This window comes from Leifsonia sp. 22587 (assembly GCF_052044215.1).
GTDB classification, from domain to species: Bacteria; Actinomycetota; Actinomycetes; order Actinomycetales; family Microbacteriaceae; genus Leifsonia; species Leifsonia shinshuensis_C.
The window spans coordinates 700,833-757,463 of sequence record NZ_JBQENB010000001.1; the positions used below are offsets into that span (position 1 = coordinate 700,833).

General features: G+C 67.3%; 50 protein-coding genes, 1 tRNA gene and 1 pseudogene (1 of these 52 cut by a window edge). 26 read left to right on the forward strand and 26 right to left on the reverse strand.

The features are described from left to right. The 4 genes from ACTJI1_RS03500 to paaA all read right to left on the reverse strand — a co-directional run. On the reverse strand, positions 1 to 270 hold a 270-nt coding region (locus tag ACTJI1_RS03500; protein WP_440741552.1), incomplete at its 3' end, for an iron-sulfur cluster assembly protein. Next, the gene (gene paaC / locus ACTJI1_RS03505; RefSeq protein WP_440741553.1) at positions 264 to 1,148 is read right to left on the reverse strand and encodes a 1,2-phenylacetyl-CoA epoxidase subunit PaaC; all 885 of its coding nucleotides are present in this window, start codon (positions 1,146 to 1,148) and stop codon (positions 264 to 266) included. The genes paaC and ACTJI1_RS03500, both read right to left, overlap by 7 nt. Then, positions 1,145 to 1,432 carry a 1,2-phenylacetyl-CoA epoxidase subunit PaaB gene (paaB, locus tag ACTJI1_RS03510; protein WP_310130637.1) on the reverse strand — a complete coding sequence of 96 codons (288 nt, stop codon included), beginning with the start codon at positions 1,430 to 1,432 and terminating at the stop codon, positions 1,145 to 1,147. The genes paaC and paaB overlap by 4 nt, the downstream gene beginning before the upstream one ends. Then, positions 1,429 to 2,427, reverse strand: a complete 999-nt coding sequence (gene paaA / locus ACTJI1_RS03515) for a 1,2-phenylacetyl-CoA epoxidase subunit PaaA (protein ID WP_440741554.1) — start codon at positions 2,425 to 2,427, stop codon at positions 1,429 to 1,431. The genes paaB and paaA overlap by 4 nt, the downstream gene beginning before the upstream one ends. Before the next feature lie 87 nt (positions 2,428 to 2,514). Between paaA and ACTJI1_RS03520 the strand changes: the two genes are divergently transcribed. After that, complete coding sequence (locus ACTJI1_RS03520) at positions 2,515 to 3,108, forward strand: TetR/AcrR family transcriptional regulator (RefSeq protein ID WP_440741555.1); 594 nt, start codon at positions 2,515 to 2,517, stop codon at positions 3,106 to 3,108. A 91-nt stretch (positions 3,109 to 3,199) separates the two neighbouring features. Here ACTJI1_RS03520 and paaZ read toward each other — a convergent pair whose 3' ends face one another. Next, complete coding sequence (gene paaZ / locus ACTJI1_RS03525) at positions 3,200 to 5,287, reverse strand: phenylacetic acid degradation bifunctional protein PaaZ (protein WP_440741556.1); 2,088 nt, start codon at positions 5,285 to 5,287, stop codon at positions 3,200 to 3,202. A 36-nt stretch (positions 5,288 to 5,323) separates the two neighbouring features. Here paaZ and ACTJI1_RS03530 point away from each other — a divergent pair, with 36 nt between their 5' ends. Further along, positions 5,324 to 5,725: a PaaI family thioesterase gene (locus tag ACTJI1_RS03530; RefSeq protein WP_310130630.1), complete on the forward strand. Its 402-nt coding sequence runs from the start codon at positions 5,324 to 5,326 to the stop codon at positions 5,723 to 5,725. On the opposite strand, the gene ACTJI1_RS03535 is transcribed toward ACTJI1_RS03530, so the two are convergent. The 4 genes from ACTJI1_RS03535 to ACTJI1_RS03550 all read right to left on the reverse strand — a co-directional run bounded on the left by ACTJI1_RS03535 (position 5,700) and on the right by ACTJI1_RS03550 (position 9,218). Continuing rightward, complete coding sequence (locus tag ACTJI1_RS03535; protein ID WP_440741557.1) at positions 5,700 to 6,587, reverse strand: 3-hydroxyacyl-CoA dehydrogenase family protein; 888 nt, start codon at positions 6,585 to 6,587, stop codon at positions 5,700 to 5,702. The genes ACTJI1_RS03530 and ACTJI1_RS03535 overlap by 26 nt on opposite strands. Continuing rightward, positions 6,584 to 7,324, reverse strand: a complete 741-nt coding sequence (locus tag ACTJI1_RS03540) for an enoyl-CoA hydratase/isomerase family protein (RefSeq protein WP_440741558.1) — start codon at positions 7,322 to 7,324, stop codon at positions 6,584 to 6,586. Before ACTJI1_RS03540 ends, ACTJI1_RS03535 begins: the two co-directional genes overlap by 4 nt. Beyond that, entirely contained in the window at positions 7,321 to 8,505 is a 1,185-nt protein-coding gene (locus ACTJI1_RS03545) for a thiolase family protein (protein ID WP_440741559.1), read from the reverse strand. The genes ACTJI1_RS03540 and ACTJI1_RS03545 overlap by 4 nt, the downstream gene beginning before the upstream one ends. Positions 8,506 to 8,789: 284 nt before the next feature. After that, a complete protein-coding gene (locus ACTJI1_RS03550; RefSeq protein ID WP_310130622.1) occupies positions 8,790 to 9,218 on the reverse strand; it encodes an Lrp/AsnC family transcriptional regulator in 429 nt (142 codons plus the stop codon). Positions 9,219 to 9,345: 127 nt separating this feature from the next. Between ACTJI1_RS03550 and pdhA the strand changes: the two genes are divergently transcribed. The 4 genes from pdhA to ACTJI1_RS03570 all read left to right on the forward strand — a co-directional run bounded on the left by pdhA (position 9,346) and on the right by ACTJI1_RS03570 (position 14,083). Beyond that, on the forward strand, positions 9,346 to 10,473 hold the full coding sequence (gene pdhA, locus ACTJI1_RS03555; RefSeq protein ID WP_440741560.1) for a pyruvate dehydrogenase (acetyl-transferring) E1 component subunit alpha: 1,128 nt from the start codon (positions 9,346 to 9,348) through the stop codon (positions 10,471 to 10,473). Continuing rightward, on the forward strand, positions 10,470 to 11,531 hold the full coding sequence (locus ACTJI1_RS03560) for an alpha-ketoacid dehydrogenase subunit beta (RefSeq protein ID WP_440741561.1): 1,062 nt from the start codon (positions 10,470 to 10,472) through the stop codon (positions 11,529 to 11,531). Before pdhA ends, ACTJI1_RS03560 begins: the two co-directional genes overlap by 4 nt. Beyond that, positions 11,528 to 12,943, forward strand: coding sequence for a dihydrolipoamide acetyltransferase family protein (locus ACTJI1_RS03565; protein ID WP_440741562.1), 1,416 nt, complete (start codon positions 11,528 to 11,530; stop codon positions 12,941 to 12,943). Before ACTJI1_RS03560 ends, ACTJI1_RS03565 begins: the two co-directional genes overlap by 4 nt. A 189-nt stretch (positions 12,944 to 13,132) precedes the next feature. Further along, complete coding sequence (locus ACTJI1_RS03570; protein WP_440741563.1) at positions 13,133 to 14,083, forward strand: DMT family transporter; 951 nt, start codon at positions 13,133 to 13,135, stop codon at positions 14,081 to 14,083. A gap of 21 nt (positions 14,084 to 14,104) precedes the next feature. On the opposite strand, the gene ACTJI1_RS03575 is transcribed toward ACTJI1_RS03570, so the two are convergent. Together ACTJI1_RS03575 and msrB are read right to left on the reverse strand one after the other, a co-directional pair. Beyond that, on the reverse strand, positions 14,105 to 14,704 hold the full coding sequence (locus tag ACTJI1_RS03575; RefSeq protein WP_440741564.1) for a nitroreductase family protein: 600 nt from the start codon (positions 14,702 to 14,704) through the stop codon (positions 14,105 to 14,107). Next, positions 14,704 to 15,129 carry a peptide-methionine (R)-S-oxide reductase MsrB gene (gene msrB / locus ACTJI1_RS03580; RefSeq protein ID WP_440741565.1) on the reverse strand — a complete coding sequence of 142 codons (426 nt, stop codon included), beginning with the start codon at positions 15,127 to 15,129 and terminating at the stop codon, positions 14,704 to 14,706. Before msrB ends, ACTJI1_RS03575 begins: the two co-directional genes overlap by 1 nt. 195 nt (positions 15,130 to 15,324) lie before the next feature. Here msrB and ACTJI1_RS03585 point away from each other — a divergent pair, with 195 nt between their 5' ends. The 4 genes from ACTJI1_RS03585 (at position 15,325) to groL (ending at position 18,377) form a co-directional block, all read left to right on the forward strand. Next, positions 15,325 to 15,636 carry a DUF3263 domain-containing protein gene (locus ACTJI1_RS03585; protein ID WP_396427078.1) on the forward strand — a complete coding sequence of 104 codons (312 nt, stop codon included), beginning with the start codon at positions 15,325 to 15,327 and terminating at the stop codon, positions 15,634 to 15,636. 22 nt (positions 15,637 to 15,658) lie between these two features. Further along, positions 15,659 to 16,219 (forward strand): LytR C-terminal domain-containing protein, encoded by a 561-nt coding sequence (locus ACTJI1_RS03590; protein WP_440741566.1) that lies wholly within the window; start codon positions 15,659 to 15,661, stop codon positions 16,217 to 16,219. Positions 16,220 to 16,387: 168 nt separating this feature from the next. Further along, positions 16,388 to 16,591 carry a cold-shock protein gene (locus ACTJI1_RS03595; RefSeq protein ID WP_115695343.1) on the forward strand — a complete coding sequence of 68 codons (204 nt, stop codon included), beginning with the start codon at positions 16,388 to 16,390 and terminating at the stop codon, positions 16,589 to 16,591. A 166-nt stretch (positions 16,592 to 16,757) separates the two neighbouring features. Further along, complete coding sequence (gene groL, locus ACTJI1_RS03600; protein WP_175338331.1) at positions 16,758 to 18,377, forward strand: chaperonin GroEL; 1,620 nt, start codon at positions 16,758 to 16,760, stop codon at positions 18,375 to 18,377. A gap of 342 nt (positions 18,378 to 18,719) precedes the next feature. Here groL and ACTJI1_RS03605 read toward each other — a convergent pair whose 3' ends face one another. Continuing rightward, positions 18,720 to 20,426, reverse strand: a complete 1,707-nt coding sequence (locus ACTJI1_RS03605) for an ATP-binding protein (protein ID WP_440741567.1) — start codon at positions 20,424 to 20,426, stop codon at positions 18,720 to 18,722. Between the two features lie 81 nt (positions 20,427 to 20,507). Next, entirely contained in the window at positions 20,508 to 21,200 is a 693-nt protein-coding gene (locus tag ACTJI1_RS03610) for a response regulator transcription factor (protein ID WP_018191755.1), read from the reverse strand. 104 nt (positions 21,201 to 21,304) lie between these two features. Here ACTJI1_RS03610 and ACTJI1_RS03615 point away from each other — a divergent pair, with 104 nt between their 5' ends. The 4 genes from ACTJI1_RS03615 to ACTJI1_RS03630 are packed head-to-tail and all read left to right on the forward strand — an operon-like array spanning position 21,305 to position 25,030. Then, positions 21,305 to 22,528, forward strand: coding sequence for an NAD(P)/FAD-dependent oxidoreductase (locus tag ACTJI1_RS03615; protein ID WP_440741568.1), 1,224 nt, complete (start codon positions 21,305 to 21,307; stop codon positions 22,526 to 22,528). Then, positions 22,482 to 23,426 carry a dihydropteroate synthase gene (gene folP / locus ACTJI1_RS03620; RefSeq protein ID WP_440741569.1) on the forward strand — a complete coding sequence of 315 codons (945 nt, stop codon included), beginning with the start codon at positions 22,482 to 22,484 and terminating at the stop codon, positions 23,424 to 23,426. The genes ACTJI1_RS03615 and folP overlap by 47 nt, the downstream gene beginning before the upstream one ends. After that, a complete protein-coding gene (locus tag ACTJI1_RS03625; RefSeq protein WP_310130600.1) occupies positions 23,419 to 24,171 on the forward strand; it encodes a pyrimidine reductase family protein in 753 nt (250 codons plus the stop codon). Before folP ends, ACTJI1_RS03625 begins: the two co-directional genes overlap by 8 nt. Then, complete coding sequence (locus ACTJI1_RS03630) at positions 24,158 to 25,030, forward strand: aminoglycoside phosphotransferase family protein (RefSeq protein ID WP_440741570.1); 873 nt, start codon at positions 24,158 to 24,160, stop codon at positions 25,028 to 25,030. Before ACTJI1_RS03625 ends, ACTJI1_RS03630 begins: the two co-directional genes overlap by 14 nt. Before the next feature lie 234 nt (positions 25,031 to 25,264). On the opposite strand, the gene ACTJI1_RS03635 is transcribed toward ACTJI1_RS03630, so the two are convergent. The 5 genes from ACTJI1_RS03635 to ACTJI1_RS03655 form a co-directional block, all read right to left on the reverse strand. Next, positions 25,265 to 26,038, reverse strand: a complete 774-nt coding sequence (locus ACTJI1_RS03635; protein ID WP_440741571.1) for a hypothetical protein — start codon at positions 26,036 to 26,038, stop codon at positions 25,265 to 25,267. Beyond that, positions 26,035 to 26,631, reverse strand: a complete 597-nt coding sequence (locus tag ACTJI1_RS03640) for an RNA polymerase sigma factor (protein WP_440741572.1) — start codon at positions 26,629 to 26,631, stop codon at positions 26,035 to 26,037. Before ACTJI1_RS03640 ends, ACTJI1_RS03635 begins: the two co-directional genes overlap by 4 nt. Before the next feature lie 96 nt (positions 26,632 to 26,727). Then, the gene (locus tag ACTJI1_RS03645) at positions 26,728 to 28,371 is read right to left on the reverse strand and encodes a DNA repair helicase XPB (RefSeq protein WP_440741573.1); all 1,644 of its coding nucleotides are present in this window, start codon (positions 28,369 to 28,371) and stop codon (positions 26,728 to 26,730) included. A 91-nt stretch (positions 28,372 to 28,462) separates the two neighbouring features. Next, the gene (locus tag ACTJI1_RS03650; protein WP_440741574.1) at positions 28,463 to 30,346 is read right to left on the reverse strand and encodes a helicase-associated domain-containing protein; all 1,884 of its coding nucleotides are present in this window, start codon (positions 30,344 to 30,346) and stop codon (positions 28,463 to 28,465) included. Between the two features lie 24 nt (positions 30,347 to 30,370). After that, a complete protein-coding gene (locus tag ACTJI1_RS03655) occupies positions 30,371 to 30,682 on the reverse strand; it encodes a hypothetical protein (protein ID WP_440741575.1) in 312 nt (103 codons plus the stop codon). Between the two features lie 56 nt (positions 30,683 to 30,738). On the opposite strand from ACTJI1_RS03655, the gene ACTJI1_RS03660 reads away from it, so the two are divergent. Then, entirely contained in the window at positions 30,739 to 31,119 is a 381-nt protein-coding gene (locus tag ACTJI1_RS03660; RefSeq protein ID WP_020077081.1) for a cold-shock protein, read from the forward strand. Beyond that, positions 31,112 to 32,014 (forward strand): DUF3027 domain-containing protein, encoded by a 903-nt coding sequence (locus tag ACTJI1_RS03665; protein ID WP_440741576.1) that lies wholly within the window; start codon positions 31,112 to 31,114, stop codon positions 32,012 to 32,014. Before ACTJI1_RS03660 ends, ACTJI1_RS03665 begins: the two co-directional genes overlap by 8 nt. Here ACTJI1_RS03665 and ACTJI1_RS03670 read toward each other — a convergent pair. Continuing rightward, a pseudogene (locus tag ACTJI1_RS03670) lies at positions 31,943 to 32,098 on the reverse strand (DUF2530 domain-containing protein); the annotation flags it as partial. The gene ACTJI1_RS03665 and the pseudogene ACTJI1_RS03670 sit on opposite strands and share 72 nt — an antisense overlap. 8 nt (positions 32,099 to 32,106) lie before the next feature. Further along, on the reverse strand, positions 32,107 to 33,222 hold the full coding sequence (serC, locus tag ACTJI1_RS03675) for a phosphoserine transaminase (protein ID WP_440741577.1): 1,116 nt from the start codon (positions 33,220 to 33,222) through the stop codon (positions 32,107 to 32,109). Positions 33,223 to 33,353: 131 nt separating this feature from the next. On the opposite strand from serC, the gene ACTJI1_RS03680 reads away from it, so the two are divergent. The 6 genes from ACTJI1_RS03680 to ACTJI1_RS03705 all read left to right on the forward strand — a co-directional run bounded on the left by ACTJI1_RS03680 (position 33,354) and on the right by ACTJI1_RS03705 (position 39,651). After that, positions 33,354 to 34,049, forward strand: coding sequence for a metal-dependent transcriptional regulator (locus tag ACTJI1_RS03680; RefSeq protein WP_310130581.1), 696 nt, complete (start codon positions 33,354 to 33,356; stop codon positions 34,047 to 34,049). A 309-nt stretch (positions 34,050 to 34,358) separates the two neighbouring features. Continuing rightward, a complete protein-coding gene (locus ACTJI1_RS03685) occupies positions 34,359 to 35,168 on the forward strand; it encodes a C40 family peptidase (RefSeq protein ID WP_440741578.1) in 810 nt (269 codons plus the stop codon). A gap of 372 nt (positions 35,169 to 35,540) precedes the next feature. After that, positions 35,541 to 36,056, forward strand: coding sequence for an HNH endonuclease (locus ACTJI1_RS03690; RefSeq protein WP_310130575.1), 516 nt, complete (start codon positions 35,541 to 35,543; stop codon positions 36,054 to 36,056). A gap of 30 nt (positions 36,057 to 36,086) precedes the next feature. Beyond that, positions 36,087 to 36,158, forward strand: a tRNA-Arg gene (locus tag ACTJI1_RS03695). A 236-nt stretch (positions 36,159 to 36,394) separates the two neighbouring features. Further along, entirely contained in the window at positions 36,395 to 37,132 is a 738-nt protein-coding gene (locus ACTJI1_RS03700; RefSeq protein ID WP_440741579.1) for an NYN domain-containing protein, read from the forward strand. Between the two features lie 575 nt (positions 37,133 to 37,707). Further along, a complete protein-coding gene (locus tag ACTJI1_RS03705) occupies positions 37,708 to 39,651 on the forward strand; it encodes a UvrD-helicase domain-containing protein (RefSeq protein ID WP_440741580.1) in 1,944 nt (647 codons plus the stop codon). Between the two features lie 12 nt (positions 39,652 to 39,663). Here the strand turns inward: ACTJI1_RS03705 and ACTJI1_RS03710 are convergent, their stop codons facing one another. Continuing rightward, a complete protein-coding gene (locus ACTJI1_RS03710) occupies positions 39,664 to 40,824 on the reverse strand; it encodes a tyrosine-type recombinase/integrase (protein WP_440741581.1) in 1,161 nt (386 codons plus the stop codon). A gap of 198 nt (positions 40,825 to 41,022) precedes the next feature. Here ACTJI1_RS03710 and ACTJI1_RS03715 point away from each other — a divergent pair, with 198 nt between their 5' ends. After that, positions 41,023 to 41,316 carry a hypothetical protein gene (locus ACTJI1_RS03715; protein ID WP_440741582.1) on the forward strand — a complete coding sequence of 98 codons (294 nt, stop codon included), beginning with the start codon at positions 41,023 to 41,025 and terminating at the stop codon, positions 41,314 to 41,316. A gap of 14 nt (positions 41,317 to 41,330) precedes the next feature. On the opposite strand, the gene ACTJI1_RS03720 is transcribed toward ACTJI1_RS03715, so the two are convergent. Beyond that, positions 41,331 to 43,937, reverse strand: a complete 2,607-nt coding sequence (locus ACTJI1_RS03720) for an AAA family ATPase (protein ID WP_440741583.1) — start codon at positions 43,935 to 43,937, stop codon at positions 41,331 to 41,333. Positions 43,938 to 45,030: 1,093 nt separating this feature from the next. Then, positions 45,031 to 45,567, reverse strand: coding sequence for a hypothetical protein (locus tag ACTJI1_RS03725; protein WP_440741584.1), 537 nt, complete (start codon positions 45,565 to 45,567; stop codon positions 45,031 to 45,033). Between the two features lie 637 nt (positions 45,568 to 46,204). Here ACTJI1_RS03725 and ACTJI1_RS03730 point away from each other — a divergent pair. From ACTJI1_RS03730 to ACTJI1_RS03740, 3 genes are read left to right on the forward strand one after another with little or no spacing between them, the layout of a single operon-like run. Further along, positions 46,205 to 48,940, forward strand: a complete 2,736-nt coding sequence (locus ACTJI1_RS03730) for a class I SAM-dependent DNA methyltransferase (RefSeq protein ID WP_440741585.1) — start codon at positions 46,205 to 46,207, stop codon at positions 48,938 to 48,940. Then, a complete protein-coding gene (locus ACTJI1_RS03735) occupies positions 48,937 to 50,925 on the forward strand; it encodes a DEAD/DEAH box helicase (RefSeq protein WP_440741586.1) in 1,989 nt (662 codons plus the stop codon). Before ACTJI1_RS03730 ends, ACTJI1_RS03735 begins: the two co-directional genes overlap by 4 nt. Continuing rightward, a complete protein-coding gene (locus ACTJI1_RS03740) occupies positions 50,918 to 52,099 on the forward strand; it encodes a GIY-YIG nuclease family protein (protein ID WP_440741587.1) in 1,182 nt (393 codons plus the stop codon). Before ACTJI1_RS03735 ends, ACTJI1_RS03740 begins: the two co-directional genes overlap by 8 nt. A 171-nt stretch (positions 52,100 to 52,270) precedes the next feature. On the opposite strand, the gene ACTJI1_RS03745 is transcribed toward ACTJI1_RS03740, so the two are convergent. The 3 genes from ACTJI1_RS03745 to ACTJI1_RS03755 form a co-directional block, all read right to left on the reverse strand. Then, positions 52,271 to 54,436, reverse strand: a complete 2,166-nt coding sequence (locus tag ACTJI1_RS03745) for a hypothetical protein (RefSeq protein ID WP_440741588.1) — start codon at positions 54,434 to 54,436, stop codon at positions 52,271 to 52,273. Positions 54,437 to 54,606: 170 nt separating this feature from the next. Beyond that, positions 54,607 to 54,771: a hypothetical protein gene (locus tag ACTJI1_RS03750; protein ID WP_440741589.1), complete on the reverse strand. Its 165-nt coding sequence runs from the start codon at positions 54,769 to 54,771 to the stop codon at positions 54,607 to 54,609. 16 nt (positions 54,772 to 54,787) lie between these two features. Further along, positions 54,788 to 56,631, reverse strand: partial view of a deaminase gene (locus ACTJI1_RS03755; RefSeq protein WP_440741590.1) — the 3' portion only. It continues 28 nt past the right edge of the window; 1,844 of the gene's 1,872 nt are visible here — the last part of the coding sequence; its start codon lies beyond the right edge, outside the window; the stop codon is at positions 54,788 to 54,790.

Here is a 56,631-nt window from a genome sequence, read left to right on the forward strand (position 1 = left end):
GTCGGTGGTCCACGCCGGCGAGAGCTCGAGCCGCACCCGGACGTCGCCGAAGCCGGCGGACGACAGGGCGCGCACCACATCCTCGCGGATCGCATCCATCGCCGGGCAGCCGGAGTAGGTGGGCGTGATGACGACTTCGACCCCGTCGTCGGTGACGGTCACCTCGCGCAGCACCCCCAGGTCGTCGATGCTCAGCACGGGGACCTCCGGGTCGACCACGGAGGCCGCCGCCGACCACGCCCGCGCGGCGTCCGCGTGATGCGTCACCACGATGCCCCCGGGTGCTGACGGGCGAGCACCTGCAGCTCAGCCAGGAGCGGGGCGAGGTGCTCGGAGTGCCGGCCGCGGCGTCCGCCGCCGGCGGCGTGGAACGCGTCCGGCGGGGTGAGCTCGGCCTCGGCGAGGACGGGAGCGACGTCCGCGTCGAAGGCCGCGCGCAGCGACGACGGGCGCACCGCGACGCCCTCCAGCGCGTCGAACAGGTCCGCATCCAGAGCCGACGCGTCGGAGAACAGCTCGTCGACGTACGGCCAGACGTCCTCCATCGCGCGCAGCGTGCGGCGGCGCGACTTCTCCGTGCCGAGAGCCAGGCGCAGCATCCACTGGTCGGCGTGGTCGCGGTGGTAGTCGACCTCCTTGACCGCCTTCGCGGCGACGCCCGCCAGCACCGGGTCGGTGGATGCGCGGAGCCGGTCGTACAGGGCGTACAGGTAGTGCGCGGCGGCGAACTGGCGCACGATCGTGTGCGCGAAGTCGCCGTTCGGCTGCTCTAACAGGTGGGCGGAGCGGAACTCGCCCTCCTCGCGCCAGTACGCCAGGTCGTCCTCGGTGCGACCGGACGCGGCGCCCGCGTAGCGGAGCAGCGAGCGGGCATGGCCGAGCAGGTCGAGCGCGATGTTGGCGAGCGCGACATCCTCCTCCAGCTCCGGGGCGCGGGTGATCCAGCCGCCGAGGCGCTGCGCCAGGACGAGCGCGTCGTCGCCCAGCCAGAGGGCGTACTCGGCGACCTCGGGGGAGGGCGGGACGTCGGAGCTGACGAACTCCTCGGAGAGGGTCACGGCGCTGAGTTCGATGTGGCCGGGCTCGGCGTGGTCGTGCTCGGCGTGGTCGGTGCCTGCGTGGCCGGGCTCGATGCGTGCATCCGTCACAGGTGCTTCACCCCTTCGGCGGCGGTGTAGTAGGTGGCGTGGCGGAAGTTCTTGCCCTCGGGGGAGGAGAAGAAGGCGTCCTTGGCGTCCGGGTCGCTCGCGGTGATCGCGTCCGAGCGGACCACCCAGATCGAGACGCCCTCGCCGCGGCGCGTGTACAGGTCGCGGGCGTTCCGGACGGCGAGCTCCTCATCCGGCGCGTGTAGCGACCCGACGTGCACGTGGCTGAGGCCGCGGGAGGCGCGGACGAAGACCTCCCAGAGGGGCCACGGCTCGGCGGTCACGCGACGGCCTCCGCGCTCTCGTGCGTCGCGCGCGGCTGCTGTGCTTGCTGCTTCCGGGCGTACGCTGCGGCGGCCTCCCGCACCCAGCGGCCGTCCTCGTGCGCCTCGCGGCGGCGCTGCAGCCGCTGCGCGTTGCAGACGCCGCGGCCGGCGATGACCTCCTGCAGCTCGGTCCAGTCGATCGGTCCGAGGTCGTAGGCCTGGCGCTCCTCGTTCCAGCGGAGGTCGGGGTCGGGCAGGGTGACGCCCAGCGCCTCCGCCTGCGGGACGAGCATCGCGACGAACCGCTGCCGCAGCTCGTCGTTCGAGAAGCGCTTGATCTTCCAGGCCATCGAGCGCGCCGAGTTGGGGGAGTCGCCGTCCGGTGGCCCGAACATCATCAGCGACGGCCAGTACCAGCGGTCCACCGCATCCTGAGCCATGCGCTGCTGCTCCGGGGTGCCGCGCATGAGCGACAGCAGGATCTCGAAGCCCTGCCGCTGGTGGAACGACTCCTCCTTGCAGATGCGCACCATCGCACGGCCGTACGGCGCGTACGAGCAGCGGCACAGCGGCACCTGGTTGCAGATGGCGGCGCCGTCGACGAGCCAGCCGATCGCTCCGATGTCGGCCCAGCTGAGCGTGGGGTAGTTGAAGATCGACGAGTACTTGGCGCGACCCGAGATCAGCTGCTCGGTGAGCTCGTCGCGCGTGACGCCGAGCGTCTCGGTCGCGGAGTAGAGGTAGAGGCCGTGGCCCGCCTCGTCCTGCACCTTCGCTATGAGGATGGCCTTGCGCTTCAGGCTCGGAGCGCGCGTGATCCAGTTGGCCTCCGGCTGCATCCCGATGATCTCGGAGTGGGCGTGCTGCGACATCTGGCGGATGAGGGTGCGGCGGTAGTCGTCGGGCATCCAGTCGCGCGGCTCCACGCGGGAGTCGGAGGCGATGAGCTGGTCGAAGGCGGCCTGCTCGGCGCCCTGCTCGGCGTCGGCTCGCTCTGTGGTGGTGGTCTCCATCGACGCCCCTTTGCGCACGGATCGGTTTACTTACTGATCGTTCGGTCAGTATATCCCCGCGGCCGGGCGACATGCCAGACTGAGCGGGTGACCGAGACGGCGGACTCCGAGACCCTGCGGCGCGGGCGCCCCGGGTACGACCAGCGCGGCATCCTCGAGGTCGCCGTCGCCGCGTTCAACGAGCACGGGTACGACGCCACCTCGATCGGGATGCTCGCCGACCGGCTCGGGCTGTCGAAGTCGGCCATCTACCACCACGTCGCCTCCAAGGACGAGCTGCTGCGACTAGCCCTTGACGAAGCGCTCGACGGACTCGAAGGCGTGCTGCGCGCGCCCGAGGCCGCGGCGGGCCCGGCCGCCGACCGCCTGGCTTTCGTGCTGCGCGGGGCCGTCCGCGTGCTCGCCGACCGGCTGCCCTACGTCACGCTGCTGCTGCGGGTGCGCGGCAACACCGAGGTGGAGCGCGCCGCGCTCGCCCGCCGGCGCGCCTTCGACCACGCGGTGGCCGAGCTCGTCGCCGAGGCACGGGCCGAGGGCTCGCTGCGCACCGACGCCGACCCGGCCGTCGTCGCGCGCCTCCTCTTCGGCATGATCAACTCCCTCACCGAGTGGTACACCCCGACGGGTCCCCTCACCCCCGACGACCTCGCCGCCACCATCCTCGCCCTCGCCCTGCGCTGAGTCCCGTCGCCGCCCCCGTCGAGTACACGAAAAGTGCACGCGACACGCCGGGCGAGCGTGCACTTTTCGTGTACTCGACGGAGGGGGCGGGCTACTTCGCGACGAGGGTGAGGACGTCGTAGGTGGCGACGAGCTCGTCGCGCTGGTTCAGGATGCGCGCATCCCAGCGCACCTCGCCGTAGTCGTCGGTCTCGCGCGGCGTGATCTGCTTCGCCGTCAGGGCGACGCGGATGCTGTCGCCGGGGACGACGGGCGTCAGGAACCGCAGATCCTCGAGGCCGTAGTTGGCGAGCACGGGCCCGGGCGCCGGGTCGACGAACATCCCGGCCGCCCACGAGACGAGCAGGTAGCCGTGCGCGACCCGTCCCGGGAAGAACGGGTTCGCCGCCGCGGCCTCCTCGTCCATGTGCGCGTAGAAGGTGTCGCCGGTCGACGTCGCGAAGTCCTCGATGTCGTCGAGCGTCACCTGCCGGGGCCCTGCCTGCACCTGGTCGCCGATCCGCAGGGTCGCGAGCGACTTGCGGAAGGGATGCTGCGCATCCGACGACACCGCCGCCCCCGGATGCCACACGCCGGTGATCGCGGTCAGCAGGTCGGGCGACCCCTGCAGCGCGGTCCGCTGCATGTGGTGCAGCACCGCGCGGATGCCGCCCAGCTCCTCGCCGCCGCCCGCCCGGCCCGGTCCGCCGTGCACCAGGTGCGGCATCGGCGAGCCGTGCCCGGTGGACGTGCGGGCGTCGTCCCGGTCGAGCACCAGGATGCGGCCGTTGTAGGCGCCGGAGCCGAGCACGAAGGTCCGCGCGAAGTCGGGGTCGTGCGTCGCGACGCTGGTCACGAGCGACCCGCCGCCGCGCGCGACGAGGGCCACCGCCTCCTCCGCGGTCGAGTAGGGGAGGATGCTCGCCACCGGCCCGAACGCCTCCACCGTGTGCGCCTCGGGCGTCCAGGCGTCCGCGAAGCGGAGCAGCACCGGCGCGACGAACGCGCCCTCCGGCGCCACGCCGGTCGTGCCGTCCGCGTGCCGGACGCTCGGCTGGTCGAGCCCGCCGAGCACGAGCTCGCCGCCCGCGGCCACCAGCCGCGCCACCTGGCGCAGCACCTCCTCGCGCTGGGTGCGGGAGGCGAGCGGCCCCATCGTCACGCCCTCCGCCCGCGGATCGCCGAGGACGACGCGGGACGCGATGCGCTCCCGCACCGCGGCGATCACGTCGTCCTGCAGCGGCGCGGGCACGATCGCGCGGCGGATGGCCGTGCACTTCTGACCCGACTTGGCGGTCAGCTCGACGACGAGCCCCTTGATGTAGGCGTCGAACTCCGGCGTGCCGGTGACCGCATCCGGGCCCAGCACCGACGCGTTGATCGAGTCGGTCTCGCTGGTGAACCGCACCCCGCCGGTCTGCACCGAGTCGTGGGCGCGCAGCCGCTCCGCGGTCGACGCGGATCCGGTGAAGGCCACCAGATCGCCGAGCCGCAGGTGCTCGAAGAGGTCGGGCACCCCGCCGCTCACCAGCTGCAGCGATCCCGCCGGAAGCAGTCCCGACTCCACCATGATCCGCACCGCGGCCTCGGCGACGAACGCGGTCGGCGTCGCCGGCTTCACCAGGGTCGGCATCCCGGCGAGGAAGGACGGCCCGAGCTTCTCGAGCATCCCCCACACCGGGAAGTTGAACGCGTTGATCTGCACCGCGACGCCCGGCAGCCGGGTGTAGACGTGCCGGCCGAGGAAGCTGCCGTCCTTCGACAGCTGCTCCGCCGGTCCGTCGAGCACGACTTGCGCGTTCGGCAGTTCGCGGCGCCCCTTGGAGCCGTAGGTGAACAGCGCACCGATCCCGCCGTCCACGTCGATCCACGCGTCCGCGCGCGTCGCGCCGGACTGCGCCGACAGCGCGTACAGCTCGTCCTTGCGCTCGGTCAGCGCCTGCGCCAGCTGCTTCAGGATGAGAGCGCGCTGGTGGAACGTCAGCTCGCCGAGCGACCGCTGCCCGACCGTCCGGGCATGCTCCAGCGCGCCCGCGAGGTCGAGCCCGGCCGTGCTGATCTGCGCGATCGGCTCGCCGGTGGAGGCGTCCAGCACCTCTGCGGGCCGGGGCGCCTCGTCGCCCGATCCCGTACCGAGGACGCCGGCTGGGGCGTCGTCGGGCGTCCACCATCCGTCACGGATGTAGCTGGGCACGGTCATGAGAGGCCTCCTCGAGTGGATGCGTATGCTGACGGCATGGCCGACGGCGACTGGACGATCGAACTGGGTGAGCTCGACGTGAAGATGGGGGTGCGCATCCTGGAGCAGTCCGCCGAGCGGGTCGTCGCGACCATGCCGGTCGAGGGCAACCGCCAGTCGTTCGGGCTGCTGCACGGGGGCGCATCGGTCGCCTTCGCGGAGGCGCTCGGCTCGTGGGCCGCGGTCATCCACGCCGGTCCTGGCCGAAGTGCGGTCGGCGTCGACATCAACGCGACGCACCACCGGGCCGCGCGCTCGGGCGTGGTGACCGGGGTCGCGACCGCCATCCGGCTGGGCCGCACCATCGCGTCGCACGAGATCGTCATCACCGACGAGGAGGGCAACCGCCTCTGCACGGCGCGCATCACCAACCTCATCGTCGACGCTCCCGGGCGGTAGGGACCGCGGTCCCGTCCTCGTCCCAGAAGAAGAACCCCTGACCGCTCTTGCGGCCGAGCATCCCCTCGGCGACCATCTTGCGCAGCAGCTCGGGAGGCTCGTAGCGCGGCCCGAGCTCGCGCGCGAGGTACTCGGCGATGTCGAGCCGCACATCCAGCCCCACCAGATCGGTGAGCCGCAGCGGGCCGACGGGATGCTTGTAGCCGAGCTCCATCGCGGTGTCGATGTCGTCGGGGGTGGCGACGCCCTCCTCGACCATGCGGATCGCCTCCAGCCCGAGCAGCACGCCGAGACGCGAGGAGGCGAAGCCGGGGGAGTCGCGGACGGTGATCGCGGTCTTGCCGAGCGCGCGCACCCATCCGGTGGCCGCGTCGGCGGCGGACGGGGCGGTCGCCGTGGCGAGCACGACCTCGACGAGCGCGGACGCGGGCACCGGGTTGAAGAAGTGCAGGCCGAGGAAGGCGCCGGGACGGGATAGCCCCTCGGCGAGCACGTCGATCGACAGCGACGACGTGTTCGTGGCGAGCACCGCATCCACCGGCAGCAGGTCCTCGGCGCGGCGGAGTGCCTCGCGCTTGAGGCCGACCAGCTCGGGCACGGCCTCGATCGCGAGCCCCGCGGCGCCGAGCGCCTCCCACGTGACCGTCACGACCAGCCGGTCCGGGTCGGGAGCCGCGGCTCCCCGGCGGACGCTGCCCTCCACGGCGGCCAGGATGCGGTCCCGCGCCTCGGACGCGGCCGTCGCGTTCTGCTCGACCACGGCCACCTCGGCGCCCGCCATGAGGAACGCGTGCGCGATCCCCGATCCCATCCGTCCGCCGCCGATCACGGCGACCCGCTCCGGCAGTCCCGTCGCGCTCATCGCCTGCTCCTCCGTTCCAGGAACTCGGTCATCCTCCGCCGCTTCTCCGGCGACTCGAACAGCACGGCCTGCGCCTCGCGCTCGGCGGCGGGATGGCGCTCCGCCGGCTCGCGCAGCACCTGCTTGGTGAGCCGCGTCGCCAGCGGGTCGTTCGCGGCGATGCGGTCGGCGAGGGCGTGCGCGCCGGTGAGCAGCTCGCCCGGCTCGAGCAGGTCGCTGACGAGCCCGGCGGCCAGCGCCTCCTCTCCGGTGAGGATGCGCCCGGTCAGCACCAGCTCGGTGGCGAGCGGCAGTCCCACCAGCTGGGGCAGCCGCCACAGCGCGCCGGCTGCGGCGATGATCCCGAGCCCGGTCTCCGGGTTGCCGATCCGCAGCCGCGGGGTGCCGACCCGCAGGTCGGCCGCGTAGGCGAGCTCGGCGCCGCCGCCCAGCGCGAACCCGTCGAGGGCGGCGATCACGGGCATCGGGAGGGCCGCGATGCGCGAGAAGATCGTGTCGTTGATGCCGTTCGCGGCGTCGGCGGCGGTCCGCTCGCGCAGCTCGGCGATGTCGGCGCCGGACGCGAAGACGCCGTCCGACCCGGTGAGGATCAGGATGCGCGGCTCGCGCTCCAGCCGCTCGCACACCGCGTGCAGCGCATCCACCATCGCCTGGTCGATCGCGTTGCGGCGCTCGGGCCGGTCGAGGGTGACGACCATCCGGTCGCCCTGCTCCTCGACGCGCAGGCTGTCGGTCATACCGCCTCCACGATCAGCGAGGTGCCCTGGCCGACGCCGACGCACATGGTCGCGAGCCCGCGTCGGGCGCCCTCCCGCTCCATCCGGCCGAGCAGGGTGACCAGGATGCGTGTGCCGCTCGAGCCCAGCGCGTGGCCGAGCGCGATGGCGCCGCCGTCGGCGTTCACGGTCGCCGGGTCGAGGCCGAGGCGGTGGATGCACGCGAGCGCCTGGCTGGCGAACGCCTCGTTGAGCTCGACGGCGCCCAGGTCGGACACGTCGAGGCCGGCGCGCGCGAGGGCCTTCTGCGTCGCGGGGACCGGGCCGAGGCCCATCACCTCGGGGGCGACCCCGGCGCTCGCCGCGGCGACGACCCGGGCGCGCGGACGGAGGCCGTAGCGCTCGACGGCGGTGGCGCTCGCCACGAGGATGGCGGACGCTCCGTCGTTGAGCGGGGAGGCGTTTCCCGCGGTGACCACGCTGCCGCCGGCGACGACGGGCTTCAGCCGTGCCAACGCATCCAGGTCGGTGTCGCGGCGGATGCCCTCGTCGGCGGTGACCGCGCCGGCGGGCGTCTCGACCGGCAGCAGTTCGTCGTCGAATCGTCCGGCGTCGGCAGCCGCGGCCGCCCGGCGGTGGCTCTGCAGGGCGAAGGCGTCGGCGTCTTCGCGGGTGATGCCGTCGAGGCGGGCGACCTCCTCGGCCGTCTCGGGCATCGTGAAAGTGGCCTTGTCGCGGGCGAGCAGCCGCGGGTTGGCGAAGCGCCAGCCGATCGACGTGTCGAACTGCGGACCGGGCTTCGCCCACGGGCGCTCCGGCTTCGCCTGCACCCAGGGCGCCCGGGTCATCGACTCGACGCCGCCGGCGACGACGAGGTCGGCATCCCCGGCGCGGATGGCCTGCGCAGCCTGGATGACGGCGGAGAGCCCGGAGGCGCACAGCCGGTTGACGGTCATCGCCGGGACCTCGTCGGGCAGCCCCGACAGCAGGACGGCCATCCGGGCGACGTTGCGGTTGTCCTCGCCGGCCTGATTCGCGGCGCCGAGGATCACCTCGTCGAGGGCCTCCGCAGGGGTCGCGGCGCGGCGCACCGCCTCGGCGACGACGAGCGCGGCGAGGTCGTCGGGACGGACGCCCGCCAGGGCACCGCCGTAGCGGCCGACCGGCGTGCGCACGCCGCCGACGAGGTAGGCCTCCGCCATCGCGCTCTCCCTCGAACCCGAATTACCGAACGAGCGTTCAGCAATTGCATCGTCGCAGAATCGCCGCCCCCGGGCAACCCGGCGGGTGGCGCGCGGCGTCGGGTGGTCGCATGTCGGAGATCCGCGTCCGATCGTCGGAGATCCGCGTCCGATTGTCGGAGATCCGCGCACGATCGTCGGAGATCCGGGCGGATTCGGCCCGAATCTCCATCCACAACGCCTTCCGTCGGAGATTTGAACGTTTCACACCTACGATCGTGCGGAGCCCCACCTCGCGTGGGCCCTCACCGCAGGTCGTGGTCCTCGAACACCAGCGACGTCTTCGTGTCGCGCACGGACGGGATGCTCGTCAGCTCCTCCAGCACCACCCGCCGCAGGTCTTCGTTGTCGCGCGCCCGCACCAGCAGGATCACGTCGAAGTCGCCGCCCACGAGCGCGAAGTGCTCCACCTCGGGGATGCGCTGCAGCCGTTCGCGCAGGTCGTGCCAGTCGGCCTGCTCCACCCGCAGCGTCACGTACGCCGACGAAGCACGCCCCGACCGGCGGGGGTCGACCTTCGCGGTGAACCCCGTGATCACCCCGTCGGCGACCAGTCGCGACACCCGCGCGTAGGCGTTGGCGCGCGAGACGTGGGCCGTCTCGGCGACGGCCGTGATGGAGGCGCGGCCGTCGGCGCGCAGAGCGTCCAGGATGCGTACGTCGATGTCGTCCATGGTGCTGGACAGTCTGTCACTCGTGGCGCCCGCGCGCATCCGTTCGTCTCGACTCCGGGCGACCCATAGCGTTCGACGTCCGGCGAAGTCACCATGAGAGTGAGCGACGTCTTTCGAAGGAGAACAGATGCACGCGGACGATCTGCTGCCCGGCGACACCCCGCTGCGGCTCATCGACCAGGATGGCGCGTCCCACCCGGACGACCGCCACCGGATCCCGTCCACCGACACGACGCTGGACGGCTACCGCCGGCTCGTGCTCGCCCGCCGCCTCAACGACCAGGCCGACGCGCTGGTGCGCCAGGGCCGTCTCGCGGTGTACCCGTCGTCGCACGGGCAGGAGGCCTGCGAGGTCGCCGCCGCCATGGTGCTGGATGAGCGGGACTGGCTGTTCCCGACCTACCGCGACACCGTCGCGGTGATCGCCCGCGGCGTCGATCCGTTCGAAGCGTTCGTGCTGCTGCGCGGCGACTGGCACTCCGGGTACGACCCGACCGTGCACCACGTCGCGCCGCAGTCCACGCCTCTCGCCACCCAGCTGCTGCACGCGGTCGGCTTCGCGCACGCGGCCCGGCTGCGCGGCGAGGACACGGTCGTGCTGGCGATGTGCGGCGACGGCGCCACCAGCGAGGGCGACTTCCACGAGGCGCTCAACTTCGCCGCGGTGTTCCACCTGCCGGTCGTCTTCCTCGTGCAGAACAACGGCTACGCGATCTCGGTGCCGCTCAGCCGGCAGACCGCCGCCCCGAGCATCGCCCACAAGGGCGTCGGCTACGGGATGCGCGGCCGCCTGGTCGACGGGAACGACCTCGCCGCCCTGCTCGCGGTGCTCGGCGAGGCGGTCGCGGAGGCGCGCGACGGCGGCGGCCCGACCCTCGTCGAGGCGCTCACGTACCGCATCAAGTCGCACACCAACGCGGACGACGCCACGCGGTACCGCACCGCCGACGAGGTGGAGCCGTGGCTCGCCCGCGACCCGCTGCTGCGGCTGCGCACCTGGCTGACCGCGGAGGGCGCGCTCGGCGAGGGCGACGACGCGGAGGCGCACGCGCACGCCGAACGGGTCGCCGCCGACCTGCGCGCGGCGATCATGACGGATGCGGAGCCGCACCCCGAGGACCTCTTCGCCCACGTCTACGCCACCCCCACCCCGCACCTGCGGGAGCAGGCGGAGCAGCTGGCCGCCGAACTCGCCGCCGGCGCATCCACCGAATCCACCGCACCCACCCCCGACACCGCGGAGGTCGCCCGATGACGGTCATGCACGACGCCCCCGCCGAGCGCGCCGCATCCACCGCCGCCGACGCCCAGCCGGACGCCCGCGCCGCCGCCCCCGTCACCATGACGATGGCCCAGGCCCTCAACCGCGCCCTGGCCGACGCGCTCGCCGCCGACCCGTCCGTCCTCGTCTTCGGCGAGGACGTCGGCACCCTCGGCGGCGTCTTCCGCATCACCGACGGCCTCACCGCCCGCTTCGGCGAGAGCCGCTGCTTCGACACCCCGCTCGCCGAGTCCGGCATCGTCGGCACGGCGGTCGGCATGGCCATGAACGGGATGCGCCCGGTCGTCGAGATGCAGTTCGACGCGTTCGCGTATCCCGCGTTCGAGCAGACCGTCGACCACGTCGCCAAGATGGGCAACCGCACCCGCGGCGCCGTCCGGCTGCCGATGGTCATCCGCATCCCGTACGCCGGAGGGATCGGCGGCGTCGAGCACCACTCCGACTCCTCCGAGGCCTACTACGTGCACACCCCGGGCCTGACCGTGGTGTCGCCCGCGACACCGCAGGACGCCTACGGGATGCTGCGGGCCGCGATCGCGCATCCCGACCCGGTCGTGTTCCTGGAGCCGAAGAAGCTGTACTGGACCACCGGCGAGGTGGATGCGGCCGCGCCGCTCCCCGAGCTGGGCCGCGCCCGCGTCGCCCGGGAGGGCGGCGACGCCACCCTGATCGCGTACGGCCCGTCGGTTCCCGTGGCGCTCGCCGCGGCGGAGGCGGCGGCCGAGGAGGGACGCGAGCTCGGCGTGATCGACCTGCGTTCCCTGTCGCCGTTCGACGACGAGACCGTGTGCGCCGCGGTCCGCGCGACCGGCCGCGCCGTCGTCATCGCGGAAGCCCCCGGCTTCGCGGGCGTCGCCGCCGAGGTCGCCGCGCGCGTCTCGGAGCGCTGCTTCCACCACCTGCTCGCGCCGGTCCGGCGGGTGACCGGCTTCGACACCCCGTTCGCGCCCCCGAAGCTCGAGAAGTTCTACCTGCCCGACGTGGACCGCGTACTGGATGCGGTGGATGCGCTTCAGTGGGAGGACGCGTGACCGCCCGGGTGTTCACCCTCCCGGACCTGGGGGAGGGCCTGACCGACGCAGAACTCGTGCGCTGGCTCGTCGCGGTCGGCGACACCGTCACGACCGACCAGCCGATCGCGGAGGTGGAGACCGCCAAGTCCGTCGTGGAGGTGCCGTCGCCCTACGCCGGGACGGTCGCGGCGCTGCACGGGGATGAGGGGGAGACGATCCTGGTCGGCGCTCCGCTGATCGAGGTCGAGGAGGCGGCCGCGCCGCAGGAACCCGCGGCGCAGGAGCGCGCAGCGGGTGGATCTGGCCAGGTGCTCGTCGGCTACGGTACGACCGCGCACAGCGGCCGCCGCAACCGCGTCGCGCGCGCCGGGACCGTCACCGCCGAGCGTCCGGCCGCGGCGACCGGCGTTGGCGTCGCGTCCCGTCCGGCCGCAGCGACCGGTGCCGCGTCCCGTCCGGCCGCATCGACCGGCGTCCCGTCCCGACCGGCGGGCATCGTGCCCGTCGTCTCGCCCGTCGTACGGGCGCTGGCCCGCAGCCACGGGATCGACCTGGCCACGCTGCGTCCGAGCCGTCCCGACGGGGTGGTCACGCGCCGGGATGTGGAGGCCGCCTTCGCGACGGCGCCCGAGACCGTGGGGACCCACCCGACCGTCGCCGCGGTGGACGAGCAGAGGACCGGCACGGCCGCCCCCACCGACCCCCGCACCGGCCTCACCCTCCGCGCCACGACCCCGTTCTCCCGCCTCCGCCGCACCGTCGCCGAGACGATGTCGCGCAGCCGCTCCGAGATCCCCGAGGCGACCGTCTGGGTCGACGTGGATGCGACCGAGCTGTGGGAGGGCCGCCGCCGGCTCGTGCGCGACGGCCGTGCGCCCTCGTTCCTCTCCTTCGTGGCCCGCTTCGCCCTGTCCGCGCTCGCGCGGCATCCCGAGCTCGGCGGACGGGTCACGCCGGACGGCCAGGGCCTCGTCACCTTCGACGGCGTCAACCTCGGCTTCGCCGCGAACACGGACCGCGGTCTCCTGGTCCCGGTCGTCCGCCACGCCGACCGCCTCTCGGTGCGCGAACTCGACGCCGAACTGGACCGCCTCGCCCGCGCCGCGCGCGACGGCTCGCTGCCGCCCGCCGACCTGACCGGGTCGACGTTCACGATCAACAACTACGGCAGCCTCGGCGTCGACGGCAGCGCCGCGATCATCAACCACCCGGAGGTCGCGATCCTCGGCCTCGGCCGCGCGATCGAACGGCCGTGGGTGGTCGACGGCGCGATCGTGCCGCGCCGCATCCTGCAGCTGTCGCTCGTCTTCGACCACCGGGTGACCGACGGCGGCGTCGCGGCCGGGTTCCTGCGGGAGGTGGCGGATGCGATCGAGTCGCCCCTCGGCGCGCTCGCCGACACGCCTGGACCGGCGAGCGGCCCGGCGTAAGGTGACGGCATGAGCGACAAGAAGAACGACGACCGCGACCTCAGCGAGGAGAAGGAGGTCGCGCCCGAGGAGAACATCGACTGGCTGCCCGACCCCGAGCCGACCGACGGCGGCGCGCCCGCTCCCTGAGCGCACCCCGGGGATGGCGGCCCCGGAGCCGCATCCAGCCGCGGGCTTAGGGTAGGGGGAGTGACCCCTCGCTCCCTCCCGCTGTGGCTCGCGCTCGTCTTCGCGGTGCTGTGCGGCGGTCTCGTGGCCGTGCAGTCGCGGATCAACGGCGAGCTCGGCAGCCGTCTCGGCGACGGGTTCACGGCCGCCGCCATCTCGTTCGGCTCCGGCCTCGTCATCCTCACGGTCGGACTGGCGATCGCCCCTGCGGGCCGTCGCGGCCTCGCCCGGGTGCGGGACGCGCTGCGCACCCACCGCATCCGCTGGTGGTACGTGTGCGGCGGTGCGGCGGGATCGTTCCTGGTGCTCTCGCAGGGCCTCGCGGCCGCCGCTCTCGGCGTCGCGCTGTTCACCGTCGCGGTGGTCGCCGGTCAGACCATCAGCGGCCTGGTGCTCGACCGCGTCGGGATCGGCCCTGGCGGCCGACGCCCGCTCACCGCCGCGCGCCTGGTCGGCGCCGTCCTCGCGCTGGGAGCGGTGACCTGGGCGGTCTCCGCGCAGTTCGGCGGCAGCGCGCCGGTCTGGCTGATGATCCTGCCGTTCATCGCCGGTCTCGGCACCGGCTGGCAGCAGGCCGTCAACGGCCAGGTGCGTCAGGTCGCGAACAGCGCCCTCAGCGCCACCTTCATCAACTTCGCCGTCGGGACGACCGTGCTGCTCGTCCTGATGCTCGGGCACTGGGCGATGGTCGGCCTGCCGAAGCAGGTGCCGACCGAGCCGTGGCTCTACGTCGGCGGCGCGATCGGCTGCGTCTTCATCGGCGTGACGGCGCTGCTCGTGCGCCAGACCGGCGTGCTGCTGCTGGGGCTCGCGACCGTCGCCGGCCAGCTGGTGGCCGCGCTCCTGCTCGACCTGCTGCTCCCGACCGCCGGACACGTGCTCGCGTTCTCGACCGTGGGCGGCACGCTGCTCGCGATCGTCGCGGTCGCCATCGCCAGCATCCGCTGGGGCTGGCGGCGCACTCCCGCCTGACCTCTCGGGATGCCCGCCCGCTCAGTCGAGCACGGACAGGAACCGCGACGGGTCGAGCGACGTGCGGTGCCCCTCCTTGCTGTCCGCGGGGATGCCGCCCACGTACAGCCAGCCCAGCAGCCGCTCGTTCTTGGCGAGCCCGTGCATCCGGTGCACCGCCTTCGACCGGGTGTGGTGGCCGGTGCGCCACATCACGCCCCAGCCGGCGTCGTGCAGCAGCAGGCTCAGGATGTGCGCGACGCCCGAGGCGACCGCGTCCTGCTCCCAGCCGGGCACCTTCTCGCTCTTCGTCCGCACCGCCACGATGGCGAGCAGAAGAGAGGAGCGCAACGGCTTCGCGGCCAGCTTCTCCGCCTCGTGACCGGTGGCCTTCGCATCCCGCACGAACGCGTCGCCGAGGCGCTGCCGGGCCTCGCCGCGCAGCTCGATGATGCGCCACGGATGTAGCGCGCTGTGATCCGCGACCCGTCCCGCGGCCGCGACCAGCGGCAGCAGCTCCTCGTGCGTCGGCGCGTCGAGGGTCACCCGCGAGTAGGAGCGCCGGGCGGCCACCCGCCGGGGCAGATCCGCGCCGCCGGTCTCGGGGGCGCCGCCGGCCGCGGCCGTCGGACTTCCGCTCATCAGGCTTCCGGGGTGAAGTTCAGCGAGATCGAGTTCATGCAGTAGCGGTCGCCGGTCGGCGTCCCGAAACCGTCCGGGAAGACGTGTCCCAGGTGCGATCCGCAGTTGGCGCAGCGCACCTCGGTGCGCACCATCCCGAGGCTGGTGTCCTCGATCAGCTCGACCGCCTCCGGGCGCACCGACTCGTAGAAGCTCGGCCAGCCGCAGCCCGAGTCGAACTTGGTTCCCGCGGCGAAGAGCTCGGCGCCGCATGCCGCACAGGTGTAGAGGCCCGCGCGGCTCTCGTCGAGCAGCTCGCCCGTCCACGGACGCTCGGTCCCGGCCTCGCGCAGCACCGCGTACTGCTCCGGGGTCAGCTCGCGCCGCCACTCGTCCTCGCTCTTCGCGACCTGGTAGCCGTCCTGCCTCGTGCCGTCGTGTGCCATGCCACTCCCTTTCGTCGTCACCAGGGTAAACGGCCTTCCTGAACCGGCTGTTCCCGATCCGCCGACCGCGCGCGCGAACCGCGACGTGCCGAGCGGGAACGGGAAAACCACAGGACCAGCGCCCTAGGATGACGTGCGAGCGCGGGGCGCGACCGGCACGCCGGTGGGGCCCGGCATCCGTGACGAGGGAAGGCGGTGCGCGTGGCCCGGTCAGCCGACGGACGGCCCGCCGACGACCGCGAGCCCTCGGACACGGAACAGCTGAGCGATCGGGATGCCGCGATCCTCGCGTTCGAACGCCAATGGTGGCGGCACGCCGGAGCCAAGGAGCAGGCCATCCGCGAGGAGTTCGGTCTCTCGGCGGCTCGGTACTATCAGTTGCTCGGTGCGCTGATCGACCGTCCGGCGGCGCTGCGCCACGACCCCATGCTCGTCAAGAGGCTGCTGCGGCTCCGCGAGGCGAGGCTGGCCGCACGACACGCACGGACCCTCCCGTCCGGCGACTGACCCCCAAGGACCACACTCCCCGATGGCAGAGAAGTTCCCCCGCGACCGGTTCGACGAGATCCCGGACGATTTGACGCGCGTCGGCGCGCACCGGGCGCCCCGTCCCCGCGGCCGCGCGTGGATCGCCGTCGGGTGGGCCGCGCTGGCCACCGTCCTGCTTGTCGGCGCCGGCATCTTCGGCCTGTCGCTCGTCAACGGCAGCATCTCGTTCCACGGCGCCGGAACGTCCGCCTCGCGCACCGCATCCACGACGCCGACGCCGACCGCGACGCCGACGCCGACCATCGTCCCGACGGTGAACCCCGCGCTGACCGTCAACGTGCTCAACGGCACCAGCCGCGAAGGACTGGCCGGCACGGTCGGCGACGTGCTCACCAAGGCGGGCTGGAAGGTCGGCGCCCTCGCGAACGCCGACAAGACCGACCTCGCGGAGACCATCGTGTATTACGGCGACCCGGCCAACCAGGCAGCCGCCCTCGGCGTCGCGCAGTCGCTGCCGGGCGCGACCATCCAGCAGAGCACCGCGTTCTCCGACACCGGCGCCGACATCACCGTCGTGGTGGGCGCGAACTACGCCGGCTGAGCGGCCCCGGGGGCCCTCCGCTCCTCTTTGTTACGCACGTGTTTAACTTTGGCGGCATTTCGATACGGATTCACGAAATCGCTGGCGCCGCCCCGTATTGCACGCATTAGGATCGCACTCAACGTGCGGCGATGGACCGCGCGAGCGACACAGCAATGGGAGTAATGCATGGCGAACGGGACCGTGAAGTGGTTCAACGCTGAGAAGGGCTACGGCTTCATCACCGTCGAAGGTGGGGGACAGGACGTTTTCGTTCATTACTCCGCAATTGACATGGCGGGATACAAGGTTCTCGAAGAGGGCCAGCAGGTCGTATTCGAGGTCGGCTCCGGGCAAAAGGGCCCGCAGGCCGAATCGGTCCGACTGGCCTGACACCGATCCAGCAGCAACAGGAGCGCCGTCCCGCGAGGGGCGGCGCTTCGCTGTTCCTCTCGCTTGCACTCCACCGCCACGAGTGCCAGAATCTGTTTAGCACTCCATCTGTCTGAGTGCTAAAACACGGAATCTTTCGCAGACGTCCGGGAGGGACGAGAAACACATGGCAAAGATCATTGCTTTCGACGAGGACGCGCGCCGCGGCCTCGAGCGCGGCCTGAACACCCTGGCCGACACGGTCAAGGTGACCCTGGGCCCGCGTGGTCGCAACGTCGTCCTCGAGAAGAAGTGGGGCGCCCCGACCATCACGAACGACGGCGTCTCCATCGCGAAGGAGATCGAGCTCGACGACCCGTACGAGAAGATCGGTGCGGAGCTCGTCAAGGAGGTCGCGAAGAAGACCGACGACGTCGCGGGTGACGGAACCACCACCGCGACCGTGCTCGCTCAGGCCCTGGTCAAGGAGGGCCTGCGCAACGTCGCGGCCGGCGCCGACCCCATCACGCTGAAGCGTGGCATCGAGAAGGCCGTCGCGGCTGTGACCGAGGAGCTCATCGCCTCCGCCAAGGAGGTCGAGACCAAGGAGGAGATCGCGGCCACCGCGTCCATCTCCGCCGGCGACACCACCATCGGCGAGATCATCGCCGAGGCGATCGACAAGGTCGGCAAGGAGGGCGTCGTCACCGTCGAGGAGTCGAACACCTTCGGCACCGAGCTCGAGCTCACCGAGGGCATGCGCTTCGACAAGGGCTTCCTGTCGCAGTACTTCGTGACCGACCAGGACCGCCAGGAGGCGGTGTTCGAGGACCCGTACATCCTCATCGCGAACCAGAAGATCAGCAACATCAAGGACCTTCTGCCGATCGTCGACAAGGTCATCCAGGCCAACAAGCCGCTCCTCATCATCGCTGAGGACGTCGACGGCGAGGCCCTGGCGACGCTGATCGTCAACAAGATCCGCGGCATCTTCAAGTCCGTCGCCGTCAAGGCTCCGGGCTTCGGCGACCGCCGCAAGGCCATGCTGCAGGACATCGCGATCCTGACCGGCGGCCAGGTCATCTCCGAGGAGGTCGGTCTCAAGCTCGAGAACGTCACCCTCGACCTGCTCGGCCAGGCCCGCAAGGTCGTCATCACCAAGGACGAGACCACGATCGTCGAGGGCGCGGGCGACCCCGAGGCCATCGCCGGCCGCGTGCAGCAGATCCGCAACGAGATCGAGTCGACCGACTCGGACTACGACCGCGAGAAGCTGCAGGAGCGCCTCGCCAAGCTCGCCGGCGGCGTCGCCGTCATCAAGGCGGGTGCGGCCACCGAGGTCGAGCTGAAGGAGCGCAAGCACCGCATCGAGGACGCCGTGCGCAACGCGAAGGCCGCCGTCGAGGAGGGCATCGTCGCCGGTGGTGGCGTCGCCCTCATCCAGGCCGGCAAGACCGCCTTCGAGAAGCTCGAGCTGACCGGTGACGAGGCGACCGGTGCGAACATCGTCAAGGTCGCCATCGAGGCTCCGCTGAAGCAGATCGCGATCAACGCGGGCCTCGAGGCCGGCGTCGTCGTCGAGAAGGTCCGCAACCTCCCGGTGGGCCACGGCCTCAACGCCGCCACCGGCGAGTACGTCGACATGCTCGCCTCGGGCATCAACGACCCGGTGAAGGTCACCCGCTCGGCGCTGCAGAACGCCGCGTCCATCGCGGGCCTGTTCCTCACCACCGAGGCCGTCGTCGCCGACAAGCCGGAGAAGAACCCGGCGCCGGTCGGCGACCCGGGCGCCGGCATGGACTTCTGAGTCCAGTCCGACCGACTGACAGAGGGCGTCTCCCCTTCGGGGAGGCGCCCTCTTCCGCGTCTCGGGGCTCCGTCCCGCCCGGCGCCGAGCCGTGAGTCGCGGTCGTATTCGCGACGGCGGTCGCGCGAGTTCCGAGCGCCGGGCCGCGAGTCGTGAGTTGTTGTCGCAATCGCGCGCGAGTCGTGACTACATGTCGCAACTCGCGGGGAGGCGGAGCCGACATCTGGCGACGAGTCGTGAGTTGTCGTCGTAATCGCGCGCGAGTCGTGACTACATGTCGCATCTCGCGGCACGAGCGGACGCGGCGGCGGCCCGCGAGGCGCGAGCGCCCGGGGCCGCAGGTTACGGCGCGACCGCGCCCGGCGCCGCGGCGGACGCCGCCAGCGGCAGCGAGACGCGGAAGGTCGCGCCGCCGCCCTCCGTGTCGACCACGTCGACCGTGCCGTTGTGGGCGGCCACGATCGACGAGACGATCGCCAGCCCGAGGCCGCTGCCGCCCGTCTCGCGGGCGCGGGAGGTGTCGGCGCGCCAGAAGCGCTGGAAGATCTTCTCGCGGATCTGCGGCGGGATGCCCTCGCCGTGGTCGCGCACCTCGAGCGTGGCGCGCTCGGTGCGGTGGTCGACGCGCACGGCGATCTCGATCGGGCTTCCCTCCGGCGTGTAGCGGAGGGCGTTGCCCATCAGGTTCGTGACGACCTGGCGGAGCTTGTTCTCCTCCGCCATGACGATCGCGGGCTCCGACGGCGCGGGGCGCGTCAGCACGACACGCTCGCTGGTCGTGATCGGCAGCGGCTCCGTCGCGGTGCCGCGGCGGCCGCGCCCGCGGCGCAGGCGCGCGAGCGCCGATCCGGCGAAGGAGATCGGGCCGGTGGCGTTCGACGGCCGGCCGCTGGCGTCCGCGAACGTCATCGGCACCGTGTCGACGCCGGGCTCGTCCAGGTCCTCTTCCTCCGGCGCGGCCGGCTCGGGGACGAGCACGGTCACGACACGGCCCGGGGAGCCGGCCATCGCATCCATCGCCGCGTCCTGTGCGATCTTCACCAGGTCGACGCGGTGCAGGTCGAGCGGCTTCGTCTCGTCGAGGCGGGCGAGCTCCAGGAGGTCCTCCACGAGGATGCCCATGCGGATCGCCTCCTTCTCGATGCGGTCCATCGCCTGGGCGACGTCCTCGGGCGTCTGCAGCGCGCCCATCCGGTACAGCTCGGCGTAGCCGCGCACCGACACGAGCGGTGTGCGCAGCTCGTGCGACGCGTCGCCGACGAACCGCCGCATCTGCTCGATCGTGCGGGCACGGTCGGTGAAGGCCCGGTCGATCCGGTTCAGCATGGTGTTGAGGGAGCGGTTCAGGCGACCGACCTCGGTGTTGGGCGTCGCGCCGCCGAGGCGCTGGCTGAAGTCGCCGTCCGCGATCGCCGCCGCCGTCTGCTCCACTTCGCGCAGGGGCGAGAACGTCGTGGTGACGAGCATCCGGGTGAGTCCCGCGCCGACGACGATGACGATCACGCCGAAGCCGAGGAAGATCGCGAGGAAGCTCGCCATCACGGTGTCGATCTGGGAGGTCGTCGTCGCCACGATCGCGGTCGCCAGCTCGCCGCTTCCCTCGAAGGTCTGCGTGGTGGCCAGCGCCCGGTACGTGGTCCGGCCGTCGTTGCTCGGGAGGTTGAACCCTCCGGGAGCCATGTTCTTGGCCTCCGCGACGGTCAGGCTGCTGGGGATGGCCGGCCGGTGCGCGTAGGGGATGTTGTCCCAGTTGTGCGCGACGAGGTGGCCGTCCGAGTCGTAGAGCGCGGCGAAGTAGTCCGACGGGCTCGCGTCCGTCGCGATCTGGTCGGCGCCCGACGACGTCTTGAACAGGTAGGTGTTCAGGTACGACGCTCCTGAGGCCGCGGAGAGCTGCGCATCCAGCTGGTCCAGCAGCACCGGCTTGAGCATCGACATCGTGCCGATGCCGGTGACGAGCAGCCCCAATGTCAGCATGAGCACGGTCACGCCCGTGATCTTCGTGCGGAGTGAGATCGCGTTCCAGCGGTCGAGCAGGCGTGAGTGCATCAGGCCGTCAGTCTATGCAGGGGATGCTGTGCCGGGCATGTGTGCGGGCGGTGCTCCCGCCCGCACACCGGCAGAAGCATCTCAGGCCTTGGCGGCCTTCAGCATGTACCCGAAACCGCGCTTGGTCTGGATGAGCGGCTCGCTGGAGTGCGCATCCACCTTGCGGCGGAGGTAGGAGATGTAGGACTCGACGATTCCGGCGTCGCCGTTGAAGTCGTACTCCCACACGTGGTCGAGGATCTGCGCCTTCGACAGCACGCGGTTGGGGTTGAGCATCAGGTAGCGCAGCAGCTTGAACTCGGTCGGGCTGAGCTCGATCGGGGTGTCGCCGACGAAGACCTCGTGCGTGTCCTGGTCCATCGTCAGCTCGCCGGCGCGGATGACCGCATCCTCGTCGGCCTGCATCGTGCGACGCAGGATGGCCTTGATGCGGGCGACGATCTCGTCGAGGCTGAACGGCTTGGTGACGTAGTCGTCGCCGCCGACGGTAAGGCCGGTGATCTTGTCCTCGGTGTCGTCCTTGGCGGTGAGGAACAGGATGGGCGCGGTGTAGCCGGCGCCGCGGAGGCGCTTGGTGACGCCGAAGCCGTTCATGTCCGGCAGCATGACGTCGAGGATGATCAGGTCGGGCTCCTCTTCGAGGACCGCGGAGATCGCCTGGGCCCCGTTGCCGACCGCCCGTACGGCGAACCCGGCGAAACGGAGGCTGGTGGTGAGGAGGTCGCGGATGTTGGGCTCGTCGTCGACGATGAGAATGCGGGGTCCTGCGTTCATGGCCAACATTATCTGCGCGTCAGCTGACTCTTACCTGTGAGCCATCGGTGCGCGCCGGGTGCGGAGGTCTGGCGCCCGCAGTGGGAAGAGTGGATGCTGGAATCATGACCGAACCCACCGTCGTCATCGCGGGCGCCGGCCTCGCCGGGGCGAGCGTCGCGACCGAGTTGCGCGAGCACGGCTTCGGCGGTCGCATCCTGCTGCTCGGGATGGAGGAGCACCGCCCCTACATCCGCCCGCCGCTGTCGAAGGAGTTCTTGAAGGGCGATGCGCCGCTCGAGGAGGCGGCCGTCCATCCCGACGACTGGTACGCACAGAACGCGGTCGAGTTCGTGCCCGGCGTCGAGGCCGGTTCGTTCGAGGCGGATGCGCACGAGCTGTTCATCACGGACGACGGCGGCCGCATCACTTACGACAGCCTCGTGATCGCGACCGGCGCGCGGGCCCGTCCGCTCGGTGTGCCGGGCAGCGGGCACGGGGCCGTGTTCCCGCTCCGGACGCAGGAGGACTCCATCCGGCTGCGGGACGCTCTCAAGGTGGGCGGTCGCCGCGTGGTCGTGATCGGCTCCGGCTGGATCGGCATGGAGGTCGCCGCCGCGGCCCGCGGCTACGGCAACGAGGTGACGGTGGTCGGCCACTCGGCCGTGCCGCTCTCCGGTGCGATCGGACGGGAGCTGGGCGGCGTCTTCGAGCGGCTGCACCGGGACAACGGTGTCGATTTACGCAACGACGCCGTGGTGGTGGGCGTCGACGGCGGCACGCAGCAGTACGTCGTGCTCGCGACGGGCGAGCGCATCCCGGCGGATGTGGTGGTGGCCGGGGTCGGCGCGTCGCCGAACAGCCTGGTCGCCGAGCGCTCCGGGCTCGCGGTGGCGGACGGCGTGCTCACGGACAAGGGGATGCGCGCCAGCATCGAGGACGTCTACGCCGTCGGCGACGTGGCGAACCCGTTCCTCCCGGCGATCGGGCGGCACCTGCGCAGCGAGCACTGGGCGAACGCGATCGCGAGCGGGAAGGTCGCCGCGCACGCGATCCTGGGCGAGCGCGCGTCGTATGACGACATCCCGTACTTCTACTCCGACCAATACGATCTGGGCATGGAGTATTCGGGCTACGTGCCTCTGACCGTCGGAGCCCGCGTGGTGTTCCGCGGCGACGTCGAGGCCCGCGAGTTCATCGCCTTCTGGCTGCGCAACGACCGGGTCGTGGCGGGGATGAACGTCAACGTGTGGGACGTGCAGGACGACATCCAGCGCCTCATCCGCTCGGCCGAGCGGGTGGATGCGGACCAGCTCGCCGACCAGGACGTCGACCTTGCCGCGCTCTGAGCCGTACCTGCCGCCGCTGCGCGTGCCGGTCCGGCGGATCGGTGCGCGCACGTTCGACTTCTCGCGGCAGGTCGCCGTGATGGCCGTGGTGAACCGCACGCCCGACTCGTTCTTCGACCAGGGCCGCACCTACGCCTTCGACCGGGCCGTGGACGCGTGCTTCGAGGCGGTCGCGCTCGGCGCCGACTGGGTGGACATCGGCGGTGCGCCGTTCGCGCCCGGCGAGCCCGTGCCTGTCGAGGAGGAGATCGAGCGGGTCGTCCCGGTCGTCGCCGAGCTGCGCGCCGGCTCCGATGTCGTCATCTCGGTCGACACCTTCCACGCCGCGGTGGCCCGCGAGGCGATCGCGGCGGGCGCGACGGTCATCAACGACACAACCGGGCTCCGCGACCCCGAGCTCGCGCCGGTCGTCGCCGCCAGCGAGGCCACCCTCGTCATCACGCACAGCCTGGCGGAGCCGCGGAAGCCGTTCCCGCGGCCGCAGTACGACGACGTCGTCGCGGACGTGTCGGCGTTCCTCCTCGACCGCGTCTCGCGCGCGAAGGCCGCCGGCATCCCGGAGGAGCGCCTCATCATCGACCCGGGCCACGACCTGAACAAGAACACGCTGCACTCGCTGGAGCTCACCCGCCGCCTCAGCGAGCTGGCCGACCTCGGATACCCCGTGCTCGCGGCCGTCTCGAACAAGGACTTCATCGGCGAGACCCTCGACGCCCCGCGCGCCGAGCGGCTCGAAGGCTCGCTCGCCGCCGCCGTCATCAGCGTGATGAACGGCGCCCGCATCGTCCGGATGCACGACGTGCGCGCGTCCGTCGCCGCCATGCGGATGACGGAGGCCGTGCTCGGCCTGCGCGCGCCCGCCTACCTCAAGCACAACATGGGAGACGTGAATGACTGAGCCGGCCATCCATCGCCTGTCACCGCTGCCGTCGCAGACCGAGCTCAGCGACGACGACATCACCGAGCTGTACCTGCAGGATGCGGGGGACCCGTGGCTGCGCGTCAACTTCGTCAGCAGCGTGGACGGCGCGGCGACGCATCAGGGCCTGTCCGGCGGCCTGTCGAACGACGTCGACGGCCGGGTGTTCGAGCTGCTCCGACGCCTCTGCGACGTGGTGCTCGTCGGAGCCGGCACCGTGCGCGCCGAAGGCTACGGCGCGATGCGGGTGGGCGCGGAGTCCGCTCGCGCTCGCAGCGGGGCCGGGATGACGCCGCATCCGGTCTTCGCCATCGTCTCGGCCGGTCTCGACCTCGACCCGCGCAGCTCGATCTTCGCGGACGCGCCCGAGCGCCCCATCGTGCTGACGACGGAGCTGTCGCGGCCTGAGTCGCGCGAGGCGCTCTCCGAGGTGGCCGACGTCGTCGTCTGCGGGCGGGAACGCGTGCAGGCCGAGCGCGGGCTCGCGGTGCTGCACGAGCGGGGGCTGACGCGCATCCACTGCGAGGGAGGTCCGCACCTCTTCGCCGACCTGATCGCCGCCCGCGCCGTCGACGAGCTGTGCCTGACGATCAGCCCGCGGCTCGAGGCGGGTACGTCGTCGCGCATCGCCACCGGCGCCGCCCCCATCGCGCCGCTCGGGCTGCGGCTCGCGCACACGCTGGCGGGAGACGACACGCTGCTGCTGCGGTATGTCCGCGGCTGAGCTCCGTCCGCACATCGACGCCGCGCTGGTCCGCCGGCTGGTCGACGCGCAGTTCCCGCAGTGGCGCGCTCTCGTCATCCGGCCTGTCGAGCACGACGGCTGGGACAACCGCACCTTCCGCCTCGGCGACGAGCTGAGCGTCCGCCTGCCGAGCGCCGCCGGATACCGGGAGCAGGTCGCGAAGGAGCAGGAGTGGCTGCCCCGGCTCGCCCCGCTGCTGCCGCTGCCCATCCCGCAGCCCGTCGCACAGGGCGAGCCGACGGAGGAGTACCCGCTGCCGTGGTCGGTCTACCGCTGGCTCCCGGGCACGCCGGTCGTGCTGCGCGGCGACGTGTCGCGGGATGCGGCGCTCGCCGAGGCGATCGGGGGCTTCCTCGTCGCCCTGCGTTCGGCGCCGGCCGACGGCGCGCCGGGCCCGGGGACGCACAACTTCTTCCGCGGCGCTCCACCCGACGTGTACGGCGAGGAGGCGCTGGCGGCCTTCCCGGTGCTGGGCGCCGACGCTGCGGCGCGTGCGCGTGCCGTCTGGGCGGAGGCGACCGCGTCGCGGTGGCAGGGACCGCCGGTGTGGTTCCACGGCGACGTCGCGCCCGGCAACCTGCTCGTGGATGCGTCGGGCGCGCTTTCCGCGGTGATCGACTTCGGCACATCCGGGGTCGGTGATCCGGCCTGCGACCTGGTGCCCGCCTGGACGATGTTCGAGGGCGCCGCCCGCGACGCCTTCGTGGCGACGGTGGGCGTCGACGACGAGACGTGGGCGCGGGCGCGTGGTTGGGCGCTGTGGAAGGCCGCGATCACCGTGCGCGACCGCCCGGCCGATGCCGAGGCGCGCGCGACGCTCGCGCGCATCCTGCGCTGACGCCGCCGCGCCGCCCTCGCTCGCCGCTCTCGTGCGCGCTGCTTCGCACGATTTGTGCCAAATCGCGGTTATGCGACCCCCAAAACCACGATTTGGCACAAATCGCACCCCTGCCCGGCGCCACGCGACCCGCCCGAGCGGCCCGCGATTTGTGCCAAATCTCGGTAATGGCGCCCCGATAACGACGATTTGTGCCAAATCTCTCGCCCGACGGACGCTGCCGGCGCGGGCGCTTCAGCCGCAGTACTCGGGCGCCGGGTAGTCGCTGTCGCCGACGGAGATGGAGATCACGCGCTGCGACTCGCGAGCGACCTCGAAGTCGATCCAGCTCCCGTCCGGCTGCTGCAGTGAGTAGTACGGGTAGAGGTTCGGGTCGGGCCGCTGGATGTCCGGGTAGGCGGCGAGGATCTCGTCGGCGCTGGAGCCCAGCCCGATGCCTGCCTTCGTGTGCGGCGACGGGGATGCGGGGTCGAGCGACCCGTTGATGCGGATGTCGTTGATGGTCGCATCGTCGGCGTCCGGTGTGAGGACGATCTGCATCCTCGAAACGCGCGACGAGTACACATCCACATCGCACTGGTACGGCTCCGTGGTGAACGCCGCGTCCAGCGCCTCCGCCGCGGCCCGGCGGTCCTCCCCACGGGTGAGCGGTCCGACCGTGTTCGCGTCGATGATCCAGGTCTCCGGCGCCGCCAGGTCGATCGTCGGCGTGGGAGTCGGCGTCGGAGTCGGTGTCGGCGTCGGCGTCGGAGTCGGAGTGACAGTCGGTGCCGGACTCGGCGAGCTGGGCGCCGGCGGCGCCGGCTGCTCGAGGAACGGCAGGTTGCCGGTGAGCGCCAGCGCGACCCCTCCGCCGGAGAGGAACAGGGCGGCCACCACGAGGGAGACGAGCAGTGCCGCACGGCGCGCGATGCCGGTCCCGGCCCGGCTGTCGTTCTCGGCCTCGGAGACGAGCATCGAGCGGATGTTGCGGCTGCGCAGCGGGTCGAAGGTGGGCTGGTCCGTCATTTCGCACCTCCGGGGATGGACTGGGTGTCGGTGAGGGCGGTCGTGAGCTCGAGCAGTCGGCTCTTCGCCCGGCTGAGGCGCGACTTGACCGTCCCGGTGGGGACGCCGAGCGCGGTGGCGGCCTGCGCGAGCGGCAGGCCCTCGAGGATGCACAGGGAGACGACGTCCTGGTCTTTGGGCGACAGGCGCGTGAACGCGAGCCGGACGGCTTCGCGGCGGGCGGCGCCGTCGAGGTGCGCATCCACCTCCGAGCTGAAGTCGGGGTGGTCGCGTTCCGGCGAGACCCGAGCCATCGCCCGCTGGTGACGTCGCTGGGTGCGTGCATGGTTGCGTGCGACGTTGTTCGTCGTGACGAGCAGCCACGGCAGCGGCGAGCCGTCGACGATCCGGACGCGGGGCCGGTTGCGCCACGCCTCGAGGAACACGAGCGCGGTGATGTCCTCCGCGTCGTGCATCGTCCGGGTATGGCGCAGGGCCTGCGCGTAGACGCGGTCGCGGTAGGTGTCGAAGAGCTCGCCGAACGCCTCGGCGTCGCCCCCGCTGACCCGCGACCACAGCTGTGGCTCGGGATCATCGAAGCTGAGTGCTGTCACACTCCATCATGTCCGCTGCCCGGAAAGGGTTCCATCCAGGCAGGCCCACCGGCTGAAGCGCTCGGCGCCGCCCGGCGCCGCCCGGCCGCCGCCCCCCTACGCCGCCTGCAGCGCGTGCGCGTCCAGGATCGTGTACGAGTACCCCTGCTCGGCGAGGAAGCGCTGGCGGTTCTGCGCGAAGTCCTGGTCGACCGTGTCGCGCGCGACCAGCGTGTAGAAGTTCGCGGACAGGCCCGACTCCTTGGGGCGTAGCAGACGTCCGAGGCGCTGGGCCTCCTCCTGGCGGCTGCCGTACGAGCCGGACACCTGGATGGCGACCGTCGCCTCGGGCAGGTCGACCGAGAAGTTCGCGACCTTGCTGACCACGAGCACCTTGGTGCGGCCGTCGCGGAACTCCTGGAACAGCCGCTCGCGCTCATCCACCGGGGTCGCGCCCGTCAGCTGCGGAGCGTCCAGCGCGGATGCCAGCTCGTCGATCTGGTCGAGGTACTGCCCGATGACGAGGATGCGCTCACCCTCGTGCCGCGCGACCAGCTGCCGCACGATGTCGAGCTTCGCCGGGGCCGTGGCGGCGAGGCGGTAGCGCTCGTCGTCGGGGGCGGCGGCGTAGCTCAGCCGGTCGGACGGCGGCAGGTCGACGCGCACCTCGTAGCAGGCGGCGGGGGAGATGAAGCCCTGCGCCTCGATCTCCTTCCACGGGGCGTCGAAGCGCTTCGGGCCGATGAGGCTGAACACGTCGCCCTCCCGACCGTCCTCGCGCACGAGCGTCGCGGTCAGTCCGAGGCGGCGGCGCGCCTGCAGCTCGGCGGTCAGCTTGAACACCGGCGCGGGCAGCAGGTGCACCTCGTCGTAGACCACGAGGCCCCAGTCCAGCGCGTCGAGCAGCGCGAGGTGCGCGTACTCGCCCTTCCGCTTGGCGGTGAGGATCTGGTAGGTCGCAATCGTGACCGGCTTGACCTCCTTCACCTGGCCCGAGTACTCGCCGATCTCCTCCGCCGTCAGCGTGGTGCGGCGCAGCAGCTCGTCGCGCCACTGGCGCGCCGAGACCGTGTTGGTGACCAGGATGAGCGTGGTCGTCTTCGCCGTCGCCATCGCCCCGGCGCCGACCAGCGTCTTGCCCGCGCCGCACGGGAGCACGACGACGCCCGAGCCGCCGTCGAAGAAGTTGGTGACGGCCTTGCGCTGGTAGTCGCGCAGCGTCCAGCCGTCCTCCTTGAGCCCGATCTCGTGCGGGGTGCCCGGCGTGTAGCCGGCGAGGTCCTCCGCGGGCCAGCCGAGCTTCACGAGCTCCTGCTTGAGCTGTCCGCGCGCCCACGCCTCCACGACGAACGTCTCGTCGTCGCGGCGCTCCAGCAGCAGCGGGGCGATGCGCTTGGCACTCGCGACCTCGGTCAGCACCGGCAGGTCCGCGGACCGCAGCAGCAGCGTCCCCTCGTCGTCGCGCTCGATGACCAGCCGGCCGTAGCGGGCGACCGTCTCGGTCATGTCGACCGACACCGTCTGCGGGATCGGGAACTTGGAGTACCGCTCCAGCGTCCCCAGCATGTCTTCGGCGGTGTGGCCCGCGGCCCGCGCGTTCCACAGTCCCAGCCGCGTGATGCGGTAGGTGTGGATGTGCTCGGGCGCGCGCTCCAGCTCGGCGAAGACGGCGAGGTCGTGACGCGCGTCCTCCGCGTCCGGGTGTGCGACTTCGAGCAGCACGGTGCGGTCGCTCTGGACGATCAGGGGGCCATCCGACATAGCTGCCCAGCCTACGCCCTGCCGGTGTGAGCAGGCTTCAGGATGCGCTCCCGGCGAAACCGGGACCCGCGAACCCGCGGACGCGGCCCCCTCACTCCTCCTGGTCGGGCGCCGGCCGCATGCCTCGCACGCTCGACAGCGGCAGTGTCCGCTCGATGTCCGCTGCGCGGTCGCGTCCGCGCAACCGGCCTCCGCCGACGCCGGTCGGTTCGAGCAGGTAGTCGACGATCTGACCGTCGGGCATGGCCACCTCGATCACGATCGGCTGCCGCGCCCGCACCGCCAGGTCGAGCTGGCGCGCCAGCCAGCGCTCGCCGGTGTCGTCGCCCGCATCCGCGTCCGCGAGCCGGAGCCGCTCGACCAGTTCGAGGTCGCGATCGTGCTCGGGGGCGGCCGCGGGATGCGCGACCCGCTGCCGCCGCAGCGTCACCTCGGCCCCGTTCGCGTCCTCGGCCACCACCGGATAGCGGGCGTCGCTGAGGGCCCAGAACACCACGTCGCGCGGGAAGCGGCTGATCAGCTCCCCGGTCCGTCCGGGAGCCAGCCGCAGCGAGGCGAGAGCCTGGTCGACGTGGATGGTGCGCAGCAGCGTCGCGTCCTCCGACCGCACGGCCGACCGCACGCCCTCGCCGACCGCCTCGCGCACCCGGACGCGGCCGTGCCGCTCCGCCGCGTCCGCGATCAGGTAGTCGACCGGCTGCGGCAGTCCCGTCAGCGAGATCGCGCTGAGGAACTCGCGGATGCCGTCCGCCGTCTCCCCGGCCGTGAGCGCGCGGTCCACCGACGCGGCCGAGATCCGGAAGGTGGAGGCGAGCGCCCGCGACTCCAGCTCGGCGATGCCGCGCAACCGCGACTCGATCTCCGGCGCCAGGGGTCCCGGCGAAACGATCGTCAGGTCGTGCTGCAGGTAGACGCGGTCGACCTCCGCCGGGAACTGCGTCGTCATCACCGCGGTCGCCGCGTCCGGGCCCTCCTCGACGAGGGCCGCGCCCGCCGAGCTGGGCGCCTGGTGCGCGGTCACGCCGAGCCACTCGGCGAGCCGCGTGTGCGCATCCACTCGCCGCTGCGCCTCCTCGATGGATGCGGGATACAGCCACGCGACGTGCTCGCGCAGGCTCTCGCCCCAGGCCGCCCGGCTGCGCAGCGCGAGCAGCGTGCGCAGGTCCTCGGGAAGCGCGGCCAGCCAGGCGGCCGCGAGGGCGCGCCAGCGGTCGGCCGTGGGGGAGTGCGACCAGGCGGCCGCCTCGTCGGTCGGGAGCCACATCCCTTCGTCCACCGCGACGAGCCCGGCGCGCTCGGCGGCCGACAGCGCCACCGGCACCAGTTCGGCGTCGAGCGACAGCGCCTCGGCGAGCCGCTTGACGGCCGGGAGCGCCAGGCCGCCCTTCTGCAGGCGCCGGGCGCCCTCGCGGCCGAGCTCGGCGAGCAGCTCCGACACCGCCGCGACGGCCTCGAACGCCCGCTCGGCGGCCAGCCGGTCGGTGAAGCGGCGCTCGGTGTCGGGCACCGGGGCGAGCGCGGGAGGCGGGGGAGTGCCGAGCAGGTCGTCCCCCGACGGCAAACCCTGCGCGGGCCACGCGGCGAGCTGCGACGCGACGCCGTCGTACAGGTCGAACGCGCGATCGCCGGACGAGTCGGCGGGATGCACGAGCAGCAGCCCCGCGAGGTCGTCGAGGGCCGCGACGACGGCGTCACGATCGATGCCCGCGGTGGCGGGTGCGTCCGCGAGTGCCGCGGCCACCGCATCCACCGTCAATGGCCGTGCTGCGCGTGCGAGCACCACCAGGGCAGCGAGCCGCGGACGGTCGAGCGGAGCGAGCGCCCGCTGCACCGAGTCCGCGTCGAGCAGGGCGTCGGCGAGGTCGAAGAAGTCGGCGACGCCTGTCCGCCGGTAGGTGCGGCGCTGCAGGGCTGCGAGCAGCGCGGCGTCGTCCAGCTCCCGCAGCCGGGCTGCGAGCGCGAGCGTGGTCGTCATCCGCCGAACCGCCGGCCGTCCGGCCTAGCGCCGGCCTTTGGGTCCGCTGGGCGCAGCGCCGGGTGCGGCGTTCGCGCGGTTGAGCGCACGGTTGCGGCGCGCGCTGACGATCAGCAGCACGATGATGAGGATGAACGCGATCGGGAGGGCGGCGTAGGGGAAGAGGAACACGGTCGGCCAGAGGCCCTGACCCGATCCCTGGGCGGCGAACTGGCCCGCTGCGGTGCCGATGAGGATGGCCGCGATGCAGACCAGGGACACGATGACGAGCGCGGCGATGATGTAGGCGAGGATGCGCTGGAGCCGCGAAGCCGGCGGCGGGGTCTGCTGGGTCACGAAATCAAGGATAATTGAGGTTGGTCATACGATCCCCCATGCGAAGTGAGGTTCCCATGCCAACCGGCAAGGTCAAGTTCTACGACGAGGAGAAAGGCTTCGGCTTCATCAGCTCCGATGACGGCCAGGAAGTCTTCCTGCACGCCTCGGCGCTCCCCGCCGGTGCCGTCGTCAAATCGGGAACCCGTCTGGAGTTCGGCATCGCCGACGGCAAGCGCGGCGCGCAGGCCCTCTCGGTGCGCGTGCTGGAGGCTCCGCCGAGCCTCGTCAAGATGAAGCGCAAGTCGGCCGACGACATGGCGATCATCGTCGAAGACCTCGTGAAGCTGCTCGACGGCATCGGCGCGAACCTGCGCCGCGGCAAGTACCCGGACAAGGCGCACGGCGCGAAGATCGCGGCCGTGCTGCGCAAGGTCGCGGACGACCTGGATGCCTGAGCAGGGCGAGCCTGCCGCCGACGAGGAGCTGCTCGCGGCCCTCCCGCTGGCCCGCGCCGCGCTGGCCGAGATCACCCCGGAGGCGACGATCGGCGAGCCGCTCGGCCACGTCGTCGAGAGCGCCGGCGTGCTGTCCCTGCTGTTCGAGACGCGCCTCCCCGGCTACCCGGGCTGGCACTGGACGGTCACCGTCGGCCGCGCCGACGACGACAGCGAGCCGACCGTGCTCGAGGCCGAGCTCATGCCCGGCGAGGGCGCGCTGCTCGCGCCCGACTGGGTGCCGTGGTCCGAGCGCCTCGCCGAGTACCAGGCGACCCAGGAGGCGCTGGCCGCGCAGCAGGCGGAGGCCGGCGACGAGGATGCGGACGAGTCCGACGACGAAGACGCGGACGATGAGGATGCGGACGAGTCCGACGACGAGGACTTCGAGGACGCGGACGAGGACGAGGACGACCGCGACGTCCACGACCTCCACGAGGACGACGACCTGGACGGGGTGGACATCGACAGCGTCGACGTCGGCTTCGACGAGGAGACGGATGTCGACCCCGACCTCGACCTGGAGGCGGAGGAGGCGGCGGCGCTCGCGGATGAGGACGACGACGAGTCGGATGACGACGAGGACGAGTCGGACGACGACGAGGACGAGTCGGACGACGATGGCGACGAGTCGGACGATGACGGGTCGGATGACGACGATGACGATGACGGGTCGGATGACGACGATGACGACGACGACTCGGACGACGACGCCCCGTCAGCGCCGGCGAGTGACCGTCAGGTAACCGAGCCCGAGGACGCCGAGGCCGAGCCCGACGACGATCGTCCAGAGCCAGGTGCCCTCGGGGGCTCCGACGATGAGGACGACGACGAGGGCGACCAGCCACAGGCCTAGCCCGACGAGCACGGCCCGCCGGTCGTCCGTCTTCACGGGGACCGGGTCGGGCCGACGCTCGTCGTCGCGGAGCCAGAGGCGCATGGCGCTGGTCAGCCCAGCCGCTCGACCACGTGCTCGATGCAGCCGATCAGGGCCCGCACATCCGCCGGCTCGATGGCCGTGAACGTGGCGACGCGCAGCTGGTTGCGGCCGAGCTTGCGGTAGGGCTCCGTGTCGACCACGCCGTTGGCGCGCAGCGTCTTGGCGACCGCGGCCGCGTCGATCCGGTCGTCGAAGTCGATCGTCACGACCACCTGCGAGCGGTGCGCCGGGTCGGTCACGAACGGCGTCGCGTACTCCGCCTTCTCGGCCCACTCGTAGAGCGCGCCGGATGACTCGCGCGTGCGCGCATCCGCCCAGGAGAGGCCGCCGTTGCCGTTCATCCACTCGACCTGGTTCTCGAGCAGCACGAGCGTAGAGATGGCCGGGGTGTTGAGCGTCTGGTTGAGGCGGGAGTTGTCGACCGCGTTCTTGAGGCTCAGGAACTCGGGGATGTAGCGGCCGCTCGCCGCGATGCGCTCGACGCGCTCGAGGGCGGCGGGGGAGAAGAGGGCCAGCCAGAGCCCGCCGTCGGAGGCGAAGTTCTTCTGGGGCGCGAAGTAGTAGACGTCCGACTCGCTGACATCCAGGTCCACGCCGCCCGCGGCGCTGGTCGCGTCGATGACCGTCAGCGCTCCGTCGTCGCCGTGGACGCGGCGCACCGGCGCCATCACGCCGGTCGACGTCTCGTTGTGCGGCCAGGCGTAGACGTCGACGCCCGCGACGACCTCGACCTCGCTGCGGGAGCCGCCCGGCGCCTCGATCACGTGCGGAGCATCCAGCCACGGCGTGGTCGCCGCCTTGGCGAACTTGCCGCCGAACTCGCCGAAGACGAGGTTCTCGCTGCGCTTCTCGATGAGTCCGAACGCGGCAGCGTCCCAGAACGCCGTCGACCCGCCGTTGCCGATGACGACCTCGTAGCCGTCGGGCAGGCGGAACAGCTCGCCGATGCCCTCGCGCACACGGCCGACCAGGTTCTTGACCGGAGCCTGGCGGTGGGAGGTGCCGAGCAGCTCGGTGCCGGGGCCGGACAGGTACGCGACCTGCTCGGGGCGGACCTTGGAGGGTCCGCATCCGAAGCGACCGTCGGCGGGCAGGAGCTCAGAGGGGATCGTGACGTCCGGCATAACTGAAGTGTATTGGCTGTTGTAGAGCGGGGACGGCGCGCCCGGTGCCCCCGTCCCGGCCTGCGCCGGCCTGTCAGCCGCACCAAGTAGGCTGATATCCGACGTTCGCGCGCCGTCACGTGGAGGGGTTCATGACCGATCTGATCGATACGACCGAGATGTATCTCCGCACCATCCTGGAGCTGGAGGAGGACAACATCGTCCCCCTGCGTGCGCGCATCTCGGAGCGTCTCGGGCACTCCGGTCCGACCGTCTCGCAGACCGTCGGCCGCATGGAGCGCGACGGTCTGGTCGTCGTCTCCGGCGACCGCCACCTCGAGCTCACCGACGACGGCCGTCGCAAGGCCGTGCACGTCATGCGCAAGCATCGCCTGGCCGAGCGCCTGCTCAGCGACGTGATCGAGCTGGAGTGGGAGTACGTGCACGAGGAGGCGTGCCGCTGGGAGCACGTGATGAGCGAGCAGGTCGAGCGCAAGCTGCTGACCATGCTCGGTCACCCCACCGAGTCGCCGTACGGCAACCCGATCCCCGGCCTGGGAGAGCTCGGCGTCGTCGCCGACACCTCCGTATCCACCGAGAGCCTGATCAACCTGGTGGATGTGGTGCGCGGCAACAATTCCGGCGTCACCGCGAAGATCCGCCGGCTGGGCGAGCCCGCGCAGGTCGACCCCGAACTGCTGCTCCAGCTGAAGCAAGCGGGCGTGTTTCCGGGCTCCACCGGCACTTTCTCTCCGGCCGGGTCGTACGTGGCCGTGCAGATCGACGGCTTCGAACCGGGCCTCGAACTGCCCAACGAGCTGGCCGCGCACATCTTCGTCGACGCCTGAATCTCGTTACCGATTCGTTAAAAAGTCGTCCGAAAGATGTGACAAACGGGATAACGTCCCGTAGTCTCTTACGAGTCCGAACGGGCCACAAACGGCCCATCAGGACCCCGGATCGTGACGCTCCACCCCCCTATTACCCGTCTCGCGATCCGTGAAGCCGAAGCCACCCAGCTTGGGACGGGGGCAGCTCCCTAGTGCTGCCGGAGCGCTGGAGGTCACACTTTGGCACAGTCGAGCACGCCCGGTCCCGACGAGGACCGCACGAACCCGAACCAGAGCCTTTCTTCTTCCGCCGTCTCCCGTCGCGCCGTGCGCACGACGACCGCGGCCACCGCGTCCACTCGCCCGGCAGGGTCGCCGGCGCGCGCTGGTGCTGCCGCGTCCGAGAAGCCGAAGAAGAAGCGCAAGGGCGGCTGGATCGTCAACGCCGGTGTCATCACCGTCGCCACCGGTCTCATCGCCACCATGTCGCTCCCGGCTTTCGCGTTCAACCCGAACGGCGCCGACAGCGCCGCGTTCGGCCCGAGCGCCGCGGACTCCATGAAGAAGGCGCAGTCGCAGACCGTCGAGGTCGGCGGCGTCGCCTCCGCGTCCGTCACCCGTGACGCCGCGTCGGCCACCACCGAGGAGCAGCTGAACGCGCAGAAGGCCGCGGCCGCCGCTGCTGCAGCCGCCGAGGCCGCCCGTCGTCAGGCCGCCGTGCAGCTCGCGACCTACGCGACCAGGTCGTCGAGCGGACCGTCGGTCTCCGACTTCCTGGCCAACCCGCCGTACCCGAACTTCAGCCTCTCGCAGGTGTTCTCGGTGGCGCAGCAGTACATCGGCACCCCGTACGTGTACGGCGGCGCCAGCCCCGCGGGCTTCGACTGCTCCGGCTACGTGATGTACGTGTACGCCCAGTTCGGCATCAACCTGCCGCACTCGGTGTCCGGCCAGGCCGCCATGGGCAAGCGCATCTCGATCGCGGACGCCCAGCCCGGCGACATCGTCATCATGCCCGGCCACGACGGCTTCTACGCCGGCAACGGCAACATCATGGATGCGCCCGACACCGGCCGCTCCATCTCGATCCGACCGATCTGGACGAGCGACTACTACATCGTCCGGCTGGGCATCTGAGCCACCACCGAGCCTGACCGACCGGTTTCCGGCCGGTGAACACTCCGCACCACAGCACCCGAGCGGCGCGCCACGAATAGGTGGCGCGCCGTTTCTGGGTTACCCTGTCGTTCTGAGCTGCCTCGCCGCAGCCGCAGATTCGGAGGATCCGATGGCCGGAACATGTTCCGCCGGGTCGCTGAGGGCGACCGGGTGGGACGAGTGCGGCCTCGACTTCCTCGCCTGCCGCCACCACGTGGAGGCCTGCCAGCGCCACCATGTGGCCTGCCACCACCATGCCGCCGCAACCCTGGGCGCTGTCCGCACGGACAGTGCCCTTTTTGTTTGCCTTCGCCCGCCCGCGGGCCGTCGCCTTTTCCCGGAAGGTCGCAGATGAAGACTCTGGTTCTGAACGCCAGCTACGAACCGCTCGGCGTGATCTCGACGCGGCGGGCCGTGATGCTCGTGCTCGCCGGCAAAGCCTCCACCGTCGCCGGGAGCGGGGCGCAACTCCACAGCCGCTCCCTGGTGCTGGATGCGCCGAGCGTCGTGCTCCTGAACCAGTACATCCGCGTGCCGCACCGTCGTATCCCGCTCACCCGCAAGTCGGCGCTGGAGCGTTACGGCCACGTATGCGCCTACTGCGGCAAGTTCGGCGACACCCTCGACCACGTCATCCCGCGCGCCCGCGGCGGCACGCACACCTGGGACAACGTGGTGATCGCCTGCTTCCGCTGCAACAACGTCAAGAGCGACCGCCTGCTGTCGGAGCTCGGCTGGAAGCTCCCCTTCGAGCTGAAGGAGCCCCACCTCAACATGGCGTCCCTGATCAGCATGCGCTGGAACGACCCCAACTGGGACGAGTACACCGAGCCCTGGCGCCGCCACGAACTGCAGCTCGCGGGCTGACCCGCCGCGTTCGCTAGGATTGACGGGCCAGCCTCTGTAGCTCAATGGAAGAGCAGTTCCGTCCTAAGGAAACGGTTGGGGGTTCGAGTCCCTCCAGGGGCACTTTCGGTTCGCGGTAAAACTGCTGGTCAAAGGTATAATTCACACCTCGGATACAGACGGCATTCACAATTTGCCCACAATTTGCCCACAGCAACGCCGAAAAACTCTACGGAACTCTAAGGGTGCCGCTGTGATCAGTGTGATGCTGTCATGCCCGATTCGATTCGACCGGCCTAAGCCGCATCGTGGCTGAAGTGGTGCCGGCGGTTCGGCGCACGGCATGCGATCCTTATCCCGTGACACAGGCCAACGACCTACTCGCGGTGCTGATCGACGCCGATAACGTCTCGCCCACAAGGATCGCTGCAGTTCTTGCAGAAGCTGCCCGCTTCGGTACGACGTCGGTGAAGCGGGTGTACGGAGATTGGACGAGGCCGAACCTGGCCGGTTGGAAAGCCGCTGCGAGTGAGCATGTCATCCAGCCGATGCAGCAGTTCGCAAACACGACTGGAAAGAACGCCACCGACAGCGCGCTCATCATCGACGCCATGGATTTGCTTTACACGAAGCGCTTCAGTGGTTTTTGCATCGTGTCATCGGACAGCGACTTCACCCGATTGGCCTCTCGTATTCGCGAAGAAGGAATCACCGTCTACGGTTTCGGCGAAAGGAAGACACCTGAGGCATTCCGTAATGCGTGCGATCGCTTCACCTATCTGGACGTCTTAGACGAACCGCTCGCAGATAACGCCATTCCGACTCCCTCCCGAGTTCCCACATCGGAGCTTCGCGCCGACACCAAGTTGGTGTTCGGCCTCCGGACTGCAGTCGCGACGGCCAGCGGCGAGGACGGATGGGCGAACCTCTCCACAGTCGGCAGCCTTGTGCGCGCTCAGCAGCCGGACTTCGACTCCCGGAACTGGGGCTATTCCAAACTCTCGGATCTCATCCGCGCGACGAACCTGTTCTTGATTGAGGCTCGAACTGGCGGCGGGCACCAAGTCAAAGACAAGCGGGTGCAGAACGGCGACTGAGGCCAAGAACCGCACTCCCCTGGCACGCCATCCACCCGTCGTGCGCTAGCCCAAACGGGGGATTCTTCGGCGCCATTGTTATCTCTAGGCTCGGCACATGGCGCGTCGACAAGCCCGGGCTTCGGATCTTCTCAAACTCTGGCTCATTGAGTTGGTTGTCATCGTGGGCGCCGTTTACTCAAGCAGTCGACAGGCGAGTGCGGAGCTATGCGGTGTCTCCGGATCGGATGCACGAGGCAACCTCTTCGAATGTTTCACCGGCTCTCTGGCTCGGATGGTACTTCCGTGGGCTGTCGGCGGCTCGATTCTGATCGGGTGCATGGCTTTAATCCTCAGCGTGGTCTACGCACTACGCCGCCGCAGCGCCCGACCACCTGCCTCCCCCTCCTAAGGGGCGTATCGGTACCCCTCACGCTGCAGCGAGACTGAACATTGACATCTGGCGATAGGCCGCTTGGGGGTGCGTTTTGGGATCGGCAGGTCACTCCGCCGGTGAAGAAGGACGACGACTCAGCGCCTTAGCAGCAGAGCACGACCGACTTGCTGCAGAGGCTCGAGAAGCCGCAGAGCGCTGGATGATTGCGCACCGAACCGAACGACAGGTCGCCGGTAGCCTGGCGCCGCTCTCTGCGGCTGGCTACTCGTTTCTTCACGACCGAGGATGGCCAGGATCCCGGTCCCGCGCTCAGATCGATCATGTGCTCGTTGGGCCGGGCGGCCTCTTCATTGTCGACACGAAAGCATGGGCGGACGTCGAGATCGCGGCCGGTCGCATCTTCCGTGGTCAAGCGGACGTGACGGACGACCTGGGGGGTTTAGCCGACGTCGGTTATGGAACTGAAGCAGTTATGGCGGAGCTCGGCTTGGCACCCGGGGAAGTGCACGTCGTCGTTGTGCTGGCTGGTCGCCGCATGCCGCCGACAGAAGTGGGTGGTGTCGTCGTGGTTGGTGAACGACAGGCCGCCACCTATATCAACTCGTATGGTCGACGTCTGACGGATGTGCAGGTCAATGCTGTCCTCAGCGCAGCGCTCAACCATTTTCCGGTCCTGAGCTCGTCGCCCGCGATGTTGGACACGAGCGTCCGCGAGCCGGTTCTCGCGGAGTCTGAGCCGGAGCCGCTGCTGGAGCTCGACGAGGTGACGGACATCCTTCTTGCGGGTCTGATGGCCGAGCCAATCGAGGAGTGGATGGCTTTCTTGCACCCGAGCCAGGCGAAGCTCGTGAGACGCGGTTTCAACGGTCCGGCGCGCATTCGGGGTGCTGCTGGTACGGGCAAGACGGTAGTCGGTCTCCACCGGGCCGCCTATTTGGCAAGGTCGCAGCGGTCCAAGGTGCTGGTTACGTCGTTCGTTCGAACGTTGCCGGACGTGCTGAGCAATCTCCTGGCCCGGCTCGCGCCCGACGCTGCGGGCAGCGTTGAGTTCGTCGGCGTCCATGCGTTCGCCCTGCGTCTGCTCAAGCAGCGCGGCGTCCGGGTCAACCTTGACGGGTCGGAGGCCGCGTTGGCGTTTTCGTCGGCCTGGTTACGTGTTGCCGCCGGCGGCCCGCTCGCCGGCGTCGATCCGAATCCGCATTACTGGCGAGACGAGATCAGTTACGTGATCAAAGGGCGCGGACTGTCGCGCTTCGAGCAGTACGCAGACCTGGTCCGGACCGGTCGTCGCCGGCCGCTGAACGTCGATCAGCGTCGTGAAGTGTGGAAGCTCTTTCTGGCCTACGAGGCAGAGATTCGAGAACGGAGAATTCACGACTTCGATGATGTGATTCTGCTGGCCGAAGCTTCGCTGCGTTCCCAGCCAATCACCGAATATGGCTGCGTGATCATCGACGAAGCGCAAGACCTGACCTGTGCGATGGTGCGCATGCTGTACCTGCTCGTCGGAGACAAGCCTGATGGACTCACGCTGATCGGGGATGGACAGCAGACCATTTACCCCGGTGGGTTCTCTCTGACCGAAGCGGGCGTTTCGATCGCAGGCCGCGGCGTCGTGATGTCGACCAATTACAGGAACACGAAGGAGATCGTGGACTTCGCCTCGGCACTAGTGGACGGAGACGAGTTCACTGACATCGAGGGCGACATCCGCGGTCGAGACGCGTCCGGCGACGTGCCGAGGTCCGGCCCCGAGCCAATCTCTCAGCGGTTCGCCGATCGAGCGACGCACGACAAGCAGCTGATCGCCCACTTCGCCGGTCTGGAATGCCCGCCTGGCGACGTGGGCGTGCTGTGCCTCACCAACCAGGGCGTACGAGACGCGCTTCGAGCGTTGAGCTCGGCCGGTGTCCCCGTCCTTGAGCTGACCAAATATGCAGGGATACCGGTCGACGCGGTGAAGGTTGGCACGATCAAGCGGGCGAAAGGTCTCGAATTCAAGCACGTTCTTCTGCCGCGAGTTCCACCCTCGCTGCTCGACTCCCTCGACCGCGACGACGAGACCGCCACGATCCATCGGCGAGAGCTCTACGTGGGCATGACTCGGGCACGAGATGGGCTCTGGGTTGGTGTTTGTCCCTAGGGCCGTCCCGCGCTAGGTCCAGAGGCTGCCGCCGCTCTCGGCGATCACGCGTTCGTTAAGCCGATCAGCGACAGACCCTAGATCGTCCTCGAAGAGATCGGCGTAGGTGTCCAGGGTCATCGCGGCCGACTTGTGTCCGAGCATGCGCTGAAGGGCTTTTACGTTCGCGCCGGCGCTCACGGCCAGGCTAGCGGCGGTGTGCTTGAGGTCGTGCGGCGTCATGTGCTCAAGTCCTGCATCGCGCAGCGCGGTCAGCCACCAGGATTGCCGATTCAGGGCGGTGTCGGGTCGAGCAAGGTAGCCGCCGGCGCGGGCAGGGAACACGAGGTCGCTAGGCCTCTTTCCGGCGATCAGCGACTCGAGACGGGGCGCAAGGAACGCCGGGAACGGTACCGAGCGGGCCTCCCAACTCTTCGGCGGCCCCACGTGGATGAGCCCGTCCACTTCTGTGGCGGTTTGGTGGATGGCGAGACGGCAACGTTCCAGGTCGATGTCGTTGACCCTGAGCGCGACAGCTTCACCCCACCGGATGCCGGTGTAGGCGAGAGTCAGGACGAGGACGCTTCGGATGTCGTCGGGCACGGCGCGTGCGAATCGGAAGACCTCCTCGTTGGTCAGGTATCGGCGACGCTTCTTGGTTCCTTTGCGCGGAAGGTTGCTCGCACCGCGAGCAGGGTTCGCTGGAATCCTGCCGTCGCGCACAGCAACGTCGAGGATGCCCGCGAGGATCCCTAGCGCGCGGAGAACGACGCCAGCCGATCGTGGCTTACCGGCGTTACCTTCGCGGACCCGGACCGTGACAGCCTTGCCTTGGCTTAGCTCGCGGATCCACTTCTCGACGGCCGACGGCCGGATCGCGCCGATCGGAGTCGCCGCCCAGCGCGGCTCGACGTACACGCGCCATGCAATGCGGATGGGCGAGAAGCTTGAGGGCTTAAGGGCTTGCTCCTTGTTGGCGAGCCACTCCGAGGCGAGCTCACCGACGGTGATCTTGGACTGGGATGCCTCGAAGTAGGTTCCTCTTGCCATCGCCACTTCGACCGTTGCGTTGTACAGCTCTGCTTCGCGCTTGGTACGAAACCCGCGCTTTTCACGCTGTTGGTGTTCGGGGTCGCGCCAGCGCACGCGATAGCGCCGGCCCTTGGCCGACTCGTACGCGTCGATGCTTCCCACTTCCAGAAACTAACTCGAGCCACCGACGACGTCGGCTCGCGTAGATGCGGGCAAGCGAGCTCGTCGGTTATCCGAGGATGGGTGCACTCTGGACGTGTGAGAGAGGCTCCTGAACCAAGACCGCGCGGAGCGACCGACGATGAGGCAGTCGAGTTGTGCAGAGATTGGATGCGCTTCCTCGGTGCCACAGACGCAGTCGTGGCGAAGGGTGAGTCGCGCCAGTCCTGCGACCTGTATGCCCACGGCTATCTCGGCTGGGTTGAAAACAAGCGAGGGAACCTCGGATTGGAGGCCGTGGAGCGAGCCGCACTGGTTGTCGCGGCAGACGGGCGTCGGGGCTTGATCTTCATTCGCGCAGGAGCTCTCCCGCAAGCGGTCGACAGAGCTGACGCCCTGGGCATCGCAATCTTCGGCTTCGATCCTGAAGGCGGTACGTTGGATGGGGTAAATCTGGTCGGCCGAGAGTTGTGCGCTGTTGGTATTGGCGGCTAGCGCTGTCGACCCGGTCATTGGAGGCCAATCGCGGTGAGCTGGGTTTCGGTCACCGCGGTTATCGGTTCGGCAGACGACCGAGCAGCCCGCCGAAGCTCGACCTGAGCCGCCGCCCGCGATTTCCTCATGGTCTCTTCCGTCGGCTGGCGTTGCATCATCTCGACCAGCTGCGCCTTGGCCGAGTCCGCGTTGGCAGCCACTAGCACCGCCGTGTTGTGCTGCTTGCCTCGAGTCAGACCGACGTAAAGTCCGGCTGCGTCCACTCCGGGTCCGACAAGGGCGCGGTCAGTCGTCTCGCCCTGAACGCCGTAGACGGTTGTGGCATAGGCGAGGTGGATGTGCGACGCGGCGTAGTCGAGGCTGACCTTCCTCAAATCGGTCGTGTCGGTGCTCGCGGCCAGGATCACGTGGTCCTTGGCGATCGTCTTCACGACCCAGTTCTGGCGGTTTTGTACGTCCGAAGCGCTGTCGTTGCGTCGGGTCTGGACCACGTCACCAACGAAGATCGCCAGGCCGGATTGCCCACTAAGTGTTTGGCTAGTGTGAATTGCCCCGGCCTCGATGCGTCGGCGTTGGATAGCCTCGCTGATCTCCTGCGCTTCACTGTGAGTCGCTGTCACCAACGCGATTGTCTCCCGGCACCGCAGGGCCTCAAACCATCCTTCGACCATTGTCCCGCGTGCGGCGACGTCGCTATCGGCCATCACGATATGGTCTGTTTGAACGAGGGCCTCAGCGATCTCTCGACTTTGGTCCTCGCTGTACGGGTGCCGGAGCCGAAGCGTCATGGCTGCCCACGTCTCATCGTTGAAGCGGTGAGTAGTTGTGAGCTCAATGCGCCGCGATGACCGGTGCCAGAACAGCGCCATGGCCCCTGAGTGCCCGACTGGCACGGCTTGATACTGGTCACCCACGAGCGCAACTCCCGCGCCGGTAGCGCGGATGATGTCGCAAAGCGCAGACGCCGCCTCGAGGTCCAGCATGCCGGCCTCGTCCACGACAATGCGATCGCCAGGGTCGATGCGGGTGCGGGGACCGCAATAGCTGCCGCCCGTGGTCGGGTCAACCTCGCCAATCGAGAGTCGCCGCCACTCGGTTGCGCCGGATGCGGTAGTCGCCCAACGCCATCCGAACTCGTGGAGAAGCTGGTGGAGGGACGATGATGCGCTCATTGTTTCGCGTCCGGCGACAGACGAAGCCTTCTTGGTTGGCGCGACGATGATCATATTGTGGCCGCGCCGCCGAAGCGCTGCGCCGGCCACTTTGAGCATCGTGGTCTTTCCGGTGCCGGCGGGGCCGGAGATAACGACGTTGCGAGATGTGCCGCCGATCGCGGCCGCGCCAGCCAGCTGGGCTTCATCGAGCGTCCGATCGGGCTCAATCGCCCGTCCGATCGCGGCGAGCTCATCCGTGTCCAGGGTCTGCCCCGGCTCGGAGAACGCGTCGACCTTCTGAGCGAGGGTGACTTTCAATGTGGCGGTGGAGACCGCCATCAGGTGCTTGACGTGCTTCGGGACGTCCGGCTCGGAGATCAGGGTCACCGTGTGCGAGCGCGCCACGACTTCCTCAGCGAGCTTCGCGAGGACGTCCCGCTCGGCGACAACGCCGGTGGCGGCGATCGCGCGGAGCGCACCGGCCCGCACGTCCATCGCGCTGAAGCGGCCACCGCTGCCGGTTGAGCGGGCATCCGCGTCGACAACGGCCTTGGCTGCCAGCAATCCGATGTCGAGTTCCTCGACGGCAAGAGGACGCAGTGTCGCAGGAGAATGCTGCATTCCAATGGTCGGGTCGGCGGAATGTAGTTCCTTGCGGACGAGGGCGGCCCAGTCGCCTTCGTTCAACTCGCCCGGCTTGTTGGGTCGGCCGACCGCCCAGGCCCAGTGGTCGATCTGGCTGAGCACATCGTGGGAAGGTTCCTGCCTGGGGTGCTGCCGCCTCCACCAAGCGGTGCGGGCAATCTTGTTGGCCTCGATCTGCGCGGACCGCTTCGACAGCGGTCGCACCAGGTGCTGGAGCTGAGTAACTTCACCGTCAGCGTTGAGGGTGAACCCCTTTGCGGCGAGAGCGCCGACCCATGCCGGGTCGGTGCGGGAGGCGAGGTCACCTTCGGCATTGATGACGTTCTGAAACCGCAACGCCACCCTCGTGTCGATGTTGGACCATTTGCCGTCTTGGCCTTGCACTTTGACATTCAGCCAAAGGTGGCGGTGCTTATGCGGGTCCAAGGAACGGGAACGTTCGTGACGCAGCTCGACGACCTCGATCCGCGCCAGGTCCTCCCGGATGGATCCGCCTTTGCCGCGTCGGGCGTTGAGCTCGGACTGCCACAGCTTGATGATCCGGTCGCGGAGGCGGTCCTGGAGATCCTCATAGGCGGCGGCGAGGTCGGGGTCGAGCATGGCGGCGATCGAGAACGACTTCGGCGCATTGATCGTCGCATCCAGAATCAGATCCGCGACCGGCGACTCGAGGTCCCGGCCGCGACGTTTCCCGGTGAGGGGATCCAGGCCGTCGACCCAGGCTTTGAGTTGGTCGCGGGTGAGGAGGTCGTCGCGGATGGCACCGTTCTCCACGATGTACCGGGTCATCACCGCGTCCGCGTAGCCGGCCGCGGCGATCACTCCGTCGGCGGTTTTGGCGGTGAGGGAGGCGTCACAGGCACCGGAGAAGGCGTAGTTGACCGCTTGCTTGACCCCGTGGGATTGCTGTCCCCGCTTCCATCTGGCTACTCCGCCTCGCACCTGCAGTCACCTCCCTCACACGTCGCTTCGGAACTCTCGAAACCAGGCAGTCTCGTACTTTGTCGGAAATTGCCCTCTACTTATTACTTCCGGTTCGGGGAGCGTTTTGGCGCGCATTTGGCGCGCGCTGCTGCTTTCCCTGAATCCGCTCCCTTCGGGAACGGCGGCGACCGGCCGCATCTGGCACGCCATCGACGGCGCCGGCGAGCTGCAGCGCGGTGCTGCCTTCCAGAACGAATGCCCTCATACCTGCACGTTGTGTTTCCAAGCCGGTTTTGACGCGCAAATCCGATATTCGTTGGATCACGCCCAGGCAAAGACTCCGGCCGGACGCCGCCGAGGCCTAAGCCGGTTCCCTTCCGGGCCGTGCGTACGCGGAGAGTCTGGTCAGACTGAGGAAGGGCACGCATGCTGTCTCCGCGGTGAGCGCCGCTAGCCATCCGATCGGGGTGGACGGGTCGGCGGCGATCGCCCACCCATCCATCGCGTATTGGCTGACGGTCTCCACGCATTCCTGCTTCTCGGCTGCGGTCGGGCTCGCGGAGCCCTCTACGCCAACGAGTCCGCTTTGCAATTTCGGATCCATGTTGCTGGCGTCGATGATGAATACCCGCATCTCACTCGCTCCCTCAGAGGTCGATCGTTTTTGAGTGCCTTTCCGGCGGGTGATCGAGAGCGAGTGGGAGGTGTGGAGTGCTGGGACCGTGGAGTACCGGGGGAGCGCAGCGGGGGAGGATACGCCGCGAAAGCCCGGCACGGAGCACCGGGAGCGAGCTACGATCGGGCGACGGAAAGGCACTCCCTTCTATTCGCGTGGGCCTCGTATAAGCGGTAAGGAACCCATGCCAGCGACGACCATTCGCAACTGAGGTGCAAGTGACAGCGAATTGGCGAAGGCGGCCCCGGAGTACCGTCAGTCAAAAGGAAAGGCGGGGAGACCCAAAGCCTCAGCAAGGGGAGCCCATCCGCAAGCTCAGGGGCGGGCGTCTCTGCGCTCTCGTTCTTCAGCTGCTAGATCTAACGCGCCTTGGTAGCGGTAATAGGCCGCGGCAACTTCGTTGCGCCACATGTCGAAGAAGGCACCGGCGATGGTTCGCACTTGAGCCGTGTCGGGAGCGTTCCAACTGGATATTGCCTCCAGGCAAGCTAAGCCGGCCGCTGCGCGATTGGCGCAGGCCTCACCCTCCGCGATCATGGCCGGGCTATTGTCCTCGATGTAGACGGTTTCGATGGTCGGAGTCGAAAGGCGGATGTTTGTCACCGCGGTGTGCATTCCGATATACGCGGCGGTCAGCGACAGGAGAGGAATTGGGATTGTAGTGGTAGCCCCGAGATGCGCATACGCATCCCAACGGGCGCTCGTCCACTCACCACCGGTGACGAAATAGTCATACACCTCAGAGGGTGCTTCCCAAACGCGCAACCATTTCCCTGGCTCGATGGCAGATGGAATCTCCGGAAGGAAGTGGTCCGTCAGCTGTTTGAGTCCCGCTAAGTTGCCCACCGTCATGAGCAGAATCTATTGTGAATCAAGCCATGAGAAAAGATCAAATTTGCGGTTATCCGTGTTATCGGCTGCTGCGCGTGCGTGCGTTGGGCATCCGCGGATTCCTTTGGGTTCTCCGACAAAGCCTCGCTTGACCAACTAGGTCGTGAGGCGCGACCCGGTCATCTCACTGAAGTGCCTACGTGCATAGCTCCTTAGACTGCTCCTTAGAATCTGTCGCGTCTGCCTGTGACCTCTTCTTGGCCTCTATCTCGGTTTGACTTGCTTTGGGTTTCTTCCTCCTCTGGTTTGCCTCTAGTCTCGTTGTCTGCTCAGCGCTTCTGATCTTTGGCCCCCTCCTCATTTGAACCCGTGGTAGCCAGACGTGCCGTCCGGCGGAGTGTGCTCCGATTGTCGTTACAATTTCCGCTGCGCAACCCCGGAGTCAGGATTCAGCTCAGAGAATCGACGTGATTTCGAAATCAGCGCCGGGCTCCAATGACGCACGAGGCGACTCGCGGAAGCTTGGGATAGGAGTCGCGGTCCCCAGTCGCTCGATAAGATTCACTGGCATTACGGTCCGGGCTCGAGTCGAGCGTAAATGCGCGAAGAAGTGTGGTTTTCTTGCCCTACTGCAAGCGCGCGAGAGTAGGAAACATTCATGGCGAGATTGAGTCTCAAGGCCATCGAAGAGCGCATCACCCCGCTTGCCGGTCGCCAAGCCTACGATCGCGAGTTCATATTCGATCTTCTTCTCGCCTACGGTAAGCCACAGGGCAACGTCACCCGTCTACGCAACGGCTCCCTGAACATTGCCGCGGATCCGACATCCGAGGTCGCACAGAAGAACACTGTCTACTTCAAAGAGACCACCAGGGATCCGCTCGAGATCATCGAAGACCTTAAGTCGTCGCCGGCGGTAGTCCGGTTCAGCACCCGTTTCGTAATCGTGACCGACTACGTCCACCTCATCGCGACCGACACAAAGACTCGTGAGACCATCGGCTTTCCGATCGGGGAGATCGACCAGCACTTCGCCTTCTTCCTACCCTGGGCAGGAATGGAGAAGGCGCAGTACTTCAGCGAGGCCCACGCCGACGTAAAGGCCGCCGAACGCATGGGCAGACTCTTCGATGAGCTGCTCAGTGCGAACCCTGGCCTGTTCGACGACGAGCGCGGGCGGCATGCACTTAACATTTTCTTCACCCGCCTGCTGTTTTGTTTCTTCGCTGAAGACACCGGGATCTTCGCCGAAAATCAGTTCACGAACGCAGTGGGCTCGCAAACTCAACCCGATGGCTCGGACACAGACGTGTTCTTGGCAGACCTGTTTGTTGCGCTAGACACGGCGAGCCCTGAGGAAAAACCGAGAAGCCTTGCGGACTTTCCCTATGTCAACGGTCGCTTGTTCGCGATGACCGCCGAGCACGTTGTGCCGAGGTTCACGAAGAGAGCCCGCGAGGAACTTATTTCGTCGGGCAAACTCATCTGGCGCGAGATTAACCCCGATATCTTCGGCTCAATGTTCCAAGCGATCGTCACACCGGGCAAACGCAGCGACCTCGGACAGCACTACACATCGGTGCCGAACATCCTCAAGACGATCGAACCGCTGTTCGTCGACGCACTCAAGGCAGAGCTCGACGCAGCTTACGACAGCGAGCGTCGGCTCGTCCGACTGCTTGATCGAATCGCTGGCATCAAGGTATTCGACCCCGCGTGCGGGTCGGGCAACTTCCTCGTCATTGCATACAAGGAGTTGCGCAAGCTCGAGCACGCAATACTCGAGCGCCTGGCCGAACTCAGCTCGACGCACCAAGTACTGTGGGCCGACTCGAAGATCAGTATCGAGAACTTCTACGGCATCGAGATCGACGACTTCGCTAGTGAGGTCGCGGTGCTGTCCCTGTGGATTGCTAAGCACCAGATGAACACCGAGTTCCGTGAGAAGTTTGGCGTCTCCATCCCGCTGATCCCGCTCAAGGAGACTGGTCAGATCCGCGCGGGCAATTCGACACACGTCGATTGGAATGAGGTGTGCCCGAACGACGGCACTTCGGAAATCTATCTCATCAGTAATCCGCCGTATGTCGGCTCGAGCATGCAGACGGCAGAGCAGAAAGCGGAGTTCAAGCCAGTTTTCGGCATCCGGCCCTTCTCAAGGAACCTCGACTACATCTCCCTATGGTTCATCAAGGGATCTGACTACATCGCTGGTACGCGAGCTCAGCTCGCGTTTGTCACCACAAACTCGGTGGCCCAGGGCGAGCACGTAAGTCTGCTATTTCCCACGATCTTCGACATGGGGATTGAGATCGGATTTGCTTACACGTCGTTCAAGTGGGAAAACAACGCGAAGCGCAACGCGGGCGTGACTGTCGCAGTTATAAATCTGCGGAACGAGTCGCCAGAGCCGAAGTACATCTACACCGACGACCTGCGGATTGCGGCGACCAACATCAACGGTTACCTGGCTGACGCCCCAAACGTCATGGCTGTCCGCAGATCGAGACCTATCTCAGAAGCTCTGCCACCTATGGCCTTTGGCTCGAAGCCTACCGATGGTGGCCACCTAATCCTGAGTCCCGCCGAACGAGCTAATCTCCTCGCATCCGCGCCGGAAGCCGCCGTGTTTATCAAGCAGTACATGGGTTCGTCGGAATTCATCAACGGTGGGGAGCGTTTCTGCCTGTGGATCGACGACGAAGGAGTAAAGGATGCGAATAAGATTCCTGCTGTTCGTGATCGGTTGCTCCGAGTTCGTCAAGCTCGGTTAGCTGAGGACGCCAGCGATATCTCGAAGAAATTTAGCGCAGAGCCACATCGGTTCATCCAGCGCGCCTACAAGCCAACCGATTCGATCATCGTGCCCAGCGTCTCGTCGGAGCGTCGGCGGTACATGCCAATGGGCTTTCTAGGGCCCGAAACCGTGGTTTCGAACCTCGCCTTCGCAATCTACGAAGCCGAGCCCTGGCTCTTCGCACTCCTCAACTCGGCGATGCACATGGCGTGGACGCGTGCAGTGGGCGGCCAGCTGGAGACACGCATCCGTTACTCCAACACCATCGTCTACAACAACTTCCCCGTCCCGCCGCTATCTGATGCCTTGAAAGAAAAGCTGAGCGTGGCCGGGCTGCGCGTGCTCGACGTTCGCGAGTATCACTGTGAGCGGACCCTGGCGGAGCTCTACGACCCGGACGAGATGCCGGAGGACCTGCGTGCCGCGCATGCGGAAATCGATGCTCTGGTTGACTCGGTGTACTCCAAGAGGCCATACGAGACTGACGAGCAGCGCCTTTCTGATCTGTTCGTGATGTACGAGCAAATGTCCGTTGAGGCGTCGGCGGCGACCCTGACGAAGAAGACGCGCGCACCCAGGAAGGCAGTAGCGAAGTGAACGCGGTAAACAAGCCTGTCAATATCGTCAACGTTACCTACGCCCAGACGAAGGCTTCGGTGAACACCGATGAGCTCGGCATGCGCGAGATGCAGCAGCGAGTCTTTGCGAAGCGCGACGCCCAGCATCTGCTTGTGAAGGCGCCGCCGGCCTCTGGCAAGTCCCGTGCGCTCATGTTTGTCGCGCTCGACAAGCTTTACAACCAAGGGCGAAAGAAGGTGATCGTCGCAGTGCCGGAGCGCTCCATCGGTGCTTCGTTCGCGTCGACGAGTCTCACCGAGTTCGGCTTCTGGGCCGACTGGGAGATCAAAGACGAGAACAACCTATGCGATGCAGGCTCCTCAGCAGGAAAAGTCGAGGCATTTGTTAATTTTCTGGAGGGTCCTGATGCCGTGCTGGTTTGCACGCACGCGACTCTGCGCTTCGCCTTCGAGAAGCTCGCACCCGAAGCGTTCAACGGGACAGTGCTCGCAATTGACGAGTTCCACCATGTCTCCGCTGATACCGAAAGCTCGCGTCTTGGTGCACTGCTACGCGACGTGATGAACGGTTCGGATGCACACATCGTGGCGATGACGGGCTCGTACTTTCGTGGCGACTCGGTCCCGGTGCTTGCGCCCGAGGACGAGGCAAAATTCACGCCGGTCACCTTCAACTACTACGACCAGCTCAACGGCTACGAGTATCTGCGCTCTCTCGGCATTGGCCACCACTTCTACCAGGGTCGCTACACCGAGGCGATTCACGAAGTGCTCGACCTCGACAAGAAGACGATCGTGCACATCCCAAGTGTGAACTCGGGTGAGTCTACGAAGGACAAGATCGAAGAGGTGGGGTTCATCATTGACGCCATCGGGCACGTCGAGGAGACCGACCCCGATACAGGCATCATCAGTGTGCGTCGCGGAGACACGAGCGCAATCGTGCGCGTCGCGGACCTCGTCGATGACACCGATCAGAAGAAGCGCGGCGACACGCTGCACTACCTCGCCCACACTGCGTCAAAGGATCGCGACGCGGTCGACATCATCATCGCTCTTGGGATGGCTAAGGAAGGCTTCGACTGGCCATACGCAGAGCATGCGCTCACCGTTGGATACCGAGCGTCACTCACCGAAGTAATCCAGATCATCGGCCGCGTGACGCGCGACAGCGAGGGCAAGAAACACGCCCAATTTACAAATCTCATCGCCGAGCCCGACGCCTCGCAGGGTGAAGTCAAGGTCTCTGTAAACAATATGCTCAAAGCCATTACCGCCTCGCTGCTTATGGAGCAAGTGCTTGCGCAGAATTTCACGTTTAAGACGAAGAAGTTCGGTGAATATGAGCCGACCAAGAAGGGCGAGCTAAAGATCAAGGGCTTCAAGGAGCCCTCCAGCGACCGCGTGAAGCAGATCGTCGCAACGGACCTTAATGACCTCAAGGCGACGATCCTGCAGGATGACACATTCGCCCGAGCCGCCGCTGGCTCCATCGATGCCGAGACAACGAATAAGGTGCTAATCCCAAAGATCATTCGGGAGAAATACCCGGATCTCGACGAGTCTCAGGTCGAAGAGGTGCGCCAGCAGGTGGTCGTCGACTCCGTGATCAAAAGTGGCGAGGTCCGCGAGGTCGGCGACAAGCGCTTCATCAAGATGGCCGAGAAGTTCGTGAATATCGACGACATCAACATCAACCTCATCGATTCGGTGAACCCGTTCCAGCGGGCCTTTGAGGTGCTGTCGAAGTCAGTGACGCCGTCGGTCCTGCGGATTATCCAGGACACGATCACGGCAACCAAGATCGAGTTCACGGACGAAGAGGCGTTGGCGTTGGTCCCCAAAATTAAGACCTGGAGACAGGTCAACGGTAAGAACCCGGATATCCGGTCGGAGGACTCGGCGGAAAAGCGGCTGGCCACGGCCTTGCTGTATTTGCAGAGGCGCACTGCCGAGCGCAAAGCCGAGAAGCGCGCCACCGAGATGGTGGACCATCATGACTGAGGGCTTCACGAATAAAGGGGACGTCGCTCTGTCGATCGACGACATCCTCGACGACGACCTGTTCACGGCTCCCGAGAAGCCGACGAAGCTCACCTCGTCGGACAGGTTGGAGCGCGCGTTCGTCGAGATCGTCGAATTTCGTCGTGCTGAGGGTCGGGCTCCGAGTTCGCAGACGCGCGAGATCGCCGAGCGCAAGCTCGGAGCCCGTCTCGACGGATTCCTCGCCAATGAAGCGCGGGCCGCCGCGGTCAGGCACCTCGACGAGTTCGGGCTCCTCCAGTCACAGACTGCGCCGGCGTCACTCGACGACCTGCTCGAGAGCGATGACCTCGATGACCTGTTGGGCGACGACGCGTGGATCCTCGACGTGTCTGATCTGCCGGTCATGAAGCGCCCTGAATCGCCGGACTCAGTTGCACAGCGCGTGAAGTCCGAAGATTTTGCGCAGTTCCAACCTCTGTTCAAGACCAAGCATGCTGAGCTTGCCGAGGGTACCTACGAGCTCAAGCCCTTCACAGGTATGGACCTCATCCGGGAGGGTATGTTCTTTGTCCTCAACGGCGTCATGTGCTTCGTCGCCGAGGTCGGCGAAGATGTGGACCTTGTCGTGGGTGGGAAGCGAACACAGAAACAGCGCCTTCACGTTGTATTCGAAAACGGCACGGAGTCACGCATGTACAAGCAGAGCCTGATGACGCGCTTGTACGAGGTCCAGGGGCAAGTTCTGGCTCGCTCCGGGGTCGACATTGGCGAGATCCTAGATGCCGACATCGAGAGCGGCCACATTTACGTCCTGAAGTCCATGAGTACCGACCCGCTCATCGCGAATATCGCGAACCTGCACAAAATCGGCTTTTCGACCACAAGCGTTGAGCAGCGTGTCAAGGCCGCCTCAACTTCGCCGACTTACCTCATGGCCCCCGTCCAAATCGTCGCGGATTACCGGCTTTACAACGTCAAGGCATCAGCGCTTGAGCACCTGTTGCACCGCGTTTTCGCAGACGTGCGGCTCGACTTGAGGCAGGTCGACAAGAAGGGCCGGAACTATGACCCGTCCGAGTGGTTCGTCGTGCCGATCGATGTGGTTAATGAGGCTGTAGCGATGATCATGTCGGGTGAGATTACCGAGCATGTGTACGACCGAGCGTCTCAGAGACTGATACGGCGTGCCTAAGCTGACAGCTGCTCACGTCGGTCCGAGCGAACATTCGGACAAGGGTTAACTCGAAGGGGAAACTGGGCGGCGAGATCGGCGTCGGAGTCAGTTAAAAGAGCGGACGAAGGTCCACCGTCCCTGGTTGCTCTCTCCACTTGCCACCTGAAAGTCCGAGTGAGACAAGGAACATCACTCCTTGTCTGACCCCTTCAAGTCATCGGCGAGTTCAAGGTCCGTAACCTCCGGCCTGCCGAAGTAAATCCGGCGTGCCGCGTCGCTCAATTGAAATTCTCGTCGTCCACGCACGAGTTGCCGATCAACGAGCCTTTGCTCGTCGAGGGCCTTAGCTCGCTTCCCCACCATTTGGTAGGAAACATCGAGTTCACCTGCAATTTCCGAAGCGTAGAGAGGTTTAGGCTCCGAATTCAACGTCTGAAGAATACCGAGTTCCGTCGGGGGAAGAAGCTGTTCTTCGTTGACGCTTCGAATCAGAGACTCATATTTCTTGGAGATGTTCGTCACGCGACAGACGCCGACCCGACAGTTGGGGCAGAGCATCCCAAACCGTTTGAGTGCTTCAAGATCTTCAGATTCAAAGACTGAAGAACAAGAGTCGCATACGATTTCCTGATTACTCGCCACGAAATCCTGTAGCAGCGGAGTGTAATCAAACACTCGCTCTACGAAGTAGAGCCGTTGTTCTCGCGTCTCCGTAGGTCTGCCGAAAGCTATCGAGTACTTCTCGCATAAACCGTAGTTCAGCGCATAGACGGTGACTCGCTTGCCGTCTCGATTACTCATGACGTAGTAGCGAGTGAGAAAAAAATTCAGCTCCAACGTGGAGAGCAAGGCGTCGAAGGCCTGCGCAGTGTAGAAGTGACTAGTCGGGTGCTGACCCTCGATTTTGCGGAACACGCTCGCGGCATCTTTCAGTCGGAGGGCGCGAGCACGGTCGACGATCCTCTCGAGAAGCTCCTTGAGGCTGAATATTGTCGACTTTTCTTCAAAAGACTCGTGCAGGAATCGACCCATCGCAAAATAGGGCTCCAACTTGTCCTCGTAGTACCGTTTGGACGCATCTCGAACGCCAGTTACTGTGATCTCGCGACCATACAGCAGCTGGCTTTCGTAAGCGAAGAAGAGGATGTACCCGAGAGTTCGAGGGTTGCCCAACGACGCCTGGAAGAGTGCCATCCAAACAGCCTCAGCCGATTTGGCGTCCACATATTTCCGTACATCTAGGCCGAAGTGGTTGAGCCTCTTCTGAACAAGGCGCTTCACGAACTCAACGCCCTTTAGTTCCATGTCAGCAACCGTCGATTGACCGTAGAGACTGTGAAGGTCAAGGTTGATTTCGTCGATCTTCGACTTATCGAGAGCCCCGTAGTAGATCCGGCCCGGGTATGCGGCGATCTTGAACTTGACCAGCTCATCGGACCAGTTGTTCAGCGGCGCAATCAATGCGTCCACCACAGTTGTCATCGCCGTAAGCGGAAGTTCAGAAAAGTCGTCCAGGAAGACGTACAGGTGGCGCACAGACATTGGCTCGAGAAGGTCCTTCAGGCCGGCAATGAGCTTCCGGACATCCATCATCCGGAGCAGCACGTCGCCGTACTCGGTTCCGATCGCGTCTTCGCTGAAGCTGGAGATTTCCGCCGAGACTGCTGCGGTCGGCTTCCCTCCATCAAACCCGAGTTTGGCACCTGATTTCTCGCTGGACCGGTCCTGCGAGAAGTCCTTGAGGCGAACCTCCCGGATCCCCTGAGCGTTGATGAACTCGGGATCATCGAGCTCGGCTACGAATTGGTCCAGCTTCGAACTCAGATCTCGATAGCTGCCGCCGAATGCTTCCTTGATCCTGTGGCGCCAGGAACTTGAGAGCTGCTTTTCAAGCTCGTCACGTAGACCAGCGACCACGGCTTTAACGAACGCCGTCATGAGTAGGAATTCGGAAAGTGCTGATTCGGGCAGCGCGCCATCTACAGAACCGAGTTTGGTGAGGAGCGAAGGATCGATCTGTGCTGACTCGAACACCGTCTTGATATCCACGTATGTGGATAACACTCCGTTTTGGTTTAGCAAGCTTTTTTGCGCGCGCAGAAAGACCGTCGATTTCCCGGTTCCTTTGCGTCCGATGAGGAAAGTAGTGTTCGACTCGCGAAGGAGTTTCAGCACGTGATCGTTTGGAAGCGGGTCCACGTAGAGTTCTTCGATGAGGTCCTCGCCTTGAGGGCTTTCAAGCTCGGCTCGCCTGTATAGTTTGAGCGTTTGTATTGCCTCTTGGAACTTGTCGAGTTCGTAATCCGTAAATCCCATGCTGTTCCGATTCCTCAATACAACGCCCGACGGTGCCATAGTCCGGCTATAGCTGATTTTTTTGAACTTCGACGATAGCGACGCCGCGCCCAAATGAGCGCCTAGGGAGTCCTGTGGTGGTCGGTGCCCGCGTCAGTAACTATCAATGTTGTTGTCGTTCCGCTTGCCGTGTCTACGTCTCGGTATCACCCAGATGCGTCCTCTAAGAGTCACGAGTGGGCCGACAGATCGCGGGTTGACTGGTTAAGCATCGCCAACCGTCTCAACAGACGAGACGAATACTTCGGGTCGTATCGAACGACGTAGGTTTCGTCACTGTCCAGGTCATCAATGATGGCCTCGTTCTCTTCAGCCAGAGTCATCTGCACGTCCATTATTTCTCCATTCATCTCAATATTCGAGGCGGTTTCCCGCCGTAGTCCATTTCCATGAGTCGTCGATGTTTGGGAAGCTACGCTTGAGGTGCTTAACCATCCCATTGACCACCGACTCTTCTGCGTACCGCTGGGCTCGCTCAAAATAGTCTGTTGCCAAGCCCTCGTCGCTTGGGTCTGACAGATACCCGCGGATAGTTCCTCGCAAAGTCGAATTATGCGAATTCCACTCGATGATGCGGCCGGGCTCCACTTTCCTTCCTCGGGCATCCTTCAAGCCGTATTTCCGGGGAACGCTAGAGAATAGGTCGTCAAATCGAGATGGGCTTATGCCTACGAACGGTTCCATCCGAACACGGCCCGAGTCCTTAGTGCCGTCGACGGCGGCATTGACGATGCTGTGCGAATAAAGTTCGTTTGTCATGCTTTTGCCGTACGGCTCGACGAAGACGACCCTTGTTATGCCTGCGGCGACGATGTTGCGGGCGCATTCGTGGCATGGAAACGTTGTGACGAACATAGTGGCGCCGTTAATTGATGTCCCTCGTCGAGCTGCAGAAGTAATGGCTGCCATCTCGGCATGGACGGCTCGCCCAAACTCGATTAGGCCAAAGACCCGGCTCGAACTTAGAGCGGGAAGAGACGCCATCGCGACAACCATCTCATCGGAGATGGGTGGCAGGTCCTTCGCACGCTGTCGCATCCCATTAAGCCACTGCGTTAGTTCTCCTTCATCTTCGTTAACAACTTCGCCCCCCTCCGACTCTCGACTGTCGTAGGCGGAAACCCAAATCGGATCGAATAAGCGGTCGAGCAACTCCTTCACGGCGGCGACTCGGCGTTCATCGCTGGAGTCGACCGCTTCCCCTGTTAGATGCTCTTGAACGGGTATTTTGCTCGAATCGGTTCCTAGACCTCCGCCCGGTTCTGCCGCATCATTCCATCCCACCGCCAACACGCCGCTGAGGTCGCCGGCGACCTCCTCAGATACGATGGCTGCCCCTACTGAACGGCCGAGTGCGGTCGACAGGCGAGCAGCCGAGTAGGCCAGCCCCATGCCGAACTCATCCCGGTTCGGTGCACCGAAAGGATATGAAAAGAGCTGCTTCGACCAGCCGTCGACTACGTCGGCATAACGATCGTGCGCGACAAAAACATCTGCGCGGTCGAAGGTCGAATTGATATTCAGTGCATTGGCGCTGCCGTTGAAGTCAAACGGAAATGTCTCTTCGATCTCGGCGGTCCGTTCACCAGAGTCGATGCGAATGACGAGCGACGCTTCATTTGGAGCATCGCCGCCGCTGTACTTCTTGTACTCCGTTTCGAGATTTTCGCGACGCGACTTCTCTGGTTGATGGGTCGCAAACAGAAAGAATCGCTCGCGATATATCGACCGGAGGAGCGATACCTCTGTCGGATGCATGAGGTTTTGTATAAGATAAGCTACGCCAGATTTCTTATCCTTGATAGCGTCAGCCTGGGCAGATGGACGAGATCGAACGATGTCTGTGACTGCGAATCTGGCCATTTCATAAGGTGTCATCGCCCGTCTGAAGATGTCCCCCCAACGCATTAGCTGAAGCGTGCGGCGATATCCCTTTTCCGCCTGGAACTCACCCGCCTCAGGGTGCGCTCCAGAGACTAACGCGGCCATCTCCTCGAGAATCCGGGAGATCTTCACCTCTCGCCATATGTAGTTGTGGTCCTCAAGGCGGGTCTTGATGCGCTTGACGACGTCGTCATTCCGGGTTCCCTGCGGGCGCACGAATCCAAGTACAAGCTCGGGCACAAGCTCTTCCGGAAGCGCGGGATCGCTCGGCGGCGAGGCCCCGCTGACACTGGCGAGGTACCGCGCGAAGT

Bases quoted from the DNA above. Each gene is read 5' to 3' on its own strand.
- paaA (WP_440741554.1), bottom strand. From the start codon at position 2,427: ATGGAGACCACCACCACAGAGCGAGCCGACGCCGAGCAGGGCGCCGAG.
- paaZ (WP_440741556.1), bottom strand. From the start codon at position 5,287: ATGACCGTGCCCAGCTACATCCGTGACGGATGGTGGACGCCCGACGAC.
- ACTJI1_RS03530 (WP_310130630.1), top strand. From the start codon at position 5,324: ATGGCCGACGGCGACTGGACGATCGAACTGGGTGAGCTCGACGTGAAG.
- ACTJI1_RS03535 (WP_440741557.1), bottom strand. From the start codon at position 6,587: ATGAGCGCGACGGGACTGCCGGAGCGGGTCGCCGTGATCGGCGGCGGA.
- ACTJI1_RS03540 (WP_440741558.1), bottom strand. From the start codon at position 7,324: ATGACCGACAGCCTGCGCGTCGAGGAGCAGGGCGACCGGATGGTCGTC.
- ACTJI1_RS03545 (WP_440741559.1), bottom strand. From the start codon at position 8,505: ATGGCGGAGGCCTACCTCGTCGGCGGCGTGCGCACGCCGGTCGGCCGC.
- ACTJI1_RS03550 (WP_310130622.1), bottom strand. From the start codon at position 9,218: ATGGACGACATCGACGTACGCATCCTGGACGCTCTGCGCGCCGACGGC.
- pdhA (WP_440741560.1), top strand. From the start codon at position 9,346: ATGCACGCGGACGATCTGCTGCCCGGCGACACCCCGCTGCGGCTCATC.
- ACTJI1_RS03560 (WP_440741561.1), top strand. From the start codon at position 10,470: ATGACGGTCATGCACGACGCCCCCGCCGAGCGCGCCGCATCCACCGCC.
- ACTJI1_RS03575 (WP_440741564.1), bottom strand. From the start codon at position 14,704: ATGAGCGGAAGTCCGACGGCCGCGGCCGGCGGCGCCCCCGAGACCGGC.
- msrB (WP_440741565.1), bottom strand. From the start codon at position 15,129: ATGGCACACGACGGCACGAGGCAGGACGGCTACCAGGTCGCGAAGAGC.
- ACTJI1_RS03590 (WP_440741566.1), top strand. From the start codon at position 15,659: ATGGCAGAGAAGTTCCCCCGCGACCGGTTCGACGAGATCCCGGACGAT.
- ACTJI1_RS03595 (WP_115695343.1), top strand. From the start codon at position 16,388: ATGGCGAACGGGACCGTGAAGTGGTTCAACGCTGAGAAGGGCTACGGC.
- groL (WP_175338331.1), top strand. From the start codon at position 16,758: ATGGCAAAGATCATTGCTTTCGACGAGGACGCGCGCCGCGGCCTCGAG.
- ACTJI1_RS03605 (WP_440741567.1), bottom strand. From the start codon at position 20,426: ATGCACTCACGCCTGCTCGACCGCTGGAACGCGATCTCACTCCGCACG.
- ACTJI1_RS03610 (WP_018191755.1), bottom strand. From the start codon at position 21,200: ATGAACGCAGGACCCCGCATTCTCATCGTCGACGACGAGCCCAACATC.
- ACTJI1_RS03615 (WP_440741568.1), top strand. From the start codon at position 21,305: ATGACCGAACCCACCGTCGTCATCGCGGGCGCCGGCCTCGCCGGGGCG.
- folP (WP_440741569.1), top strand. From the start codon at position 22,482: ATGCGGACCAGCTCGCCGACCAGGACGTCGACCTTGCCGCGCTCTGAG.
- ACTJI1_RS03625 (WP_310130600.1), top strand. From the start codon at position 23,419: ATGACTGAGCCGGCCATCCATCGCCTGTCACCGCTGCCGTCGCAGACC.
- ACTJI1_RS03630 (WP_440741570.1), top strand. From the start codon at position 24,158: ATGTCCGCGGCTGAGCTCCGTCCGCACATCGACGCCGCGCTGGTCCGC.
- ACTJI1_RS03635 (WP_440741571.1), bottom strand. From the start codon at position 26,038: ATGACGGACCAGCCCACCTTCGACCCGCTGCGCAGCCGCAACATCCGC.
- ACTJI1_RS03645 (WP_440741573.1), bottom strand. From the start codon at position 28,371: ATGTCGGATGGCCCCCTGATCGTCCAGAGCGACCGCACCGTGCTGCTC.
- ACTJI1_RS03650 (WP_440741574.1), bottom strand. From the start codon at position 30,346: ATGACGACCACGCTCGCGCTCGCAGCCCGGCTGCGGGAGCTGGACGAC.
- ACTJI1_RS03660 (WP_020077081.1), top strand. From the start codon at position 30,739: ATGCCAACCGGCAAGGTCAAGTTCTACGACGAGGAGAAAGGCTTCGGC.
- ACTJI1_RS03665 (WP_440741576.1), top strand. From the start codon at position 31,112: ATGCCTGAGCAGGGCGAGCCTGCCGCCGACGAGGAGCTGCTCGCGGCC.
- serC (WP_440741577.1), bottom strand. From the start codon at position 33,222: ATGCCGGACGTCACGATCCCCTCTGAGCTCCTGCCCGCCGACGGTCGC.
- ACTJI1_RS03680 (WP_310130581.1), top strand. From the start codon at position 33,354: ATGACCGATCTGATCGATACGACCGAGATGTATCTCCGCACCATCCTG.
- ACTJI1_RS03690 (WP_310130575.1), top strand. From the start codon at position 35,541: ATGAAGACTCTGGTTCTGAACGCCAGCTACGAACCGCTCGGCGTGATC.
- ACTJI1_RS03705 (WP_440741580.1), top strand. From the start codon at position 37,708: ATGATTGCGCACCGAACCGAACGACAGGTCGCCGGTAGCCTGGCGCCG.
- ACTJI1_RS03725 (WP_440741584.1), bottom strand. From the start codon at position 45,567: ATGACGGTGGGCAACTTAGCGGGACTCAAACAGCTGACGGACCACTTC.
- ACTJI1_RS03730 (WP_440741585.1), top strand. From the start codon at position 46,205: ATGGCGAGATTGAGTCTCAAGGCCATCGAAGAGCGCATCACCCCGCTT.
- ACTJI1_RS03740 (WP_440741587.1), top strand. From the start codon at position 50,918: ATGACTGAGGGCTTCACGAATAAAGGGGACGTCGCTCTGTCGATCGAC.
- ACTJI1_RS03745 (WP_440741588.1), bottom strand. From the start codon at position 54,436: ATGGCACCGTCGGGCGTTGTATTGAGGAATCGGAACAGCATGGGATTT.
- ACTJI1_RS03750 (WP_440741589.1), bottom strand. From the start codon at position 54,771: ATGGACGTGCAGATGACTCTGGCTGAAGAGAACGAGGCCATCATTGAT.